This is a genomic window from Shinella sp. NM-101, assembly GCF_021401195.1.
Lineage (GTDB): Bacteria > Pseudomonadota > Alphaproteobacteria > Rhizobiales > Rhizobiaceae > Shinella.
The window spans coordinates 1-56014 of the sequence record NZ_JACBFT010000012.1; the positions used below are offsets into that span (position 1 = coordinate 1).

A 56014-nucleotide genomic window follows, 5' to 3' on the forward strand; every position below is an offset into this window, starting at 1 on the left:
TGGAACGGCGGATGATGACCCGAGCTCTCCCACGGGCTTGCAAGCCCAAAGGTCATGCGGTCTCTCATCCGCCACCGCGACACGCACTACAGCGCCAAACGCGGGCCAAGGGAAGTTACAAGGTTGAGGATGAGGACGGCCGCTCTCCCTCACTTTCGACGTGACACGCGCCTCCTCATTTGCGAAAACCATCCCGAGACAGGGGCGTCCGCCGGAAGGCGGGCTGAGAAGCACCCTTTGAACCTGAACCGGATCATGCCGGCGGAGGGAGTCGGACGGGCCTCAATTCCGCTGCCCGAAGACCGCCTTCGCCCCAAGGAGGCGAAATGGCCATCGCAAACATTCTCTCGATCGCGGGCTCCGACCCGTCGGGCGGGGCCGGCATCCAGGCCGATCTCAAGACCTTCGCCGCCCGCGGCACCTACGGCATGGCCGTGCTGACCGCGCTGACGGCGCAGAACACGCAGGGCGTCTCCGGCGTGCATCTCGTGCCGCCCGCCTTCGTCGCGGCGCAGATTGCAGATGTGTTCGGCGATGTCCGTGTCGATGCCGTGAAGATCGGCATGATCGGCTCGGCGGAGATCGCCGGGGCGGTGGCGGATGCGCTTCTCCCCCATCGCGGCACGCCCGTCGTGCTCGATCCGGTCATGGTCGCCAAGGGCGGGGCTTCCTTGCTGGCCGAGGCGGCCGTCGCGGCGCTGACCCGCCGCCTCCTGCCGCTCGCGACGGTGCTGACGCCGAACCTGCCGGAGGCGGCAGCGCTCCTCGGGGAGCCCGAGGCCGCCGACCGGGCCGCCATGGAAGGGCAGGCGACGCGCCTGCTTGCGCTCGGCCCGAAGGCGGTGCTGCTGAAGGGCGGGCACCTGCCGGGCGGCGAAAGCCCGGACGTGCTGGCGACGCCGGGCGGGCTGCGCTGGTACGAGGGCGTGCGGGTGCTGACGCGCAATACTCACGGCACAGGCTGCTCGCTGTCGAGCGCCATCGCCGCCGAAATCGGCAAGGGCAGGCCGCTTGCCGATGCAGTCGCGGCGGCGAAGAGCTTCATCGCCGGGGCGGTGCGATCCTCGGATGCGCTTTCGGTCGGCGCCGGCCACGGGCCGCTCCATCATTTCCATGCGCTCTGGACCTGATCCTCAGCGGTCCGCCAGCGCGAGTCTGAGACCCATCACGCCGAGGGCGGCGGCAAAGCCCCGCTGCGTCCAGGCCATGATCCCCGGCCGGCTCAGCACCTGCTCGCGCAGGCCTGCCGCAAGCGCGGCATAGACGGCGAAGACGAGGAAGGTCAGCCCCATGAAGACGCCGCCGAGAAGGAGCATCCGCGCGGTGGCGCCGGCCGCATTCGCGGGAACGAACTGCGGCAGGAAGGCGAGGAAGAACAGCGAGAGCTTCGGGTTGAGGATGTTCGTGAGAATGGCCTTGCGCACGATGCGCAGCGCCTTTTCCACCGGCTCCGTTCCGGGATCGAGCGTCCCGCTCTCCTTCAGCAGGCTCCAGGCGATGAAGAGCAGGTAGGCGACGCCGATAGTGCGCAGCACCTCGAAGGCGAGGGCGCTCGCATGCAGCACGGCGGCAAGGCCGGCGACGCTGGCGAGGATATGCGGCACGATGCCGAGCGTGCAGCCGAAGGCGGCGAGCAGGCCGGCGCGCAGGCCGCCGCTGATGCCGAGCGCCAGCGTATAGATCACCCCCGTGCCCGGAAGCAGGATGACGACGAGCGAGGTGATCAGGAATTCAACGGTCATGATGGGCTCCATGCGGCTTGGAAGCGGCAGGAGACACCGGAGGCTGGGGCCCGGTCTTGAACGAAATTGCGGGCGGTCAGGCGCGGGCGGCGCGCAGGGCGCCCGGCGTATAGCCGTAGCGCCGCGTGAAGTTGCGCGTCATGTGGCTCTGGTCGGCAAAGCCCGCTTCCATGGCGGCCTCGGCAAGCGGCGTGCCGGCGGCGACCAGCCGGCGGGCAAGCTCGGTGCGCCGCTGGAGCTGGTAGGCATGGGGCGTCAGGCCCGTGGCGCGGGCGAAATCGCGCACCAGCCGGAAGCGCCCGATGCCGCATCCGCCGGCAAGCATTTCGAGGCTGACGGCGGCGGCCGGGTCGCTGTCGAGCCTTTCGCGGGCGCGGGCCACGGCCGGCAGGGCCATGCCGTCGCGCCGTGGCGTCTCCTCCCGCAGGAGCGCGGCGAGCAGCAGGAAAAGCCGCTCTTCCGCCGCAAGCGGCGCGGCGGCGCGATCGATCAGCGCGGCGAGCGTTGCCGAGACGAGCCCGGCGATCCGCCCGTCTTCCAGCACCGGCGCATGGAATTCCTCGCGCGGGCGGCCTTCGAAAATGTCCCGCGCCGCGGCCGCGACGACGGCGGGCTGCATGTAGAGCATGCGCCAGGCGCGCGGCGCATCGCCGATCGGCGCGCCGTCATGCACCTCGCCGGGATTGACGGTGATCGTATGGCCGGCCCCGGCCTCGACCATGCCGCGCCCGCTCGCCGATCTCTGCGCGCCCCGCTCGATGACGCCGACGCCATAGGCGTCATGGCTGTGGCGGGCGAAGGAATGCCGGCTGTCGGCGAAGACGGCCTCGATGCCGGCAATGCTTGTGCTGAAAAGCTGGAAGCGCCCGGCCGCCACGGCTCAGTCCCCCGGCACGCCGGGAAGCGCCGCGGTCCCGCCGACCCAGTCGGCGGCGGACCTGCACCAGAACTGCCGTGTCGGCTTCAGCCCGGCGCGCTGGTTGATGCTGCCCCAGCGGATGCCCCAGGTCTTCGCATCCTCCCCGGTGCCGGTTGTGAAGAGCGGCGAGCCGCATTCCGGGCAGAAATATTGCAGCCGGCGGCGGCCGTTCTGGGCGGTCTTGGTGTAGAGCTTCGGCGGGTTGCCGGTGAGCCGCACGGCCGTTTCGGGCACGATGGCGGTAACGCGATAGGGCGAGCCGGTCAGCCGCTGGCAATCCGTGCAATGGCAGATCAGGATCTCGCCCGGGTCGATCTCCGCCTCATAGGTCACGAAGCCGCAATGGCATTGCCCGTCGATCCGCATGAAAACTCCCTCCGCCGCAGGATACGGCGGAAGGATAGGGGCCTTTGGCCTCGCGTCAATGCGCCGGCTTGATGAAGGTGCCGTTGCGAAGCTCGCGCATCGCCTGCTGCAGCTCTTCCTGCGTGTTCATCACGATGGGGCCGTGCCATGCGACCGGCTCCTGGATCGGCTTGCCCGAGACGAGGAGGAAGCGGATACCGTTCTCGCCGGCCTGCACCGTCACCTCGTCGCCCGTGTCGAAGACGACCAGCGTGCGGTTGCCCGAGAGGTCGCGGATGTTCAACTCCTCGCCCTGGTATTCCTTCTCCACCTTCACGCCGAAGGGCTTGGAGGCGTCGCGGAATGTGCCGGAGCCGGCGAAGATATAGGCGAAGGCCGAGCGATAGGTATCGACCGGCAGCCGCTTCGTCTTGCCGGGCGGCACGGAGATGTCGAGATAGACCGGCTCGGCGGCGATGCCGTCGACCGGGCCTGTCCTGCCCCAGAAGCTGCCGGCGATGACGCGCGCGGCCGTGCCGTCGTCGTCGACGACCACCGGAATGTCGGCGGACTTGATATCCTGGTAGCGTGGTGCGGTCATCTTCAGCGACGAGGGCAGGTTCGCCCAGAGCTGGAAGCCGTGCATCCTGCCGGCGAAATCGCCGCGCGGCATTTCCTGGTGCAGGATGCCGCTGCCGGCGGTCATCCACTGCACGTCGCCGGCGCCCATCACGCCATGATTGCCGAGGCTGTCGCCATGCTCGACGGAGCCGGCCAGCACATAGGTGATGGTCTCGATGCCGCGATGCGGATGCCAGGGGAAGCCGCGCACGTAATCCTCGGGATCGTCGTTGCGGAAATCGTCCATCATCAGGAAGGGGTCGGTCATCCATGGATCGCCGAAACCGAAGACCCGGTGCAGCCTGACGCCGGCGCCTTCCATGGCGGGGCGGGCGATGCTTTCGTGTTTCACGGGGCGTATGGACATTGCGCGGTCCTTTCGACTGTGTTGCTTGGTGCCCTTATACGCCTCCACCATTGTTCACGAAATCAGCTCGGATCGAAACGCAGTGTTCACAGAATCGGCTTTTCTGTAGGCCGCGGTCTCGCAATGGCACACATGGTCCGCGCCATTTACTTTCGTTAACGCATTATTACCCATTTCCATTGAGAATCCGGCCTATGCCATGGTTAATGCGTCGCGGCCGTCAGCGGGTCGCGCCGGTCCTCTTAGAGCGGGAATAGCATCATGTGCCGTTGGGCAGCCTATCGCGGAGAGCCGCTTTTTCTCGAGGAACTGGTGTCCTCGCCCGCCCATTCGCTGATCGAGCAATCCCACTGCGCCACCCGCGCCAAGACGGCCACCAACGGCGACGGCTTCGGCATCGCCTGGTACGGCGACCGCCCGGAGCCCGGCCGCTACCGCGATATCCTGCCCGCCTGGTCGGACTGCAACCTCAGGAGCATCGCCCGGCAGGTCCGCTCGCCGCTCTTCCTCGCCCATGTGCGCGCATCGACCGGCGGCGGCACGCGGCGCGACAATTGCCATCCCTTCGTCCACGGCATCTGGACCTTCATGCACAATGGCCAGATCGCCGATTTCGAGCACCTGCGCCGCCCGCTCGAGACCATGCTGGACAACGACCTCTACAATGCCCGCACCGGCTCGACGGATTCGGAGCTCCTGTTCCTGCTGGCGCTGCAATTCGGCCTGGAGCGCGATCCGCTCGGCGCCATGGCCGAGGCCATCGCCTTCGTCGAGCGCCTTGCCGCGCATCTGGAGCGCAAGGTGCTGGTCCGCTTCACCGCGGCCTTCTCCGACGGCAGGCAGCTCTATGCCGTGCGCTACGCGACGGACTATGCGGCCCCCACGCTCTATGCCGCGCCGATGGGCGAGACGGGCGGCTACTGTCTCGTTTCCGAGCCGCTGAACGACGACACGGAAGCCTGGGTGGAAATCCCCGATGGCAGCGCCGTCGTGCTCGGGGAAAACGGGGTGGACGTGCGCATCTTCTCGCCCGCCGGCCGTCCGGCGAGCACTATGGACGCGGGGCTCGCCCTCGTCAGCTGAGCCGCTCGGCGATCCAGCCGGCGAGGCGCCCGGCGACCTCGTCCTTGGAAAGGTCGGGCCATTCCTCGATGCCGGCCGCGGTGATCAGCTTCACGCTGTTGCGCGTGCCGCCCATGATGCCGGTCTCGGGCGAGACGTCGTTGGCGACGATGAGGTCCGCGCCCTTCTTCCGGAGCTTCACCCTTCCGTTGTCCTCGACATCCTGCGTCTCGGCGGCAAAACCGACGACGACCTTCGGGCGCTGCGCATGATGGCCGATGGTCTTCAGGATATCCGGGTTCTCCGCCAGCATCAGCGGCGGCGGGCCTTCGCCCGGCGTCTTCTTGATCTTCTCGGTATTCTCCGTCGCCACCCGCCAGTCCGCCACGGCCGCGACCATGACAGCGATATCGGCCGGCAGCGCGCCGAGAACGGCTGCAAGCATCTCCTCCGCCCGCTCGACCTTGATCACCTTCACCCCGCGCGGATCGGGCAGCGTCACCGGACCGGAGACGAGCGTCACGTCGGCGCCGAGCTTCGCAAGAGCGGCGGCGATGGCGTGGCCCTGCCGGCCGGAGGAGCGGTTAGCGATGTAGCGCACCGGGTCGATGGGCTCATGCGTCGGGCCTGACGTGACCACGGCCCTGCGGCCGGCGAGCGGCTTCCTGCCGCCGTCGAGCAGGTCTTCCGCCGCGGCGACGATTTCCAGCGGCTCGGCCATGCGGCCGAGGCCCGCTTCGCCGCCCTCCGCCATCTCGCCGGCATTGGGACCGACGAAGGAGAGGCCGTCGCGGCGCAGCGTCTCGACATTGCGGCGCGTGGCGGCATGCGACCACATCTTCGGGTTCATCGCGGGCGCGACGAGGACGGGCCGGTCGGTGGCGAGCAGCACGGTCGAGGCGAGGTCTTCGGCAAGGCCGTTCGCCATCTTCGCCATCAGGTCGGCGGTCGCGGGCGCGACGATAATGAGGTCGCAGTCGCGCGCAAGGCGGATATGGCCGACATCCTGCTCGTCCTCGCGGGAGAAGAGATCCGTATAGACATGGCCGGAGGAGAGCGCGCCGACGGCGAGCGGCGTCACGAATTCGCGCGCGCCCGCCGTCATGACCGGCCGCACCTGCGCGCCGCGCTCGCGCAGGCGCCGGATGAGGTCGAGGCTCTTGTAGGCGGCGATGCCGCCGGAGATGACGAGGAGGATGCGTTTTCCTGCAAGCGACATGGCGGATCCTCGTGAGGCGCATGGCAGGCCCGAAGGCCGTCAAATCCTCCTATCCCTTTGAAAGCGCTTTTCCAAGCCGTTTCGGCTCAGGCCCCCTCGTCGGGAATGTTGAGGACATGGCCGCAGGCCTTGCAGTGCACGGCGTCCGCATCGTGGCGGGAAAGGCCGCATTGCGGGCAGGGGAAGGTCACCTTGTAGGGCCTGACGATCGCCTGCGCGAGCCGCACGAAGAGCGAGATGCCGATGATCATGGTGACGATGGCGGTGAGCTTGCCGAGCGTGCCGGGCAGCACGATATCGCCGAAGCCGGTGGTGGTGACGGTCGCCACCGTGAAATAGAGCGCGTCGACGAAGCCGGCGAAGCCCTCCGCGCCGTAGAAGAAGTTGCTGTAGACGAAGCCGGCGACGAGGAAGAGGAAGACGAGGAAATTGGCGCAGGCCTGGATGATGTCCTCCTTGTCGCCGTTGCCTGTGCGGTACAGCATCAGCGTCACCAGCTTGCTCTGGCTGATCGCCCAGATGCGCAGGACGCGCAGGAACGCGAAATTGTGGAGGTGGCTCGGAACGAGCAGCGTGCCGAGGATGACGATATCCACCCAGGTCATCGGCCGCAGCAGCCAGTAGCGCAGGTTCGGCGCGATCAGCGCCCGTGCCGAGAGTTCGAAGGCGATGATCGCCGCGATGAAATAGTCGACGATGACATAGGCCGGGCCGGTGCGAAGGTAGGGGCCGGCCACGAAGAAGGCGAGGATGGCAATATCGATGAACAGCATCGCCACCTGAAAGCGGATCGCCTCGCGGTCGCGCCCGAAGTAGAGCCCGCGCAACTGCCGGCGCAGCCTTTCGATGAAGGGTCGCGGTTCGGTGGCGCTCAGCGGCTCGTCTGTCATGGAGGAGAGACTAGCGCCGGCCCGGCGCCGGTCAAGCGGCGCGCAACTCCAGCGCAGGTGCGAAGCGGTTTCGCGTCCGCAATTGCGCCGGCTTGGATTAGCTGAGCTTCCAGGCGATGTAGATCAGCGTGGCGGCGATCACCCAGAGCGCGAGACGGCCGGAGCGGCTGTGCCGCGCCTCGGAACGGCCGATGGCCTCCGCCGTCTCCGCGTCGAAGCGCAGGCCCTTCTCGGCCATGGCGGTGAGGTCCTGCGAGAACTTCTCCGCCTTGGCGGCGATCTCGGGCGCGGCTTCCGCCAGCCTGAGGGCCGCGTGTGCGCCTTCGCGCAGGTCCGCCAGCAGGCGCTTGGGGCCGAGATTGTCGCGGATCCAGTCGCCGACGACCCCCTCGGAGGCCTTCCACATGTTGAAGCGAGGGTTGAGCGTGCGCGACACGCCTTCCACCACCACCATGGTCTTCTGCAGCATGACCAGCTCGGTGCGGGTCTCCATGTCGAAGAGTTCCGTCACCTCGAAGAGCAGCGTCAGGAGCTTGGCCATGGAAATGGTTTCGGCCGGCTGGCCGTGGATCGGCTCGCCGATGGCGCGGATTGCCTGCGCGAAGCTCGCCGTGTCGTGATGCGCGGGCACGTAGCCCGCCTCGAAATGCACGTCGGCGACGCGCTGGTAGTCGCGCGTGATGAAGCCGTAGAGGATTTCCGCGAGGAAGCGGCGCTCCTTCCTGCCGAGCCGCCCGACGATGCCCATGTCGACAGCGACGATGACGCCCTCGGGATCGACGAAGAGGTTGCCCTGGTGCATGTCGGCATGGAAGAAGCCGTCGCGCAGCGTTTGGCGCAGGAAGGACTGGATCAGCGTGTCCGCCAGCCTGTCGAGGTCGTGGCCGGCGGCGCGCAGCCCCTCGACGTCGGACATCTTGATGCCGTCGATCCATTCCATGGTGACGACGTCGCGGCCGGTGCGCTCCCAGTCGACCGTCGGCACGCGGAAGCCCGGATCGTCCTTGGTGTTCTCGCCGAGTTCGGACAGTGCGGCGGCCTCCAGCCGGAGGTCCATCTCGACCTTGGTCGTCTGCTCCAGCGTCCGCGTCACCTCGACGGGCTTGAGCCGTCGCGTGTTGGGCAGGATCTTTTCCTGAAGGCGCGAGGCCGCATACATGGCTTCGAGGTCATGGGCGAAACGCTGGCGCACGCCGGGACGGATGACCTTCACCGCGACCTTCCGCTCGCCATTCGCGTCGCGCACCGTCGCGGGATGGACCTGGGCGATGGAGGCTGCGGCGATCGGATCGCCGAAATTCACATAGAGATCGTCAAGCGGCCGGCCGAGCGAACCTTCCACCGTGGCGACGGCCGCTTCCTTCGGGAAGGTTGCCATGCGGTCCTGCAGGGCCGAAAGCTCGACGGCGATCTCCGCGCCGACGACGTCGGGACGGGTCGCCAGGAACTGGCCCATCTTCACATAGGAGGGGCCGAGCCGCTCGATGGCGCGGGCAAGGTTGTCGCCGCGCCCGCCCTTTGCGGCCTTGCGCCGCTCGAAGAGGCCGGCAAAGGCATGGGCGGTGCGGGCAAGCGTCGGCATGCCCTCGGTCGGCAGCGCCGAGACCACGCCCTCGCGCACGAGGACCCAGCCCACGCGGGCAAGGCGAAGATAGGCGCCGATGACGCTCATGCGGAAAGGCCGTTCTTGGCCGGGAAGAGGATCATGCTCAGAGCTTCCAGCCCGAATGCAGCGCCGCGATGCCGCCGGTATAATTGGTGTAGGACACGCGCGAGAAGCCGGCCTTGCGGATCATCGCCGCGAAATCCTCCTGGTTGGGGAACTTGCGGATCGATTCCACGAGATACTGGTAGGGCTCGGCATCGCCCGTGATCATCTTGCCAAACTGCGGGATCGCCTTGAACGACCAGGTGTCATAAAACCTGTCGAGAAGCGGCATCTCCACCTCGGAGAATTCCAGCACGAGCAGCCGCCCGCCGCGCTTCAGCACCCGGTAGGCTTCGGACAGCGCCACGTCGATGCGCGGCACGTTGCGGATGCCGAAGGCGATCGTATAGGCGTCGAAGGTGCCGGCCTCGAAGGGCAGTTCCTCGGCATTGGCCTCGACGAAGTCGAGATTGGCCGAAAGCCCCTTCTTCGCCGCCCGGTCCGCGCCGACGCCGAGCATCGAGCCGTTGATGTCGAGCACGGTCGCATGGGCGAGGCGGTCGGAGGCTTCCACGATGCGGAAGGCGATGTCGCCCGTGCCGCCGGCGACGTCCAGCACCTTGTAGGATGCGTCCTTGCGCGGGTTGAGGCTCGCGATCATCGCGTCCTTCCAGGCCCGGTGGAGGCCGGCGGACATGACGTCGTTCATGATGTCGTAGCGCTTGGCGACCTTGTGGAACACGTCGTTGACGAGCGCCTGCTTTTCGCCCTGCGAAACCTCGCGGAAGCCGTAGGAGGTTTCCATGCCGCCGTCTGCGGATGTGCGCTGTTCGGTCATCGTCGTCTCCATGGGCCGGTCTGTCGCAGCCTGAATGCTGCCAAGACCATAGCGAATTGGCTTTGGCCGCGCTATCTGAACGCTTCGCCGGGTATATAGGACATTGATGGCCGGGAGGGAAATGCCGGACCGCGGCAAATGCGCTCAAGGTTAAATCGTCTTCAAGGAGAACGGGATGCCGGAATTGCCGGAAGTGGAAACGGTCAGGCGCGGCCTTGCGCCCGTCATGGAGGGAGCGCGCATCCGCCGCGCCGAGCTGCGCCGCCCGGACCTGCGCTTTCCCTTCCCGCCGGCCTTCTCCGAAGCGCTTCAAGGTCGCCGCGTCGTCTCGCTCGGCCGTCGCGCCAAATATCTGCTGATCGATCTTGAAGGCGGCGACGTCGTCATCGCCCATCTCGGCATGTCCGGTTCGTTCCGGGTGGAGGGCGCGCTTGAGGAGGAGACGCCCGGCGACTTCCATATGCCGCGCGGCAAGGATGCGCGCCACGACCATGTCGTCTTCCATCTGGAGACGGCGGACGGCGAGCGCCGCGTCGTCTACAACGACCCGCGCCGCTTCGGTTTCATGGACCTCGCCCGCCGCGAGGATCTGGCCACCCACCCCTTCTTCCGCGACCTCGGCGAGGAGCCGACCGGCAACACGCTCGATGCCGATTACATCGCGGCAAAGTTCCGCGGCCGCCAGACGCCGCTGAAGGCGGCGTTGCTCGACCAGAAGAATATTGCCGGCCTCGGCAATATCTATGTCTGCGAGGCGCTGTGGCGCGCCCATCTTTCGCCCGAGCGGCTGGCCGGAACACTGGTGACGGCGGCCGGCAAGCCGAAGAAGGAACTCGTCCTCCTGACCGAGGCGATCCGCCAGGTCATCGCCGATGCCATCGAGGCCGGCGGCTCGACCCTGCGCGACCATATCCGCGCCGACGGCTCGCTCGGCTATTTCCAGCACTCCTTTTCCGTCTACGACCGCGAGAAGGAGCCTTGCCGCACGCCGGGCTGCACGGGCACAATCGGCCGCATCGTGCAGGGCGGCCGGTCGACCTTCCACTGCGCCGTCTGCCAGAAATAATAGGAAGAGGAGAGAAACATGGCCCATGAAACCCTGCTGGTCGAGACGCGCGGACGCGTCGGCCTCGTCACGCTCAACCGGCCGCAGGCGCTGAACGCGCTGAACCGCCAGCTTCTCGACGAGTTGAGGGGCGTACTCGCCGGCTTCGAGGCCGATGCCGGCATCGGCGCGGTCGTCCTCACCGGCTCGGAGAAGGCCTTCGCCGCCGGGGCCGACATCAAGGAGATGCAGCCCTACGGCTTCGCCGACGCCATGATCGAGGACCTTGCCGCCGGCTGGGACGAGGTGGCCGCCTTCCGCAAGCCGATGATCGCGGCCGTCAGCGGCTTTGCGCTCGGCGGCGGCTGCGAGGTCGCCATGATGTGCGATTTCATCATCGCGTCCGAGACGGCGAAGTTCGGCCAGCCGGAGATCACGCTCGGCGTCATCCCCGGCATGGGCGGCACCCAGCGCCTGACGCGGGCGATCGGCAAGTCGAAGGCGATGGACCTCATCCTCACCGGCCGCATGATGGACGCGGCGGAGGCCGAGCGCTCCGGCCTCGTCGCCCGTGTGGTGGCGCCGGAAAAACTGCTGGAGGAGGCGCTGGCGGCGGCCGAGAAGATCGCCGGCTTCTCCCTGCCTTCGACCATCATGGCCAAGGAGGCGGTGAACCGCGCCTACGAGACGGTGCTGTCGGAAGGCATGCGCGCCGAGCGCCGGCTGTTCCACGCGCTCTTCGCCACGGAAGACCAGAAGGAGGGCATGGCGGCCTTCATCGAGAAGAGGAAGCCCGCCTTCCGCCATCGCTAGGCGGGGCGCTTTCGCCGGGCGGCATGCGGGAATCGGAGTGCGAAGGCGTGGCCGGCCGATCCAAAGGGTCGCGACACGTTTTCGCGCAGCGTTTCTTGCAGAATCCGCGTTGACGCCATCGCGGTTTCCGGCTATACGCCGCCCACAGTTTGGAAAGCCGCACTCCAAGGTTTTCCGATATTGCTCCCGAATTGCTTTGATGACAGGTCGCAGTGACCCGGCACGGCGAGGGTGGAGTTTGTGTCAGATTTCTGAAGAGAGGCATACATGGCCAATACAACCTCGGCTAAGAAGGCGACCCGCAAGATCGCCGCGCGCACCGCAGTCAACAAGTCGCGCCGTTCGCGCGTCCGCAACTTCATCCGCAAGGTCGAAGAGGCGATCGCCTCTGGCGATCAGGCTGTCGCAGCCGCGGCCCTGAAGGCCGCCCAGCCGGAACTGATGCGTGCCGCCACCAAGGGCGTCCTTCATTCCAACACGGCCTCCCGCAAGGTTTCGCGCCTTGCCGGCCGCGTCAAGGCGATGACGGCCTGATTAGCCCGAAAGAGCTATGCAATTTGAGTAAGGCCCGGTGCTTGCACCGGGCTTTTTCTTTGCTTTTCCGCCCCTGCTATTGCTAAACCGCAAGGCTCGATCATGGCAAAAGCGTGACGACAAAAATCGTTTAAATTCAGTTACTTGCGGGAGGTTGTCATCCCTGGGCCACCCTTTCGTGGACAGAGTTTGACAGCAATTTGAGTCAAGCGAATTTTTATTTTTCTCGTTTTCCGGCCATCTCGAAAGGCACCCGAAAACAAAGCCATTGATTCCTAATGGATTCTCCGGGAGGTGGCGATTCCGAGTCAAAAACGACCTTCCGAGTCAACGGTTGCCCCTTAATATTGCGTAAAATTCGTGATTGATCTTGCTGCCTGATCCTGCCTAAATGCTTTCCACAGGGGGCACGGACACAGCCTTGAAGCGATCGTCGGCAAACACTGTCTCACGAGGCAGCGGCGGTTGTTTGTCCTCTCTGACGGAGCGGCTCCGCTTCGTAAAATCATCCAATCGGCAACGCTTGCCCCAGGTGCCCAGCGGCACACTGGCAAGAGTTTTTGCGACCATCGGTTGCGCCGGTTGCGGGGCCGTGAGGGCGGCCGGATGATGAGGAGCATGCCCGCCGGACGCTCGACGAGGGAGCGGGCGGCGCGGCCACAAACGGGACTATCCGGCAGGGCATGACGCCCGATCGTTTGGACCCGACTTGTGTTTGGAGAACAGGAACAGTGCCGGAAGTGGGGGCCGGCGCCGTTTGGGGCACCAGATCCCGGACCGGGCTATGGCTCGGCGCGGCCGGGTGATGGCAAACATGGAAGGCGCCGGCAGCGATGCCGGCGTGGCGAATTGAGCATGAAAGGCGGCAAGATGCAGATGAATACGGCCAGGACGGCTGGTGCATTCGCAAATGGGGAAAATACAAGACAGGCGCTCCCACAAGAAGGGGCACGAGAGGCGGCGGGGGTTCCATCCGATATGAAGCATGACGCGCTTTTCGAACGGGTCAGTGCGCGCCTGAAGGCGCAGGTCGGTCCGGACGTCTTCGCGAGCTGGTTCGGTCGCCTGAAGGTCCACTCGGTCTCCAAGAGCGTCGTGCGCCTTTCGGTGCCCACGACCTTCCTGAAATCCTGGATCAACAACCGTTATCTCGATCTCATCACCAATCTCTTCCAGCAGGAGGATCCCGAGATCCTCAAGGTGGAGATCCTGGTGCGCACCGCTACCCGGGGCGTTCGCGCCGGCGCCGCCGACGAATCCGCCGTCGCCGAGCAGCCTGCCCCGCAGGCCCAGCCGCGCCGCGCCTCCGCCGGTCCGCAGCCCGTGGCCAATGCCGCCGCATCGGTGGCCGCCTCGGCCCAGCCGCGCGCCCAGCATTCCGGCCCGCTCTTCGGCTCGCCGCTCGACCAGCGCTACACGTTCGATGCCTTCGTCGAGGGCACGTCGAACCGCGTCGCCCTTGCCGCTGCCCGCACCATCGCCGAAGCGGGTGCCGGTGCCGTGCGCTTCAACCCGCTCTTCGTCCATTCCAGCGTCGGCCTCGGCAAGACGCATCTTCTCCAGGCGATCGCGCTCGGGGCCCTTTCGAGCGCCCGCAACCCGCGCGTCGTCTACCTGACGGCGGAATATTTCATGTGGCGTTTCGCCACCGCGATCCGCGACAACGATGCGCTCTCCCTCAAGGAAACGCTGCGCAACATCGATCTCCTGATCATCGACGACATGCAGTTCCTGCAGGGCAACTCGATCCAGAACGAGTTCTGCCACCTGCTGAACATGCTGCTCGATTCCGCACGGCAGGTCGTGGTCGCCGCCGACCGCGCACCCTGGGAGCTGGAATCGCTCGATCCGCGCGTCCGCTCGCGCCTGCAGGGCGGTGTCGCCATCGAGATGGAGGCGCCGGACTACGAGATGCGCCTCGAGATCCTCAAGCGCCGCCTTGCCGTCGCGCAGCAGGAAGACGCCTCGCTCGACATCCCGGTCGAGATCCTCAGCCATGTCGCCCGCAACATCACGGCAAGCGGCCGCGAACTGGAAGGGGCCTTCAACCAGTTGCTCTTCCGCCGCTCCTTCGAGCCGAACCTGACGATCGAGCGCGTCGACGAACTGCTCGGCCATCTGGTCGCCGCCGGCGAGCCGCGCCGCGTGCGCATCGAGGACATCCAGCGCGTCGTCGCCAAGCACTACAACGTTTCGCGCCAGGAGCTGGTCTCGAACCGCCGCACGCGCGTCATCGTCAAGCCGCGCCAGATCGCCATGTACCTGTCGAAGACCCTGACGCCGCGCTCCTTCCCGGAAATCGGCCGCCGCTTCGGCGGACGCGACCACACGACCGTGCTGCATGCCGTGCGCAAGATCGAGGAGTTGATCTCAGGCGACACCAAGCTCAGCCACGAGATCGAGCTCTTGAAGCGGCTGATCAACGAATAAAGAAGGGGCCATAAGGCCCCTTCAGCTTGTTGAAGAATCTCGCTCTCGCCACTGTCGTCATCCTCGGGCCTGTCCCGAGGATCTGCTGGTGCATTGAAAAATCGAAGCGCCGCAGATGCTCGGGGCAGGCCCGAGCATGACGAAAGAAAGGTTCTTACGCTTTGCCAGCAGTCTGAAGGGGCCTAAAGTCCCCTTTCGTCTTCAGCAGGCGAGGTCGGCGACGACGGCGTCGAGGATCAGCATGCCGGCGGGCGTGCAGCGCAGGCGCGAATTGCCGAGCCGCTCGATGAAGCCGTGCTCGATGAGGAACTGCTCGCGGTCCGGATCCGGGTCGCGCCCGGAAAGGGTCTGCCAGCGGGCAAGGTCGATGCCTTCCTTCAGGCGCAACCCCATCAGCAGCAATTCGTCCGCCTGCGCCTCGCGCTCCAGCAGTTCCTGTTCGACCATGCCATGGCCCTCGGCCTCGACAAGCGCCAACCAGCCCTCGGGCTTGCGCTCCGTCGCGGTGGCGATCTTCGCGCCCCCCGTCGTCAGGCGGCCATGGGCGCCGGGGCCGATGCCGACATAGTCGCCATAGCGCCAGTAGGTCAGGTTGTGGCGGCTTTCCGAGCCGGGCCTTGCGTGGTTGGAGACCTCGTAGGCCGGCATGCCCTCACGCTCGGTGATCTCCTGCGTTGCCTCGTAGAGCACGGCGGACTGCTCGCCGTCCGGCACCACCAGCTTGCCGGCCTTGTGAAGGCCGTAGAAGGGCGTGCCCTCCTCGATGGTGAGCTGGTAGAGCGAGAGGTGGTCGACCGCATAGGACACGGCTTCCTTCAACTCCCGGTCCCACTCCTCCACCGTCTGGTTCGGGCGGGCATAGATGAGGTCGAAGGACATGCGCGGGAAGATGTCGCGCGCAAGGCGGATGGCCTTCAGCGCGTCGGCGACGTCATGCAGCCGGCCGAGGAATTTCAGGTCCCGGTCGTTCAGCGCCTGCACGCCGAGCGAGACGCGGTTGACGCCGGCGGCGCGGTAGCCGCGGAAGCGCTCGGCTTCCACGCTGGAGGGGTTCGCCTCCATGGTGATCTCGATGCCGTCAGGCACATGCCAGTGGCGGGCGATGCCGTTGAGGATGGCGTCCACCGTCTCCGGCGCCATCAGCGAGGGCGTGCCGCCGCCCATGAAGATGCTGGTGACGGAGCGCGAGCCGGTCAGCCGGCGCATCGTCGCCATTTCCTTCAAAAAGGCCTGCACGAAGCGCGGCTGGTCGACCGGCTGGTGGCGCACATGGCTGTTGAAGTCGCAATAGGGGCATTTGGCGGCACAGAACGGCCAGTGCACATAGATGCCGAAGCCGGGATCGGAAAGGTCCGCTCCCATGCTCGGCCGGATATCGAAGGGCACCGCCGTCATCGAGCTTCAGGCCTTCAGGCAGGTTTCGACGAAGACCTTGAAGGCGCGGGCGCGGTGCGACAGCGCGCTCGCGTCGCCCGGCTTCCAGCCATGTTTTTCCTCCGCGCTCATCTCGCCGAAGGTCGTCTCAAAGCCCTCCGGCTGGAAGACGGGATCGTAGCCGAAACCCTTGTCGCCGCGCGGCGGCCAGATCACATGGCCCTCTACCTCGCCGCGGAAGAGTTCCGTATGGCCGTCCGGCCAGGCAAGGCAGAGCACGGAGACGAAGCGCGCGGTGCGGTCCTTTACGGCCGTCGCGCCCTTTTCGGCCAGCGCCTTTTCGACGTTCTCCATGGCCATGGCGAAATCGCGCGTGCCGTCTTCCTTTTCCGCCCAGTTGGCGGTGTAGACGCCCGGCGCGCCGTCCAGCGCGTCGATGACGAGGCCGGAATCGTCCGAAAGCGCCGGAAGGCCCGAGGCTTTCGCGGAGGCGAGCGCCTTGATCGTGGCATTCTCCTCGAAGGTCGTGCCCGTCTCGTCCGGCTCCTCGAATTTCAGCTCGGCGGCGGACCTGGCGGAAAAGCCGAAGGGGGCGATCAGGTCCTCGATCTCGCGGATCTTCCCGGCATTGTGGCTGGCGACGACGATCGTCTTGGTATCGAGCTTGCGCATGAAGGTTCCTAAGCGATGTTCCAGAGGCCCGGCTCGGCACATTCGAGGCTGTTGCCGGCGGGGTCGCGGAAATAGATGGAGCGGGCGCCGTTCGGCCAGCGGAAATCCGCTTCGATGGCGATTCCGGCTTCTTCCAGCTTTTTCACCCAGAAATCAAGCTCCGGCCCCGGCACGCGGAAACAGGCATGGCCCGGCCCGCTCGCTCCGTGCGCCGGCACGGGAAAGGCCTGCGGCGGCGGGGGAACGGCGGTCTCCTTCGCATTGAAGATCAGGAGAACGCCGGGGCCGCAGCGAAAGAAGACGTGGCGGTTGCCCTGCCGCGTGATCTTTTCGAGGTCGAGGATGCCGCCGTAGAAGGCTTCCGCCGCGTCGAGGTCGTCCGCGTAGAGCGCGGTTTCGAGAATGCCTTCGATCGCGGCGGTCATGATCGGGCCCCTCTCAGGCGATCGCCTGCTTCTGCAGGGCGACGAGGTCGGCGATGCCGCCCCGGGCGAGCGCCATCAGGCTGGAGAATTCCTCCTCCGTGAACGGCTTGCCTTCCGCGGTGCCCTGGATCTCGACGATGCCGCCCGAGCCGGTCATGACGAAGTTGGCGTCGGTCTCGGCGGCGGAGTCTTCGAGATAGTCGAGGTCGATCACCGACTGGGCGGCGAAGATGCCGCAGGAGATCGCGGCGACGTGATCCTTCAGGACCTTCTCCACCTTGATCATGCTGCGTGCTTCCATCCACTTCAGGCAGTCGTGAAGGGCGATCCACGCGCCGGTGATGGAGGCCGTGCGCGTGCCGCCGTCGGCCTGGATGACGTCGCAGTCGACGGTGATCTGGCGCTCGCCGAGCGCTTCCAGATCGACGACGGCGCGCAGCGACCGGCCGATGAGGCGCTGGATCTCCTGCGTGCGGCCGCCCTGCTTGCCGGCCGCGGCTTCGCGCCGCATGCGTTCGCCGGTGGCGCGCGGCAGCATGCCGTATTCGGCCGTCACCCAGCCCTTGCCGCTGTTGCGCAGCCATGGCGGGGTCTTGTCTTCCAGGCTTGCCGTCACCAGCACATGCGTGTCGCCGAACTTGACGAGACAGGATCCCTCGGCATGCTTGGAGATGTTGCGCTCGAAGGAAACCTTGCGCATCTGATCGGTTTTTCTGCCGGACGGCCGCATTGCGAACTCCTGTCTGAGATATGTGTGAGGCTGCTTTAGACCGTTTCGCCGGGCGAGGGAATGGCGGAGGGACAAGGTGGGGGAAAATCCGTTTTGCGCCGGCCGGCGAAATCACTATATTCCGGGCGGACAACAGGGTTGCAGTTCGAAGATGGTTTTGAAGAATCCTCCGGGACCTGACATTCAGGCGGCGCTCGACGAGCGTTCGGGCGAGATCTTCCGCCGCATCGTCGAGACCTATCTGGAAAGCGGCGAGCCGCTCGGCTCGCGCAACCTGTCGCGCATCCTGCCCATGTCGCTCTCGCCCGCCTCCGTGCGCAATGTGATGAGCGACCTGGAGGAACTCGGCCTCATCTATTCGCCGCATGTCAGCGCCGGCCGCCTGCCGACGCAGCTGGGCCTGCGCTTCTTCGTCGATGCCTTCATGCAGGTCGGCAATATCTCGGCCGAGGACCGTGCCTCCATCGAGCGCCATGTGCGCCCGCACGGCCAGAAGCACACGGCCGTCGAGACCATGATGAACGAGGCGAGCCAGGCGCTGTCGGGCATGTCGCGCGGCGCGGGCCTCGTCATCACCACCAAGAACGACGCCGTGCTGAAGCATGTCGAGTTCATCCGGCTGGAGCCGACCAAGGCGCTGGTCGTGCTGGTGGGCGACCACGACCAGGTGGAAAACCGCATCATTGAGTTGCCGGCCGGCGTCACCGGTTCGCAGCTCACCGAGGCGGCCAACTTCCTCAATGCCCATCTTGCCGGCAACACGCTCATCGAGGCGCGCTCGCAGCTCGAGCGCCTGCGCGGCGAGATCAGCCGCGAGCTCGACAAACTGTCGCAGGGCCTCGTCGAGCGCGGCCTCGCCGTCTGGTCCGGCGGCTTCGACGAAGCCAAGCCGACGCGGCTCATCGTGCGCGGCCGGGCGAACCTGCTGGAAGGCCTCGCCGGCGCCGACGACATCGACCGGCTGCGCATGCTGTTCGACGACCTGGAGCGCAAGGACAGCCTGATCGAGCTTCTCAATCTCGCCGAGACCGGCCCCGGCGTGCGCATCTTCATCGGCTCGGAGAACAAGCTCTTCTCGCTCTCCGGTTCCTCTCTGATCGTCGCGCCCTACAGGGACAGCGACGAGAAGATCGTCGGCGCCGTCGGCGTCATCGGGCCGACGCGGCTCAACTATTCCCGTATCGTGCCCATGGTGGACTATACGGCCCAGCTCATGTCGCGGCTTTCGCGCTGAAGTGTGCCTGATGGCGGCATGCGGCGCATCGAACAGCCATTCCGACCATCGGCCCTTGATTTTTCAGGCCCAAAGCTCGATATCGGGCACAACCCCTAAAATGCAATTCGGAGTACGTCATGACCGACGAGACCAAGAAACACGGACCTGACGAAGCGGTCGAAAACAACGTCGCCGCGGAAGCATTCGCCCCGCAGGAGGCTGCCGCCGGCGCGGACGCTCCGGCAGAGCCCGACCCGGTCGAGCTTCTGAAGGCCGAGAACGCCGAGCTCAGGGACAGGTACCTGCGCCTGGCCGCCGAGATGGACAACCTGCGTCGTCGCACCGAGCGCGACGTGAAGGACGCCAAGTCCTATTCCGTCGCGGGCTTTGCGCGCGACATGCTGGCCGTCTCCGACAATCTGCGCCGCGCGCTCGACGCCATTCCGCCCGATGCCCTTGCCGGGAACGATACGGGCCTGAAGGCGCTGGCGGAAGGCGTCGAGATGACCGAGCGCTCCATGCTGGCCGCGCTCGAGCGCCACGGCGTGCGCAAGCTCGACCCGATCGGCGAGAAATTCGACCCCAACTTCCACCAGGCGATGTTCGAGGTGCCGAACCCCGATGTCGCCAGCAACACGGTCGTCCAGGTCGTGCAGGCCGGTTACGTCATCGGCGAGCGCGTCCTGCGCCCGGCCATGGTCGGCGTCTCCAAGGGCGGCCCGAAGGCTCCCGCCGGCGAGGCGAACGCCGCACAGGCCTGAGGCTGCCTTTCGACAGGGCCTCCATGGCGGCAGGACTTTTTCGATGGACCGGCGCCCGCATCGACAACGATGCGGGCGTTTTCTTGTGCCGTAAACGCGAGAACCGCCGCAGGCCATGGGGTCTGCGGCGGTTCTTGCAAGCGATCGATCGGGTTGTTTTTCAGCCTCAGGCCGCGTTGGACGCCTGTTCCTCGCTGAGGCAGGCATAGATCGCGCTCTCGGTGTCGGAGGCCCGCAGCTTGGCGACCATGCCGGGGTCGCGCAGCACGCGGGCGATCCGCGAGAGGGCCTTGAGGTGGTCGGCGCCGGCGCCTTCCGGCGCAAGCAGCAGGAAGACGAGGTCGACCGGCTGGTCGTCCAGTGCCTCGAAGTCCACGGGGGTCTCGAGCCTCGCGAAGAGGCCGGTGATCTGCGAAAGCTCCTTCAGCTTGCCGTGCGGGATGGCGATGCCGTTGCCCACGCCGGTCGAACCGAGCCGCTCACGCTGAAGGATGACGTCGAAGATCTCACGCTCCGGAATTCCGGTGATCTTTGCCGCTTTTAACGCCAGTTCCTGAAGCAGTTGCTTCTTGGAGTTGGCCTTCATCGCCGGAATAATCGCACTCTGCTGCAGCAAACCTGCCAATGCCATGCTCTTGTCCTCGTGCGCTGGGTGAAGGGTTTGAAGAAGCGTGGTGCCCGTCCCGGCACCACGCTCCCGTCACTCAGCCTTTGATATTGGCTGCATCGATCCAGCCAATATTTCCGTCGTTGCGTCGGTAGACGATATTGAGCTGCTCCGATCCGGCGCTGCGGAAGAGAAGAACCGGCTCGTCCGTCATGTCGAGCGCCATGACGGCGCTGGCGACGGACATCGTCCTGAGTTTCTTCGTGCTTTCCGCGACGATGGTCGGCGCGTAGTCCTCGGGAAGCTCTTCGTCTTCGTCGGGGACCGAATCCATCACCGTGTAGGCCACTTCTGCAAAGGCGTCGTGACCGTTGCCGTTGTGGTGTGCCTTGAGCTTGCGTTTGTACCGGCGCAGGCGCTTCTCGATCCGCTCGGAGGCTGCCTGGAAGGCGGCCAGCGGATCGTTTGCTTCGCCATTGGCCTGCAATGCCGTCCCCGTATCCAGGTGGAGCTTGCAGTCCGCGCTGTACCGCGATCCCGCTTTTTCCACGGTGACCTGGCTCGAATATCCTCCGTCGAAATATTTGGTTACGGCTTCTCCCACCTGCTCTTCAATACGCTGGCGGAAGCTGTCGCCGATTTCCATATGTTTACCGGACACACGCACACTCATGGAGGTTTCCTCTCTTTCGTGATTTGCGTGCAACAGTCTATTCCAACCTCATCCACGTTCCAAGCTTTTCACGCATGCGTCGTTTTGTGCATCGCACGTTGCAAAAAAGCGGGGAAATGTCTGGAATGCCGGGCTGCCTTCTCTTCAGAGTGGGGCGCGCATTAGCCCGTCCCGCTGGCAAAGTCAATTGGCGGATTCCGGCATCGTCCACTTCCTGCGGGCCGAAACGCCTCTGTCCCCGGCTTTGTTTCACGCGGTGGAGGCTTTGGCGAGCGCGCGCTTTTCCCGCCGGCGCTGCACGGAGGAGGGGATGTTCATCGCCTCGCGGTATTTCGCCACGGTCCGGCGGGCGAGGTCCACGCCGCCCCTGCGCAGGGCATCGACGATGTCGTCGTCGGAAAGCACCGCTTCGGGGGCCTCCTGCGCGATCATGGCGCGGATGCGATGGCGCACGCTCTCGGCCGAATGGGAATCGCCGCCCTCGGCCGAGCCGATGGAGACCGTGAAGAAATATTTGAGCTCGAAGAGCCCGCGCGGCGTCAGCATGTACTTGTTGGAGGTGACGCGGCTCACGGTCGATTCGTGCATGCCGATCGCCTCGGCGACCGTCTTGAGGTTCAGCGGGCGCAGGTGGTCGACGCCGTTGAGCAGGAATGCGTCCTGCTGGCGCACGATTTCGCTCGCCACCTTCAGGATCGTGCGGGCGCGCTGGTCGAGGCTGCGCGTCAGCCAGTTGGCCGTCTGCAGGCATTCGTTGAGGAAGCCGTGGTCGGCGCTGTCGCGCGGCGTGCGGCTCGACACGGCTGTGTAGTAGTCGCGGTTGACCAGCACGCGCGGCAGCGTGTCGGGATTGAGCTCGACCTGCCAGCTCCCGTCGGGGGCGCCGCGCACCACGATGTCGGGCACCACGGCCTCCGAGGCGCCCGTCTCGTAGCGCGTGCCGGGCTTCGGATCGAGCTTGCGGATCTCCGCCAGCATGTCGAGAAGGTCTTCCTCGTTCACGCCGCACAGCTTCTTCAGCGTCGCGAAGTCGCGTCGGGCCAGCAGGTCGAGATTGTCGACGAGCGCGGCCATGGCCGGGTCGAGCCGGTCCTTCGCCCTGAGCTGGATCGCAAGGCATTCGCGCAGCGAGCGGGCGAAGACGCCGGGCGGATCGAGCTCCTGCAGGCGCGACAGCACCCGCTCGATCTCGGCGACGGGCTTGCCGAGCTTGAGCGCCGTCTCTGCCGTGCCGCCCTGGAGGTAGCCGGCCTCGTCGAGCTGGTCGACGAGATGCTGGGCGATCAGCCGGTCGAGCGGGTCGGAAAGGACGAAGGGGACCTGCTCGTTCAGCACGTCGCGCAATGTCTTGCGGCTCGCCACGAAGTCGTCGAGGTCGTAGCCCTCGCCGTCCCCGCCCGGCATGGATTTCCACTGGCCGATCAGTTCCGGCGCGTCCGCCGTGCGGGGGCTGGCATCGTCGGGGAAGACATTGTCGAGGCCGCCGTCGAAGGTCTCGGATGCGCTGCCCGCCGTACCCGCGGTGGCGGAATCGTAGAGGTCCGGCTGGAAGCCCTCGTCCGTGCCGGTATTTTCGCCATGCCCGCGCTCCTCGCCGACGAGGAAATGATCATCGGACGCGCCGTTCTCCACCCGCGTGGCATCGTCCCCGGCCGCGATCTCGAGCAGCGGGTTCTTCTCGACCTCCTGCTCGATGAACTGGGTCAGCTCGACATGCGTCATCTGCAGGAGCTGGATCGACTGCATGAGCTGCGGTGTCATGACCAGCGACTGGTTCTGGCGCAGGAAAAGGCTGGCGGCGAGTGCCATGCGGACGCTCTACTCTCCCGGAAGGCGGCCCACGGCCGTCAGGGCCGGGGTGGCGAAATCCAACTGGCCCAAAAATTGCTTTTTATATCCGTTCGGTCAAGCGGCAGCCGCGAACTTGGTGAAGGCGCGGCGTTGGCGCGCGCAGTTCAGAGGCTGAAATTGTCGCCGAGATAGAGGCGGCGCACGTCCGGATTGGTCACGATGTCGTTGGCCCGGCCATGGGTCAGCACCTCGCCGGCATGGATGATATAGGCGCGGTCGATGAGCCCGAGCGTTTCGCGCACATTGTGGTCGGTGATGAGCACGCCGATGCCGCGCGAGGTGAGATGGCGCACCAGTGCCTGGATGTCGGCGACGGAGATCGGGTCGACGCCGGCAAACGGCTCGTCGAGCAGCATGAAGGTCGGGTCGGTGGCGAGCGCCCGGGCGATTTCGAGGCGCCGGCGTTCGCCGCCCGAAAGCGCCACGGCCGGCGATTTGCGCAGGTGCGAGATGGAGAACTCGGCCAGCAGGCTGTCGAGCTTGTCCTCGCGCCGCGTCCTGTTCTTGTCGTGCACTTCGAGCACGGCGCGGATGTTCTCCTCCACCGTCAGGCCGCGGAAGATCGAGGCCTCCTGCGGCAGGTAGCCGACGCCGAGGCGCGCGCGCCGGTACATCGGCATGGTGGTGACGTCGTGGCCGTTGATCTCGATCGAGCCTTCGTCGACGGGCACGAGGCCGGTGATCATGTAGAAACAGGTCGTCTTGCCGGCGCCGTTCGGGCCGAGCAGCCCGACGGCCTCGCCGCGGCGCACGACCAGCGACACGCCGTCGACCACGCGCCGGTCGCGATAGGTCTTCGTCAGCCCGCGGGCGATGAGGGTCCCCTCGTAGCGCGACAGGTCGGCGCTGCGCTGGGGCTCCGGCGCGGCCTTCTTCGGGCGGCGCGTCAGGCGGGTGAGCAGGGAAGATGACACGGGAGAAGCGCTATATCAGTTCGTTTTCTGGCGGGATTTGGGGTCGAGCTGGATCATGACGCGGCCGCCGCAGGCATCCAGCTTCGCTTCGCCGGTGCGCATGGTGACGGAGAGCTGACAACCGACGAAGACGTTCTCGCCTTCCGAAAGCACCACCTTCTTGCCCTTGAGGACCAGCGTCTCGTTGTCGAGGTTGAACGTGCCGGTATCGGCGGTCGCCTCCTGCGTCTGAGACTTCAGGTAGACCTTGTCGAAGACGTCGATCTTCTCGATGTCGGCATTGCCGCTGGCGACGGAGCCCTTGCCGCCCGACTTGTAGTGGACGACCATGCGGCCTGCCTGCAATGTCGTCGTGCCCTGCACGACCTTCACATTGCCGGTGAATTCGGCCTTGTTCTCCTGGTCGCGGATCTCCAGCGCGTCGCTCTCGATCTGGATCGGCTGGTCGTTCGAGAGCTGCACGCCCTTCATCTTGCTCGCCGTCTGCTGGGCGCCGGCATGGCCCGCGGCCAGTGCGAAGCCCGCGGCAAGAACGAAAAGGCTGGCGGCCCGGGCGGGGGCGGAGAGGGTGGCGAACATGGCGCTGTTACTTTTCCCGGTTGCGGATGGCGGCAGGATCGACGTCGACGACGACCTTGCCCTCGAAGACGACGACACGGCCTTTATCCGTCATTCGCAGCGACTGCGCAACAATGGATGCGCCGGGCGAGCGGATGGAAACGGGGTCCTTCGTCTCCATGGTCCCGCCGGTGATGTCGAGATGGGCCGAACGGAAGTCGGCGGCAAGGCCGGTATTGAGGTTGATGGTGAAGGGCCGGGTCATGTCGAGCTGGTTCTTGCCGCGGTCGTAGATGCCGGTCTCGGCCTTCACTTCCGCGGTGGTCGTGTCGTTGACCGGCATCTTCGCCGTGATGTTCTCGAGCGTGATGACGTCGGGCGTCTTCATGTCCTGCAGCGCCCGTTCGGCCTTCATCGAATAGCTGATCCCGTCCTTGTTGCGGCCGGCGATCGCCGGATAGCGCATCACGATCTTGCCGTCCTCGATGGTCGCGCTCTCCACCTGCAGGTCCGAGGGAATATAGGTGCGCACGATGGAGACGACGGCGAAGATCGCGGCGATGACCAGCGCGGCGACCGGCAGCGCGACCTTCAGGATGCGCACGCGCGTGGAATGCCGTGCCGCGAGGCGGTAAGCCTCGGCGGATACGCCCATGCCCTGTGCACCGGTCGGTGCGTCTGTCACGCTGTCCAGCATCTTGCCTGCTTGAAGTTCCGGCCCCGGCCTTTCGCCGCTCGAAGTGACGGCCCGCATATACAACGGGGCCCATATGGCGATTATTCCTGAACAAACAATGGATGTCCAAGAAAGTTCAGCGACGAATTGCCATTTGCGCGGGAAATGCCATATCGATAGGGCCTTCGGCAAGCCACCCCGACGAGGGCAGGCGCCAGCATCGAGGACAGGACATGGATCAATCCGCCATTGCAGACCGCCGGCAACTGCGCCGCAAGCTCACCTTCTGGCGCGTCGCGGCCGTGCTGATCGCGCTCGCGGCGATCTGGGCCGCCGTCGCCTGGCGCGGGCCCGATATCGGCGCGGGCGACCATATCGCCCGCATCAGCATTTCCGGCATCATCCAGGACGACAAGGACCTCCTGGAGCGTCTCGACCGCATCGCCGCGAACGACCGGGCCAAGGCGCTCGTCGTGACGATCTCCTCGCCCGGCGGCACGACCTATGGCGGCGAGGTCATCTTCAAGGCGCTGCGCAAAGTGGCGGAGAAGAAGCCGGTCGTCTCGGACGTACGCACGCTCGCCGCCTCCGCCGGCTACATGGTCGCCACCGCCGGCGATACGATCGTGGCGGGCGAAAGCTCGATCACCGGCTCCATCGGCGTCCTGTTCCAGTATCCGCAGATGAAGGAGCTGATGGACAAGATCGGCGTCTCGCTGGAGGAGATCAAGTCCGCGCCGCTGAAGGCCGAGCCTTCGCCTTTCCACCCGGCCAGCGAGGACGCCAAGACGATGATCCGCGCCATGGTGATGGACAGCTACGACTGGTTCGTCGACCTCGTCGCCGAGCGCCGCAAGCTGCCGCGCCCCGAGGTGCTGCGCCTTGCCGACGGCAGCATCTTCACCGGCCGGCAGGCGCTCGCCGCCAAGCTGGTCGACACGCTCGGCGGGCCGGAGGCGATCCGCGCCTATCTCGACGGGCGCAAGGTGGCCAAGGACCTGCCCTTCGTCGACTACGAGCCGACGCGGCGTTCGGGCATCCCCTTCATCGGCGGCAGCATCCGCGAATTGGCCCGTTCGGTGCTCGGCCTCTCGCTCGACCTTCAACCGACGATCGAAAAGCTGGCCGGCGAGAAGTTGTTTCTTGACGGTCTGGTCTCGGTTTGGCAGGTTGATCGCGATTGAAAAACAAGAATTTTTATGGGGGAAACCGTGATCAAGTCGGAACTGGTTCAGATCGTCGCAGCCCGTAATCCCCATCTCTATCACCGCGATGTCGAGAACATCGTCAATGCGGTGCTGGATGAGATCACGGATGCTCTTGCCGCGGGAAACCGCGTGGAGCTGCGTGGCTTCGGCGCCTTCTCCGTCAAGAACCGCCCCTCGCGCTCGGGCCGCAACCCGCGCACGGGCGATGCGGTCTTCGTCGAGGAGAAGTGGGTGCCGTTCTTCAAGACGGGCAAGGAGCTGCGCGAGCGCCTCAATCCGGGCCAGGCCGACCAGGACGATTGAAGCAATTCCGGCGGAAAGCATGAAGCAGCCTTGCGCCCGGAACTGCGAAGGCACGCGCGGAGCCTTTCGCCGGCGCCGCGCGCAAGAAAGGTGACGCAATGGTCAAGAGAATAGTCAACGTCCTCGTCCTCATCCCGGTCGCCATCGTGCTGATCGTGCTGTCGGTGGCCAATCGCCAGCCGGTGACGCTGGCGCTCAACCCCTTCCGCCCGGAAGACAGCGTGCTCTCCACGACCGCGCCCTTCTTCGTCTACCTCTTCCTCGCAACGATCTTCGGCCTCGTCCTGGGCGCGCTGATCACCTGGTTCACCCAGGGAAAATACCGCAAGCGCGCCCGCATCGAGGCGGGTGAGGCGGTGAAATGGCATACGGAAGCCGAAAAGCACCGCACCCGTGCAGAGGCGATCGCCTCGCAGGCCGTGGTGCCGGTTTCGGGGAAGTGATTCAGGCAGCCCCGCCGTTCAGCCGCGCGCCGAGATCGGAAAAGAACTGCGCCGCGAGCTTCTTCGACGTCGAATCGACGAGGCGCGAGCCGAGCTGGGCGAGCTTGCCGCCGATCTGCGCCTTCACGTCATAGGCAAGGATCGTCTCGCCGCCGTCCTCGGCAAGGCGCACATCCGCGCCGCCCTTGGCAAAGCCGGCGATGCCGCCCTTGCCCTCGCCGGAGATCGTGTAGCTTTCCGGCGGGTTGAGGTTGGAGAGCGTCACCTCGCCGTTGAAGGTCGCCGAGACCGGGCCGATCTTGATCTTCACGACGGCTTCCAGCTCGGTCGGCGATTTCAGGGTGAGCGACTGACAGCCCGGAATGCAGGCCCTGAGGATTTCAGGATCGTTGAGCGCAGCCCAGACGGCCTCGCGCGGGGCGGCAATGCGTTCTTCGCCGGACATGTCCATGTCGATCCTCCTCCTGGAACGGTTCCAAATTTATCGCAATCGGAAAGCGCTTTGCCAAGTGGGGGAGGGATGGTATGGGAGCCGCTTGTTTTCCGGCGCCGCCGGCCCAATTTCAACCGACGACGGACGATCGATCGTGAAGGACAGACACCGCCGGCCGAAGAGCGGCCCCGCCGCGCCGATCAAGGCCAAGGCACATGTCAGGCCGCAGGCCGCTCCGGCGCCGAAGAGGGAGCCGCGCCCCGCGCCCGAGGCGCCCGCCCGCCCGCTGATCCGCCGCGAGGGCGAAAAGCCCGCCGAGCGCGTGCCCGTCATCCTTGAAACCGCCGGCTCCGACCAGTACCGCCTCATCGACAGCGGCGCCGGCGAGAAGCTGGAGCAATACGGCCCTTATCGCATCGTCCGCCCCGAGGCGCAGGCGCTCTGGCAGCGCAGTCTGCCGGCCTCGCTCTGGGACAAGGCCGACGCCCTCTTCACCGGCGACACGGACGAGGACGGCATGGGCCGATGGAAATTCCCGAAGGCCGCGCTCGGCGAGACCTGGCCGATGCAGCTCCTCGGCGTCGATTTCCACGGCCGCTTCACCGCCTTCCGCCATGTTGGCGTCTTCCCCGAACAGCTCGCCCACTGGCGCTGGATGAAGGAGAAGGTCGAGACCGCCGGCCGTCCCGTCAAGGTGCTGAACCTCTTCGGCTATACCGGCGTCGCCTCGCTGGTCGCAGCGGCCGCGGGCGCGGAGGTCACCCATGTCGACGCCTCGAAGAAGGCCATCGGCTGGGCGCGCGAGAACCAGGCGCTCGGCCGCATGGAGAAGCTGCCCATCCGCTGGATCTGCGAGGATGCGATGAAGTTCATCCAGCGCGAGGAGCGCCGCGGCAGCAAATACGACATCATCCTCACCGACCCGCCGAAATTCGGCCGCGGGCCGAACGGCGAGGTCTGGCACCTCTTCGACCACCTTCCGCTGATGCTCGACATCTGCCGCGAGATCCTGTCGCCCAAGGCCATCGGCCTCGTGCTGACGGCCTATTCGATCCGCGCGAGCTTCTATTCCATCCACGAGCTGATGCGCGAGACCATGCGCGGCGCCGGCGGCACGGTGGAATCGGGCGAGCTCGTCATCCGCGAGAGCGGCCCGGACGGCGGCGAGGCCGGCCGCGTCCTCTCCACCTCCCTCTTCAGCCGATGGATCAGCGCATGAGCCACGACCACCATGGAGCCCGCCGCGTCGGTCAGGTGAAGGAGGTCACGAGCCTTTCGAATCCGATCGTCAAGGACATCAAGGCGCTGTCCGACAAGAAGCACCGCGACGAGACGAAGAGCTTCATGGCCGAGGGCCTGAAGCTCGTCATCGACGCGCTGGAACTCGGCTTCGAGATCAGGACGCTGGTCTATGCCAAGAACGTCAAGGACAAGCCGCAGGTCGTGCAGGCCGCGACGAAGACCGTGGCGCGCGGCGGGCTGGTGCTGGAGGTCAGCGAGAAGGTGCTCTCCTCGATCACGCGGCGCGATAACCCGCAGATGGTCGTCGGCATCTTCACCCAGCGCTGGACGAGCCTCCGGGACCTGAAGCCGAAGGCCGACGAGACCTATGTGGCGCTCGACCGCGTCCGCGATCCCGGCAATCTCGGCACGATCATCCGCACGGCGGACGCGGCCGGCGCGAGCGGCGTCATCCTGATCGGCGAGACGACCGATCCCTATTCGATGGAGACCGTGCGCGCCACGATGGGCTCGGTCTTCGCCCTGCCTTTGGTGAAGGCGAGCCCGGCCGACTTCCTCGGCTGGAAGAAGGGCGCCGGCGTTTCCGTCGTCGCCACGCACCTTGCCGGCGCCGTCGATTATCGCGCCATCGATTACCGGAAGAAGCCCGTCGTCCTCCTCATGGGCAACGAGCAGGCGGGCCTGCCGGACGCGCTTGCCCGTGAGGCCGATGCGCTCGCCCGCATCCCGCAGGCCGGCCTTGCCGATTCGCTGAACCTTGCCATCGCCACCGGCATCATGCTCTTCGAGGCGCGCCGCCACCTCCTGACGCTGGAAGACCGCGCATGAACGACCGCATCCCGCTTTTCTCCCGGCCGGTGCCGGTCGTCGTCTTCATCCTTTTTGCACTGCTGCTCGACCAGGCGGTGAAGTTCGCCGTGGAAAGCTGGCTTCCCTTCCAGGAAGCCGTGCATGTCGTGCCCATGCTGGCACTCTACCGCACCTACAATTACGGCGTCGCCTTCTCCATGCTGTCGGGCATGGAGGGCTGGGTCATCGTGACGCTCCGGCTCTTCGTCGTCGCCTTCGTCGCCTGGCTCTGGCGGCAGACGCCGAAGGAGCGGGGCCTTGCCCATGCCGGCTATGCCTTCATCATAGCCGGCGCCTTCGGCAATCTCATCGACCGCGGGCTCTTCGGCTACGTGATCGACTATGTGCTCTTCTACACCGAGACCTGGTCCTTCGCCGTCTTCAACCTTGCCGACAGCTTCATCACCATCGGCGCGGGCCTCGTCATCCTTGACGAGCTCGTCGTGCTGCTTCGCGCGAAACGCTAAAATTCGAACGACTTGCTGAAGCGGTTTTGAACGGTCGCTATGCTATGCGGGCTCTCATGAGCGAACCCGTCAAGCTACAGAACCGGCTCAAGGCCGAATTTGCCGAAGCACCGCGCCATCAGGCCCGCACACGGCCCGGAAAGGACGCGGCACGAAACACCCGCGCCGCCGAAACCGCCGGCACCACCGGCGCGCCCGCAGTGGAAAGCCCTGCGGCGATCCGCAGCGCCATTGCCGGCCTCGGCCTGTTGTTCGCCGCGCTGGTGCTCGCCACCGGCATGGCGGCCGGCTTCTATGTCGCCGCCGCCGGCCTCGGCCTTGCCGGTATCGCCGGAGCCGCCTTCCTCCTGCGGCGCCCGCCCGCCACCGCGCAGGAGAAGGATCACGACCGCTCCTGGGAGCACAGCGAGACCTCGCAGATCCTCTCGGCCATCCACGACGTCCTCGGCGACATCGTCGTCATGCGCACGCTCGACGGCCGTATCCTCAATGCCAATCCCATTCTCGGCGAGCTCACGGGTGTGGCCGATGTGGAGGGCAGGACCTGCGAGGCGCTCGGCCTTGCCTTCCGCTCGCAGGCCATGGCCCACCGCTATGACGTCGACGTGAACACGCCGGCCGGCAAGCGCATCTATTCCTGGCACGACGTCACCGTTCGCGATCCGGCCTCCGGCGAGCTCGTCGTCCATTCCATCGCCCGCGACGTGACGGAGGAGCGCCGGGCCGAGGGCGAGCGCGAGCGCGCCCGCCAGCGCGCGGAGGAGGCGAGCGCCGCCAAGTCGCGCCTGCTGGCGACCGTCAGCCACGAGATCCGCACGCCCCTGTCCGGCATCCTCGGCATGTCGCACCTCATCGGCCAGACGCGGCTGTCGGCCGAACAGAAGAACTACCTCGCCGGCATCCGCCAGTCCGGCCACGCGCTGGTGCAGCTCGTCGACGACCTCCTCGATTTCTCCACCATCGAGGCCGGCCGCTTCCAGCTCCGCCCCTCGGAGGAGCCGGTGCGCCCGATGCTGGAGAGCGTCGTGGAAATGCTCTCGCCGCGCGCCCATGAAAAAGGCATCGAGATCGGCTCCTTCGTCTCCCCCGACGTGCCGGGCCTCCTCATCTACGATGCGCCGCGCCTTCGCCAGGTGCTCTACAACGTGGTCGGCAATGCCGTGAAGTTCACCCACGCCGGCGGCGTCTCGCTCGAAACCACGCTGGATCGTGGCGCGGTCGTCGTCCGCGTCACCGATACCGGCCCCGGCATGAGCGTCGAGGAACAGGCCCGCATTTTCGAGGAGTTCGAGCAGACCGGCAGCGCCGCTCAGCGCAGCGGCGGCACGGGGCTCGGCCTTGCCATCTCCGCCCGCATCCTCCGCGAGGCCGGCGGCGCGCTGACGCTGGAAAGCACGCCCGGCAAGGGCAGCACCTTCACCATCCGCATGCCGGTCGACATGCGCACGGCGAAAGCCGCGCGCGGCTCGCGCAAGGGCATCCTCGCCGGCAGCCTCGTCTTCGTGCTCGCCCCCGCGGGACCGGCCTCGACGGCGCTCGTCCGCACCATCGATGCGCTCGGCGGCGCGTGCCATCTCGCCACCTCGACGGACGAGGCGTTCGACCTTGCCCAGCGCCTTGCCGGCCGCAGGGCGATGCTCACCGACATCATCGTCGACAACCGCCTCGCCGGCGCCTTCCGCCGCGACTTGGCCGATCTCGGCTTCTTCCGCGACGCCGGCGCCCGCCGCATCTATCTCGTCAACCCGGAAGAGCGCGGCGGACGGGCCATCGGCAACGGCGAGGGCTTCGATTCCTGGCTCATCCGGCCGCTGCGCGAGCGCTCGCTCGTCGAGGTCCTGCGCGGCCGCATGAAGGGCATCGAAGTCCGCGACGCCATCAACGACAACCGCCCGATCCTCAAGGACCTGCCGCAGCAGGCCGCCGCGCCCGCGGCGGAACCCGTCACGGGGGCCCGCATCCTGCTTGCCGAGGATGACCCGGTGAATGCCATGCTGGTGCGCTCCGTGCTGGAGCGGGCGGGTCATGTCGTGCGCCATGTGCCCGACTATCCGGGGCTTGTCGCCGCGCTGGCCGGCGCCACCGAGGCCGGACCCTTCGCGGCGGACCTCATCGTCACCGATTTCGGCATGCCCGGCGGCGACGGCAGGGAGATGATCGCGCGTATCGTCCAGCGGGACTACGGCAATGCCCCCATGCCGGTCGTGGTGCTGACGGCCGACAGCCGCGCCGGCCTTCGCGAGGAATTGCTGGCCGTCGGCGCCGACGCGGTGCTGGCGAAACCGGCCGATCCGGCGCGGCTCATCGGGGAAATCGCCCGGCTGGTGCGGCGCGCCAGCGCATAGGCTCTCGCCACTTTGGGGTGTTCAACGCAGCGTCGCGTCATTATCTTGTTGCAGAAACGTGGTTAAAACCACGAAGCTTCGCTGAACAGGTATACCGCCATGACGCTCGATCTCGCCCAGACCATCGCTCCGGTGGAAGCCGCCCAGAAGCCCGCCGCGGCGCTCGCCGCAGGAACGGACGTGCTCGGCCGCATCGGCAATCTCGAGACGCGCACCGCCCGCTCCGTCTCGGAGATCGATGCCGCGCAGGCCGTGCGCTACCGCGTCTTTGCCGAGGAGATGAATGCGCGGCTCTCGCCCGACGCCGTGCGCCGCAAGCGGGACTTCGACGCCTGGGACATGGTCTGCGACCATCTTCTCGTGCTCGACACCTCCATCGAGGGCGATGCCGAGGAGCAGATCGTCGGCACCTATCGCCTGCTGCGGCAGGAAGTGGCGGCCGTTTCCGGGGGCTTTTATTCCCAGTCGGAATTCGACGTCGACACGCTGGTCGCCCGTCACCCGGACAAGCGCTTCATGGAGCTCGGCCGCTCCTGCGTGCTGCCGGCCTATCGCACCAAGCGCACGGTCGAGCTGCTCTGGCAGGGCGCCTGGGCCTATTCGCTGAGGCACGGCATCGACGTGATGTTCGGCTGCGCCTCCTTCCACGGCACCGTACCGGAGGAACACGCACTGGCGCTATCCTTCCTGCATCACAATGTGCTGGCGAAGGACGAATGGCACGTTACGGCCCGCCCGGAGCTCTTCCGCACCATGGACCTGATGCCGTCCGAGGGCATCGACGCGCGCAAGGCGCTCACCGCCATGCCGCCGCTCGTCAAGGGGTATCTGCGCCTCGGCGCGGCGATCGGCGAAGGCGCCGTCGTCGACCATGGCTTCAACACGACGGACGTGCTGATCGTCCTGCCCATCGGCAAGATTTCCGGCCGCTACCTCAATTATTACGGTGCGGATGCGGGGCGTTTCGCGAGCTGAATAGGAATTAGCCAATAGGCAGTAGGGATGATTCTACTGCCTGCTGCCTGCTGCCTAAACCCCCGAATTGTACGCCGCCAGCGTCGCCATGTTGACGATGTCGCTGTCCTTGGCGCCCATCGTGACGATCTGCACCGACTTGTCGAGGCCGACGAGCAGCGGGCCGATCACCGTCGAGCCGCCGAGCTCCTGCAGCATCTTGGTCGAGATCGACGCCGAGTGGAACGCCGGCATGACCAGCACGTTGCCGGGGGCTGAGAGGCGGCAGAACGGATATTGCTCCATCATGCGCGGGTTGAGCGCCACGTCCGCGGCCATCTCGCCGTCATATTCGAAATCGACGCGGCGGCGGTCGAGGATCTTCACCGCCTCGCGCACCCGCTCGGAACGTTCGCCCGACGGATGGCCGAAGGTCGAATAGGCGAGCATCGCGACGCGCGGCTCGTAGCCGAGGCGGCGGGCAAGGCCGGCTGCTTCCTCCGCGATGTCCGCCAGCTCCTCCGAGGAGGGCATGTCGTGCACGGCGGTGTCGGCGACGAGCACGGCGCGGCCGCGGCAGAGCGCCAGCGAGGCGCCGATGACCCGGTGGCCCGGCTTGGCGTCGATGCAGCGGCGTACGTCCTCCAGCGCGGTCGAATAGTTGCGGGTGAGGCCCGTCACCATCGCATCGGCATCGCCGAGCGCCACCATGCAGGCCGCGAAGTGGTTGCGGTCGTTGTGGATCAGGCGCTGGGCATCGCGGAAGAGATAGCCCTTCCGCTGCAGGCGGGCATAGAGATAGTCGATATAGACGTTGTTGCGGGTCGAGATGCGGGCGTTCACCAGCTCGATGCCGGGGCGCTCGAGGTCGATGCCGGCCCGTTCCGCCGTTTCGCGGATATGCTCCTCGCGGCCGAGCAGGATGGCGGTGCCGAGCTGCTGGTTGGCATAGGAGACGGCTGCGCGCATCATCTGCTCCTCCTCGCCCTCGGCGAAGACGACGCGCTTCGGCTGGCGCCGGACGCGGGCATAAATCTGCTGCAGCGTCGAGGCGATCGGGTCGCGGCGGGCGCGCAGGTCGCGGGCATAGGCGTCGAGGTCGGGAATGTCCTTGCGCGCGACGCCCGTCTCCATCGCCGCCTTGGCGACGGCGACGGGGATCGCCGAGATGAGGCGCGGGTCGAAGGGCACGGGGATGATGTATTGCGGCCCGAAGCGCGGGCGCACGCCCTGATAGGCGGCGGCGACGTCATCGGGCACGTCTTCCTTGGCAAGATGCGCCAGCGCCTCGGCGGCGGCGATCTTCATCGCGTCGTTGATGGTGGAGGCGCGCACGTCGAGCGCGCCGCGGAAGATATAGGGAAAGCCGAGGACGTTGTTGACCTGGTTCGGATAGTCCGAACGGCCGGTCGCGACGATCGCGTCGTCACGGATGCGGGCGACCTCCTCCGGCGTGATCTCCGGGTCGGGATTGGCCATGGCGAAGATGATCGGCCGCGGCGCCATGGAGCGGATCATGTCCTCCGAAAGTGCGCCCTTGGCCGAAAGGCCGAAGACGACGTCGGCGCCGTCCATGGCCTCGGCGAGCGTGCGGCGGTCGGTCTTGACCGCGTGCGCCGACTTCCACTGGTTCATGCCGTCCTCGCGGCCCTGGTAGATGACGCCCTTGGTGTCGCAGAGAATGACATTGTCGGGTGCGAACCCCATCGACTTGATCAGCTCGATGCAGGCGATGGCGGCCGCGCCCGCGCCGTTGCAGACGAGCTTCGTCGTCTTGAAGTCGCGGCCGGTCAGCGCCAGCGCGTTGATGAGGCCGGCGGCGGCGATGATGGCGGTGCCGTGCTGGTCGTCGTGGAAGACCGGGATGTCCATCAGCTCGCGCAGGCGCTGCTCGATGATGAAGCAGTCGGGCGCCTTGATGTCTTCGAGATTGATGCCGCCGAAGGAGGGGCCGAGATAGCGCACGCAGTTGATGAACTCGTCGACATTCTCGGTGTCGACTTCGAGGTCGATGGAATCGACGTCGGCGAAGCGCTTGAAGAGGACGGACTTGCCTTCCATGACAGGCTTGGAGGCGAGCGCCCCGAGATTGCCGAGGCCGAGGATGGCGGTGCCGTTGGAGATGACGGCGACCATGTTGCCGCGCGTGGTGTAGTCGTAGGCGGTCGCCGGGTCCGCGGCGATGGCCTTCACCGGCACGGCGACGCCAGGCGAATAGGCGAGCGAGAGGTCGCGCTGCGTCGCCATCGGCTTGGTCGGCGTGATCTCCAGCTTGCCGGGCCGCCCGGACGAATGAAAATCCAGCGCTTCCTTTTCCGTGACGGTTGCCCTCTGGCGATCAGTCTTGTCGGTTCCCGGCATGCTCCCCCCTCACACTCCTGTGGGCGATAGGCCCGTATCGGCCTATGGCGGTTGTTTTCTATATCGCCGCATGGCTAGGGTGACACCTCTTTTTTAGGAAGAACAGACTCTCCGTGAACGATCAGATCGCGCGCCACAACGATATCTTGTCGACGGCCGAACTCGCCAGCGGCGAAAGCCGCGCGTCGGCGACGCCGATGATGGAGCAATATATCGAGATCAAGGCGGCCAACCCCGACAGCATGCTGTTCTACCGCATGGGCGATTTCTACGAGCTGTTCTTCCAGGACGCCGTGGATGCCTCCCGCGCGCTCGGCATCACGCTGACCAAGCGCGGCCAGCATATGGGCCTCGACATTCCGATGTGCGGCGTGCCGGTCCATGCGGCGGACGATTATCTCCAGAAGCTGATCGCCGTCGGCTTCCGCGTCGCGGTCTGCGAGCAGGTGGAAGACCCGGCGGAGGCTAGGAAACGCGGCTCGAAGTCGGTGGTGCGCCGCGATGTCGTGCGCCTCGTCACGCCCGGCACGCTGACCGAGGAAAAGCTGCTCTCGCCGTCCGACGCCAACTACCTGATGGCCGTCGCGCGCATCCGCGGCGGGGGCGAGCCCGCCATGGCGCTCGCCTGGATCGACATTTCCACCGGCATCTTCCGCCTGTCCGAGACGGCGCAGGGCCAGCTCCTCGCCGATATCCTGCGCATCGACCCGCGCGAGCTGATCGTGCCGGACACGCTGTTCCACGATCCCGAATTCCGCCCGGTGCTGGACGTCGTCGGCCGCGTCGCCGTCCCGCAGCCGGCCGTGCTCTTCGACAGCGCGACGGCCGAGGGCCGCATCGCCCGCTATTTCGGCGTCTCGACGCTCGACGGCTTCGGCACGTTCTCGCGCGCCGAACTGGCCGCCGCCTCCGCCGCGATCTCCTATGTCGAGAAGACGCAGATCGCCGAGCGCCCGCCGCTCGGAAGGCCCGAGCGCGAAAGCTCGGCCTCGACGCTCTTCATCGACCCGGCGACGCGCGGCAATCTCGAACTGGTGCGCACCCAGTCCGGCGACCGCGCCGGCACGCTGCTGAAGGCCATCGACCGCACCGTCACCAGCGGCGGCGCGCGCCTGCTGGCCGAACGGCTGATGTCGCCGCTGACCGAGCCGGAGGCCATCAACGCCCGGCTCGACTCGATCGCGACGCTCGCCGGCCGCCCCTCCTTCTGCGAGGATTTGCGCCGGACGCTGAAGCAATTGCCCGACATGCCGCGCGCCCTCTCGCGCATCGCGCTCGGCCGCGGCGGCCCGCGCGACCTCGGCGCGATCCTGCAAGGTCTTTCGACGTCCGCCGATATCGCCCAGTTGATGGTGGTGGAAGACCTCGAAGGCGAGCTTGCGAGCGCCCGGGCCGCCATCGCCGCGCTGCCGATCGACCTGTCGCACCGCCTTGCCGTGATGCTGGCCGACGAACTGCCGCTCTTGAAGCGCGACGGCGGCTTCATCCGCGAAGGGGCGGATGGCGAGCTGGACGAGATGCGCGCGCTGCGCGACCAGTCGCGCCGTGTCATCGCCGGCCTGCAACTGCAATATGCCGAGGAGACCGGCGTCAAGTCGCTGAAGATCAAGCACAACAACGTGCTCGGCTATTTCATCGAGGTCTCCGCCGGCAATGCCGCGGCGCTGACAGAGGGCGACGAGGCCAAGGCCCGCTTCATCCACCGCCAGACCATGGCGGGCGCGATGCGCTTCACGACCACGGTGCTCTCCGAGCTCGAAACCAAGATCGCCAATGCCGCCGACCGGGCGCTCGCCATCGAGCTTGCGGCCTTCGACGGGCTCGTGGAAGCGGTGGTGGCGGAAGCCGAGGCCATCAAGGCGGCGGCGCTGGCGCTTGCCGTCGTCGACGTGTCCGTCGGCCTTGCGGCGCTTGCCGAGGAACAGGCCTATTGCCGGCCGGTGGTCGACAATTCCACCATGTTCGCCATCGTCGGCGGCCGTCATCCTGTCGTGGAGCAGGCGCTGCGCCGCCAGCAGGCCGCCGCCTTCGTCGCCAATTCCTGCGACCTCTCGCCGACGGACGGCAAGGGCCACGGCGCGATCTGGCTGCTGACCGGCCCCAACATGGGCGGTAAGTCGACCTTCCTGCGCCAGAACGCCCTCATCGCCATCCTCGCGCAGATGGGCGCCTACGTTCCGGCCGAAAGCGCCCATATCGGCATCGTCGACCGCCTCTTCTCGCGTGTCGGCGCCTCGGACGACCTTGCCCGCGGCCGCTCCACCTTCATGGTCGAGATGGTCGAGACGGCGGCGATCCTCAACCAGGCGACGGAGCGCTCGCTGGTCATCCTCGACGAGATTGGCCGCGGCACCGCCACCTTCGACGGCCTCTCCATCGCCTGGGCCGCCGTCGAGCACCTGCACGAGGCGAACCGCTGCCGCGGCCTCTTCGCCACCCATTTCCACGAGCTGACCGTGCTGTCGGAAAAGCTCGCCCGCCTTTCCAATGCCACGATGCGCGTCAAGGAATGGGACGGCGACGTCATCTTCCTGCACGAGGTCGGCCCCGGCGCGGCGGACCGCTCCTACGGCATCCAGGTGGCGCGCCTTGCGGGCCTGCCGCCCTCGGTCGTGGCGCGGGCGAGGGACGTGCTTGCCAAGCTTGAGGATGCCGACCGCAAGAACCCGGCGAGCCAGCTCATCGACGACCTGCCGCTGTTCCAGGTCGCGGTGCGCCGCGAGGAGGCGCAGCGCAGCGGCCCGTCGAAGGTCGAGGAACTGGTCAAGGGCCTCAACCCGGATGACATGACGCCGCGCGAGGCGCTCGATGCGCTCTACGTGCTGAAGAAAGAACTTGGCAAAGCCTAGCACCTCGGATCATTGTCCTCGCGTGCTGAAAGGGTCTATAGGCATGCGAACCGAACGGGCGATGGAAGACAGACGGGACGCAGGCCGGCATCCGATGGAAAAGAAGCTTCTGGCACCGGCCGAGTCCGGTCTTCTCGACGTTCCGGCGCTGCGCGCCCGCTGCGAGTTCATCGCCAGCACCAATGCCGACTACCGCGACCGCATGCGCCGCGAGCTTCTGGCCGAGTTCAAGAAGGTCAATGCCGCGGGCCGCGAGCGCGCCCGCGAACTGCTCTTTGCCGACGGCAGCGGGCTGCAATGCGCCGCACGCATCTCCTGGCTGCAGGACCAGCTCATCGCGGTCCTCCACGATTTCACGCTCAACCATGTCTTCAGCGCCGGCCAGGCCCCGCCCGCCGCCCGCATCACGGTGACCGCCGTCGGCGGCTACGGCCGCGGCACGCTGGCGCCGGGCTCGGATATCGACCTGCTCTTCCTGCTGCCGGCAAAGCCGGCCGCCTGGAGCGCGCCGGCCATCGAGTTCATGCTCTATATCCTGTGGGATCTCGGCTTCAAGGTCGGCCACGCCACACGCAATCTGGAGGAATGCATCCAGCTCTCCAAGGGCGACATGACCATCCGCACGGCGATCCTGGAGGCGCGCTACATCTGCGGCTCGGTGGCGCTGTTCGAGGAGATGGCGGTGCGCTTCGACCGCGAGATCGTGCGCGGCACCGGTCCGGAATTCATCGCGGCGAAGCTTGCCGAACGCGACGAGCGCCACCGCAAGGCCGGCGATACGCGCTACCTCGTCGAGCCCAACGTCAAGGAAGGCAAGGGCGGGCTGCGCGACCTGCACACGCTGTTCTGGATCGCCAAGTATTTCTACCACATCCGCGATCCCGCCGAGCTGGTGAAGCTCGGCGTCCTTTCCCGGCAGGAATACAAGCTCTTCCAGAAGGCGGACGATTTCCTCTGGGCGGTGCGCTGCCATATGCATTTCCTGACCGGCAAGGCGGAGGAGCGGCTGTCCTTCGACATCCAGCGCGAGATCGCCGAATGCCTCGGCTACCAGCCGCATCCGGGCCTTTCCGCCGTCGAGCGCTTCATGAAGCACTATTTCCTCGTGGCCAAGGACGTCGGCGACCTGACGCGCATCTTCTGCGCCACGCTGGAGGACCAGCAGGCCAAGGAAGCGCCCGGCATCACCGCCGCGATCAGCCGTTTCACGCGGCGTGCGCGCAAGATCGCCGGCACGCTGGATTTCCTGGAGGACCGCGGCCGCATCACCATCGCCGGCCCCGATGTCTTCAAGCGCGACCCGGTCAACCTCATCCGCCTCTTCCACATCGCCGACATCAACGGGCTGGAATTCCACCCCGACGCGCTGAAGGAGGTCACCCGCTCGCTGAAGCTCGTCAACGCTGCGCTGCGCGAGGACGAGGAGGCGAACCGCCTGTTCCTCTCCATCCTCACCTCGCCGCGCGATCCGGCGCTGATTCTCCGCCGCATGAACGAGGCGGGCGTGCTCGGCCGCTTCATTCCGGATTTCGGCAAGATCGTCGCGATGATGCAGTTCAACATGTATCACCACTACACGGTCGACGAGCACCTGATCCGCTCCGTCGGCGTGCTGGCGGACATCGACCAGGGGCGCGAGAAGGAAGCCCACCCCCTCAGCTTCCAGGTGATGCCGAGCATCGAGGACCGCATCCCGCTCTATGTCGCGGTGCTGCTGCACGACATCGCCAAGGGCCGGCCGGAGGACCATTCGGAGGCGGGCGCCAAGGTCGCGCGAAAACTCTGCCCGCGCTTCGGCCTTTCGCCCAAGCAGACGGAGCTGGTCGTCTGGCTGATCGAGGAGCACCTGACCATGTCGATGGTCGCCCAGACCCGCGACCTCAACGACCGCAAGACCATCGCCGATTTCGCCGACAGGGTGCAGTCGATGGAACGGCTGAAGATGCTGCTGGTGCTGACGGTCTGCGACATCCGTGCGGTCGGCCCGGGCGTCTGGAACGGCTGGAAGGGCCAGCTCCTGCGCACGCTCTATTACGAGACCGAACTGCTCATCTCCGGCGGCTTTTCCGAATTGTCGCGCAAGGAGCGGGCGCAGGCCGCCCGCGAGATGCTCTCCGAGGCGCTGCCGGCCGACTGGAGCCAGAAGGACCGCAAGACCTACACGCGCCTCAACTACGAGCCCTATCTCCTGACGGTCTCGCTGGAGGACCAGGTGCGCCACGCCGCGTTCATCCGCGAGGCGGACAGGGCCAAGCAGACGCTGGCGACGGCGGTGCGCACGCACTCCTTCCACGCCATCACCGAGATCACGGTCCTGTCCCCCGACCATCCGCGCCTGCTGACGGTCATCGCCGGGGCCTGCGCGGCGGCGGGCGCGAACATCGTCGACGCACAGATCTTCACCACCTCCGACGGACGCGCGCTGGACACGATCCTCGTCAACCGCGAATTCCCCAATGACGCGGACGAGACGCGCCGCGCCGGCACGATCGGCCGCATGATCGAGGACGTCCTGTCGGGTCGCAAGCGCCTGCCCGAGGTGATCGCGACGCGCACGAAGAGCCGCAAGCGCAGCCGCACCTTCACGGTCTCGCCGGCCGTCACCATCTCCAACACGCTGTCGAACAAGTTCACCGTCATCGAGATCGAGTGCCTCGACCGCCCCGGCCTTCTCTCCGAGGTCACGGCCGTGCTCTCCGACCTCTCGCTCGACATCGCCTCGGCGCATATCACCACCTTCGGCGAGAAGGTCATCGACACCTTCTACGTCACCGACCTCGTCGGCCAGAAGGTTACCAACGAAAACCGGCAGGCCAACATCGTCGCGCGGCTGAAGGCCGTCATGGCCGACGAGGCGGACGAGCTGCGCGACCGCATGCCGCCGGGCATGATCGCGCCGGTTCCCGCCGTCGCGAGAAGGATCAGGGCAGAACAATGAGTCTCGTCAGGAAATTCGCGACCGTCGGCGGCGCGACGCTCGGCAGCCGCGTGCTCGGCTTCGCGCGCGAAACGCTGATGGCCGCCGCCCTCGGCACCGGGCCGATGGCCGACGCCTTCTACGCCGCCTTCCGCTTCCCCAACCTTTTCCGCCGCCTCTTCGCCGAGGGCGCGTTCAACGCCGCCTTCGTGCCGCTCTTCGCCAAGGAGATCGAGGCCGGCGGCCTCGACGGCGCCAAGCGCTTTTCCGAGGAAGTCTTCGGCGTCCTCTTCACCGTGCTCCTGATGCTGACCATCGCGATGGAACTGATGATGCCGCTTATCGTCGCCTGGGTCATCGCGCCGGGCTTCGTCGGCGATACGGAGAAGTTCGACGTGACGGTGAAGCTCGCCGTCGTCATGTTCCCCTATCTCATGTGCATGTCGCTGACGGCCATGCTCTCGGGCATGCTGAATTCGCTGCACCACTATTTCGCCGCCGCCGTCGCCCCGGTCTTCCTCAATGTCGTGCTGATCGGCGCGCTCGGCTACGGGCTCTGGCAGGGCGCCTCGCCGCTGGAAACGGCCTGGTATCTCTCCTGGGGCGTGCTCGCCGCCGGCCTTCTTCAGATGGCCGTGCTGTATGCCGGGGTGCGTCACGCCGGAATGCGCATCGGCTTCCGCCGCCCGCGCATGACGGAGAATGTCAGGCGCCTGCTGTGGCTGGCGCTCCCGGCCGCGGTGACCGGCGGCATCACCCAGATCAACCAGCTCATCGGCCAGATGATCGCTTCCACCAAGGACGGCGCCATCGCCGCCCTGCAATATGCCGACCGCGTCTACCAGCTTCCCCTCGGCGTCGTCGGCATCGCCGTCGGCGTGGTCATGCTGCCGGAATTGGCGCGGGCGCTGAAGGGGGGGCACGAGCGCGAGGCCGGCTACCTGCAGAACCGCTCGATGGAGTTCGTCCTGTTCCTGACGCTGCCGGCCGCCGGTGCGCTCTGGGTCATTTCCGACGAGATCGTGCGCGTCCTCTACGAGCGCGGCGCCTTCAGCCCCGGCACGACGTCCATCGTGGCGGGCACGCTCGCCATCTACGGCCTCGGCCTTCCCGGCTTCGTGATGATCAAGGCGCTCAACCCCGGCTTCTTCGCCCGCGAGGATACGAAGACGCCGATGCGCATCACGCTGTTTTCGGTCGTCGTCAACTGCGTGCTGGCGGTCTCGCTCTTCCCGTTCTTCTACGAGCGCGGCATCGCCACGGCCGAGGCGGTTTCCGGCTGGCTGACGGCGCTGATGCTCTTCGTCACGCTGGTGCGCCGCGGCCACTGGCCGCTGGAAAAGGCGCTCGCCTGGCGCGTCGCTCGGCTGCTCGTTGCGACCGTCGTCATGGCGGTCACGCTCGAATATGCCTCCGGCTATCTCGCCGATCGCCTTGGCCCGGCCGCCCGCCTCTACGAGCAGGTGATGGCGCTCGGCATGCTGGTCGTGCTCGCCATGGTCGTCTATTTCTCGGTCGCCTTCCTCATCGGCGGGGCGAATCTCGGCATGATCCGCCGCAACCTCGGGCGCAAGGCGCAGGCCAAGGCCGCGCCGACGGACGGCTCCGCGGAATAGGCGTCTCCCGTCAGCGCGCGGCGAGCCTTGCGCGCCGGCTCAGGCGTGCAAGCCCGCTGCAATAGTGCCATGCGCGCCGCGGCCCGACGTCGACATGCACGATGCCGTTGCAATAGGTGCCGATGCCGCCGACGGCGGGCGCCGAGCGCGCCGCGGCGACGATCCGCTTCACCGAAACGCCGGGCACGCGGATGTCGGCCGCAAGGCACTTGCGATGATAGGAACCACGCCTGCCGTTCGAGCGATGGCCGGATGTGACGAGCGGCCGGCGGCCGACATGCCGGGCGATGTGGGCCAGGATCGCCCGCAACCTGCCCGGAAAACATCGGTGCCGCACGCGCGCGGTCTGGATGGAATAGGTCCTCGCCACGGCTGACTTGTCGGTCCGGGACGCATGCTTGTGGCTGCGGCCTGCGGTGGTTTCGGTCGCGAAGAGCGATGTCAGCGCGACGACGCAGGCAAGCAGGATGGAACCGTTCTTTCGCACGGGTCAGCTCCCTTCGTGCCCTTTCGTCACAAAACCCCCAGGATCCCCGCGGGGGAGGGAACAACCGGAAAGTGTCTTTTATAAGGATTTGCTTATGAAGGCGGGCGCCGCACGGACGCCCTCTTGATCGAGACACCGGCGCCGTGCATAAGCGCGGCGTATTTTCGATACGCAGTTCCACCCCGGAATTGCTCGTGCAACAGGGACCAGGCCCTCCACCCGCCTGAAGGAAACACCGTCATGAGCGCATTCAAGCCTCTCGTCTTCTCCGGCGTCCAGCCGACCGGCAACCTCCACCTCGGCAACTATCTCGGCGCGATCCGCAAGTTCGTCGCCCTGCAGGAGGACAACGACTGCATCTACTGCGTCGTCGACCTGCATGCGCTGACCGCCCAGCTCGTCCACGACGACATGCGGGGCCAGATCCGCTCGATCGCCGCCGCCTTCATCGCCTCCGGCATCGACCCGAAGAAGCACATCGTCTTCAACCAGTCCGCCGTGCCGCAGCATTCCGAGCTCGCCTGGATCTTCAACTGCGTGGCGCGCATCGGCTGGATGGAGCGCATGACGCAGTTCAAGGACAAGGCCGGCGGCAAGAATGCCGAGCAGGTCTCGCTCGGCCTTCTCGCCTATCCGAGCCTGATGGCCGCCGACATCCTCGTCTACCGCGCGACGCACGTTCCGGTCGGCGACGACCAGAAGCAGCATCTGGAGCTGACGCGCGACATCGCCCAGAAGTTCAACATCGACTTCGGCGCCCACATCCGCAAGGCCGGCACGGGCGTCGACATTGTCGTCGGCGAGGAGCCGGTGCATGCCTATTTCCCGATGGTCGAGCCGCTGATCGGTGGCCCGGCGCCGCGCGTCATGAGCCTGCGCGACGGCACGAAGAAGATGTCGAAGTCGGATGCCTCCGATCTCTCGCGCATCAATCTTCTCGACGATGCCGACACCATCTCCAAGAAGATCCGCAAGGCCAAGACCGACCCGGATGCCCTGCCGAGCGAGGCCGAGGGCCTCAAGGGCCGTCCCGAGGCGGAAAACCTCGTCGGCATCTATGCCGCGCTCTCCGACAAGTCCAAGGCCGACATCCTCGCCGAGTTCGGCGGCCAGCAGTTCTCGGTCTTCAAGCCGGCGCTGATCGATCTCGCGGTCAACGTGCTTTCGCCGATCACCGGCGAGATGCGCCGCCTGATGGACGACACCAGCCATATCGACGCGATCCTCCGGGACGGCGCCGAAAGGGCGCGGGCGCGGGCCGAGAAAACCATGAAGGAAGTTCGCGACATCATCGGCTTTGTGCAGTAAAGTAGCCTTGAAAAGGCCGTGTATCAGGAGCGCGTATGGTTTCTCGACGACTTTCCCGCCTTGAAGGGCACCGCCGCAAGTTCCTGGCGGTCATAGACGACACGCCGGAATGCCAGCGCGCCGTCCATTATGCGGGAATGCGGGCGAAGAATTCCAACGGCGGCGTCGTCCTGCTCTACGTGATCGCCAATGCCGATTTCCAGCAATGGCTCGGCGTCGAGGAGATCATGCGGGCGGAAGCCCGCGAGGAGGCGGAGGCCGTGCTCGCCAAGGCGGCGCAGGCGCTGCGCGAGGCGATCGGCATCGAGTCGGAAACGGTGATCCGCGAGGGCGTCGCGAGCGAACAGATCAATGGCCTCATCGAGGAGGACCGCGACATCGCGATCCTGGTCCTGGCCGCCGGCTCCGCCAAGGAAGGGCCGGGTCCGCTGGTCTCCTCGCTGGCAAGCCGGGCCCAGGCCTTCCCGATCCCGGTGACGGTCATTCCCGACCAGCTCACCGACGAGGAACTGGATGCAATGAGCTGATCCGCCTGTCTTGAAGAGCGGCGCGCAAACGCCTATCTTCTTTTGAATTATTCTAAAGGAATGGGCCGACCGAAGCGCCTGGCCACGGAGAGAAAGATGTTCATCCAGACCGAAGCGACGCCGAATCCGGCGACCCTGAAGTTCCTGCCGGGCAAAGTGGTGCTGGAGACCGGCACGGCCGAGTTCCGCGACGAGACGGAAGCGCGCGCGGCTTCGCCGCTGGCTGCCCGCCTCTTCGGCATTCCCGGCGTCAAGGGCGTGTTCCTCGGCTATGATTTCATCACCGTCACCAAGGACGATGCCGACTGGCAGCACATGAAGCCGGCCATCCTCGGCAACATCATGGAACACTTCATGTCCGGCCAGCCGATTCTTGCCGGCGGCGCGCTCGGCGGCAGCGAGGATGAAGGCGGCGAGTTCTTCGATGAGGGAGACGAGACCATCGTGGCCACCATCAAGGAACTGCTCGACACCCGCGTGCGCCCGGCCGTGGCGCAGGACGGCGGCGACATCACCTTCAAGGGTTTCCGCGACGGCGTCGTCTACCTCAACATGAAGGGCGCCTGCTCGGGTTGCCCCTCCTCGACGGCGACGCTCAAGCACGGCGTCCAGAACCTTCTTCGCCATTTCGTACCGGAAGTGCAGGAAGTTGAAGCCGTCATGTAAGGCCCGCGCACCAGGCACCCGGTGCCCGGCATGATCGTCCTGGCGATCGATACGGCGGGCACGGGCTGCTATTCGGCGCTCTATGATTCCAGTCAGGATGCGGTCCTCGGCGCCGCCGGCGCCGATATCGGCCGCGGCCATGCCGAGCGGCTGATGGAGTTCGTCGACGCGGCGCTCGACGCCGCGGGCGTCAGCCTCGCGGCCGTCGGCCGCATCGCCGTTACCGTCGGTCCCGGCTCCTTCACCGGCATCCGTGTCGGCGTCGCCGTCGCGCGTGGCCTTGCGCTCGCCCTCGGCATTCCCGCCGTCGGCGTTTCCAGCCTTGCCGCGCTCGCCGCCGATCACGGCACCGGCGCGCCCTTGCTTGTGGCGATGGACGCCAGGCGTGACGAAGTCTACTGGCAGCTTTTCGCCGACGACGGCGAGGAGGCAACGCCCCCGGCGATCGCCACCATGGCCGAGGCGCGCGCCATCGCCGCCGGGCACGGCGGCGCGTTTGCGGGCTCCGCCGCCCATCTCCTGCGCGACGATGCACCGCCACAGGCCGACGGTGCGTCCATCGTCACGGTCGCCCGTCTCGGCGCCCGCCTCGATCCGCAGGACCACCTGCCGAGGCCGCTCTATCTGCGCGGTCCCGATGCCAAGCCGCAGGCGGGTTTTGCGATCCGGAGAGCCTGAATGTCCCTCACCGACTATTTCACCCGCAAGCCCGTCTTCGAGATATTCCCGCTCGAAACGGAAGATGCCGGCATTGCCGCGGCCCTGCACCGCGCGCGCTTCGCCCGGCCGTGGAACGACGGCGAGTTCCATTCGCTGCTCTCGCAGGAGCCCGTCTTCGGCTTTCTCGCCCTGAAGGAGGGCGCGCTCGGCCGCACGGCCGGCGGCTTCGTGCTGGCGCGCGCCACGGCCGGCGAGGCGGAGATCCTGACCATCGGCGTCGACGAGCGATTCGCCCGCGCCGGCCTCGGCTGGCGGCTGATGCTGGCGGCGCTGCGCGAGGCGAAGATGCGTGGCGCGGAGGATATTTTCCTCGAAGTCGACGAGGGCAATGCCGCCGCCCGCGGCCTCTACGCCAAGCTCGGCTTTTCCAAGGTCGGCGAGCGCAAGGCCTATTATGCCGCCGCTGACGGCAGCCGGTCCACGGCGCTTGTCATGCGGCGCGATCTTCGCTAGTCCCCTTCCGGGGGGCATAACGAGAAGGGCTGGTCGCATGGTTGATGCGGAAAAATCGCTGGAAGAGATTTGCGTCGAGCGCGGCATGCGCATGACCGAGCAGCGCCGCGTCATCGCGCGCGTGCTGGAAGCTTCCGCCGACCATCCGGACGTGGAAGAGCTCTACCGCCGCTCCTCCGCCGTCGACGCGCGCATTTCCATTTCCACCGTCTACCGCACGGTCAAGCTCTTCGAGGATGCCGGCATCATCGAGCGTCACGATTTCCGCGACGGCCGCTCGCGCTACGAGACCGTGCCGGACGAGCACCACGACCACCTGATCGACCTGAAGACCGGCCAGGTCATCGAGTTCCATTCACCGGAGATCGAGGCACTGCAGGAGCGCATCGCCCGCGAGCACGGCTTCAGGCTCGTCGATCACCGTCTGGAACTCTACGGCGTTCCGCTCAAGGAGGGCGAGTGAGGCGAAGGCCTTCAAGACCCCCTCCGCCTGCCGGAATCTCCCTCACAAGCGGGGAGAAAGCAGGAGGCTTGCTCTTCCTTTCCATTTTCCCTCCCACGGAGCGGCAGGGTAAGCCCCTCCCCCCTGGGGGAAGAGGTCGGGGAGTGGTCTCCTCCCACCTCCGGGTGACCGCGTGATCACCTGGCTGCGCATCGCCCTCGGCCTCGTCATCCTCGCCACGGTCACGCTCGTCCTGCTGCCGGCCCAACTCGTCGGCCTGCGCTTCAATCTCAAGATCCGCCGCTACCTGCCGCGCCTCTGGCACCGCGTCGCCTGCCGGGTGCTCGGCCTCAAGGTGCGCCTGCACGGCACGCTGGAAAGGAGCCGCCCTCTCCTGATCGCCGCCAACCACGCCTCCTGGAAGGACATCATGGTGCTCGGCTCCGTCGCCGACGTCGTCTATATCGCCAAGTCCGAGGTGCGGACCTGGCCGGTCTTCGGCACCCTCGCCCGCCTCCAGGCGACCATCTTCATCGAGCGCGAGCAGCGCCAGAAGACCGGCGACCAGGTGGACGAGATCGCGCGGCGGCTGGCGGACGGCGAGATCGTCGTGCTCTTTCCGGAGGGCACCACCTCGGACGGCAACCAGCTCCTGGAGATCAAGACCTCGCTCTTCGGCGCGGCAGCCTCCGCCGTGCCGCATGCACCGGACGGCGTCGTGCACATCCAGCCCGTCTCCATCGCCTATACCGGCCTGCACGGCATGGCGATGGGCCGCTACCACCGCCCCATCGCCGCCTGGCCCGGCGATATCGAGCTCCTGCCGCATCTCCTCGGCATCGCGCGGGAAGGGGCGGTCGATGTCGACGTCGATTTCGGCGAGCGCGTCGACTACACGCGGGCGAGCAACCGCAAGGACGTGAGCCGCACGGTCGGCGCGCGCATCCGCGCTATGCTCGGCGCCCGCTTGCGCGGCCGCTAGAAGGCCCCAGGCGACGGGGCTTCATTTTCCGGCCTTTTTCCACTATGGAAACGGCCATGAGCGAACAGTCCGTCATCCCTTCCCCGGCCGATGCCGAGCCGATCACCCGCAAGGTCTTCGTCAAGACCTACGGCTGCCAGATGAACGTCTACGACAGCGAGCGCATGACGGATGCGCTGTCGAAGGACGGCTATCAGGCGACGGACGTCCTGGAAGAGGCGGACCTCGTCCTCCTCAATACCTGCCACATCCGCGAGAAGGCGGCCGAGAAGGTCTATTCCGAGCTCGGGCGCTTGCGCGAAATGAAGAAGGCGCGCGCGAAGGACGGCCGCGGGATGGTGATCGGCGTCACCGGCTGCGTCGCCCAGGCCGAGGGCAGGGAGATCCTGCGCCGCGCCCCTTCCGTCGATCTGGTGATCGGCCCACAGACCTACCACCGCCTGCCCGAGGCGCTGCGCCGCGCCAAGGACGGCGAGCGCGTCGTCGAGACGGACTATGCGCTGGAAGACAAGTTCGAGCACCTGCCCGCGCCGGAAAAGGCCAGGACCCGCGCCCGCGGCGTCACCGCCTTCCTCACCGTGCAGGAGGGCTGCGACAAGTTCTGCACCTTCTGCGTGGTGCCCTATACGCGCGGCTCGGAAGTCTCCCGCCCCGTCGCCCAGATCGTTGCCGAGGCCGAGCGCCTCGCCGAGGCGGGCGTGCGCGAGATCACCCTGCTCGGCCAGAACGTCAACGCCTGGCACGGCCTCGGCCCCGATGGCTGCGAATGGGGCCTCGGCGACCTCCTTTATCGCCTTGCCGAAATCGAGGGCCTCGCGCGCCTGCGTTATACGACCAGCCACCCGCGCGACATGGACGACCGCCTCATCGAGGCGCACCGGGGCCTGCCGAAGCTGATGCCCTACCTGCACCTGCCGGTGCAGGCCGGCTCCGACCGTATCCTGAAGGCCATGAACCGGCGCCACACGGCGGCCGAATATGTCGCCCTCATCGAGCGCATCCGCGCCGTCCAGCCGGAGCTTGCCATATCCGGCGATTTCATCGTCGGCTTCCCCGGCGAGACCGACCAGGACTTCGAGGATACGATGCGCCTCATCGAGACGGTGGGTTATGCACAGGCATTTTCGTTCAAGTATTCCATCCGCCCCGGCACGCCCGGCGCGGAAATGGATGGCCATGTCGCGGAACATTTGAAGGCCGAACGTCTTGAAAGATTGCAGGCTTTGCTCTTCCGCCAGCAGCGCGACTTCGCAAGCGGCTGCATCGGCAAGGAGATCGACCTGTTGCTGGAGAAGCCCGGGCGCCTGCCCGGCCAGCTCGTCGGCCGCTCGCCCTGGCTGCAGCCTGTGAATATTGATGCAAAAGGTTCTGAAATCGGTGACATTATCCGGGTACGAATCACCGATGCCGGGCCCAACAGCCTCTTCGCGCAAGCGATCGGTTGACGGGCGGAACGCAAGGAGCCTGACCGCTTGAACGGACACGAACTGATGACGTCATCGCCGCGCCAGTCGAAACAAGGGACCGACGCCAATCAATTCGTGCTCACTTTCGAGAACAATCGATACGCAAGCGAGCTCTTCGGCCAGTTCGACCAGAACCTGAAGCTCATCGAGCAGCGCCTCAACATCGATGCGCGCGCCCGGGGCAATTCCGTCTCCATCTCCGGCGAGGTGCTGGCCACCAACCAGGCCCGCCGCGCGCTCGATTATCTCTACGACCGGCTCCAGAAGGGCGGCTCCATCGAGCTTTCCGACGTCGAGGGCGCGCTCCGCATGGCGATCGCCGCGGACGACCAGCTCTCGCTGCCGACGATGGAGCGCAAGGCCAAGCTCACCATGTCGCAGATCTCCACCCGCAAGAAGACCATCGCCGCCCGCACGCCGATGCAGGATACCTATATCCGCGCGCTGGAACGCTCAGAGCTCGTCTTCGGCGTCGGCCCGGCCGGCACCGGGAAAACCTATCTCGCCGTCGCCTATGCCGCCCAGCTTCTGGAGCGCGGCGCGGTGGACCGCATCATCCTCTCGCGCCCGGCCGTCGAGGCCGGCGAGCGCCTCGGCTTCCTGCCCGGCGACATGAAGGAGAAGGTCGATCCGTATCTGCGCCCGCTCTATGACGCGCTCTACGACATGATGCCGGGCGACAAGGTCGAGCGCGCCATCACCGCCGGCGTCATCGAGATCGCGCCGCTCGCCTTCATGCGCGGCCGCACGCTGGCGAACGCCGCCGTCATCCTCGACGAGGCGCAGAACACGACCTCGATGCAGATGAAGATGTTCCTGACCCGTCTCGGCGAGAACGGCCGCATGATCGTCACGGGCGATCCGAGCCAGGTCGACCTGCCGCGCGGCGTCAAGTCCGGCCTCGTGGAAGCCCTGCAGATCCTCCATGGCGTCGAAGGCGTGTCCGTGGTGCGCTTCAAGGATGCCGATGTCGTGCGCCACCCGATGGTCGCCCGCATCGTGCGCGCCTACGAGGCGCAGACGGCCGTGCAGGACGAAAGCGAGCAGATGGACCGCTGAGGCGGACCTCGAAACCATGAGTACACTGGACATCCAGATTTCCATCGAGGAGGGCGCATGGCCCTCCGAGGCGCACCTTGCCGAAATGAGCGAGCGGGTACTCGGCGCGGCGGCGGAATGCCTGCGCAAAGAGGAAAAGCAGCCCTTCCCGACGACTGGCGCGCCGGAAGTCTCGCTCGTCTTCACGAATGACGAGAGCATCCGCGCGATCAACGCGGAATGGCGCAGCCAGGACAAGCCGACCAACGTCCTTTCCTTTCCCGCCTTCCCGGTGACGCCCGGCAAGATGCCCGGCCCGATGCTCGGCGACATCATCTTCGCCGAGGAAACATTGACCCGCGAGGCGGCCGATCTCGGCAAGTCATTCGACGATCATCTCACGCATCTCATGGTGCATGGATTTCTGCATCTCTTCGGTTATGATCACATGGCAGACGAAGAGGCTGAAAAAATGGAGGGGCTGGAGACTCGCATTCTTGCCGAGCTTGGCCTATCTGACCCTTACGGGGATGGCCCCGAAGAATAGTTTGGACCAATGAGCGATTTCAGAAACCAGCCGGCAGCGGCGGAAACGAACGAGGCGGACGCCTCAAGTCAGGACGAGGCGGGCAGTAGTAGCAGCGCGCCGAGGCAGGAAAGCGGGGGCCGGTCATCCTTCTGGTCCCGTGCGACACGGCTTTGGCGCATGACGGGCGCCTCCACGCTGCGCAAGGACCTCGCCGAGGCCCTGATGACGGAAGACACCGGCGGCGAGCCGGCCTTCCTGCCCGAAGAACGGGCGATGCTGCACAACATTCTCCGCTTCCGCGAGGTGCGCGTCGAGGACGTCATGGTCCCGCGCGCCGATATCGAGGCCGTCGACCAGGACATCACCATTGCCGAGCTGATGGTGATCTTCGAGGATTCCGGCCGCTCGCGCATGCCGGTCTACAACGAGAGCCTCGACGACCCGCGCGGCATGGTCCATATCCGCGACCTCCTCGCCTATGTCACCAGGCAGGCCCGCAACAAGCGCCGTAACGGCGCCAAGCCCGCAGCCGCCACCGGTGAAAAGCCGGCGCGTGCGCCGAAGGCCGAGTTCGACCTCGGCCGCGTCGATCTGTCCAAGACCGTCGCCGAGGCCGGCATCATCCGCCAGGTCCTCTTCGTGCCGCCGTCGATGCTGGCCGCCGACCTCATGGCGCGCATGCAGGCCGACCGCACCCAGATGGCCCTCGTCATCGACGAATATGGCGGCACGGACGGCCTCGCCTCGCTGGAGGACATCGTCGAGATGGTCGTCGGCGACATCGAGGACGAGCACGACGACGAGGAGGCGATGATCCAGCGCGTCAGCGACGACGTCTTCATCGCCGACGCCCGCGTCGAGCTGGAGGAACTCGCCGAGGCCATCGGCCCGGACTTCGACATCCGCGAGCAACTGGAAGACGCCGATACGCTCGGCGGCCTGATCTTCGCCTCGCTCGGCCGCATCCCGGTTCGCGGCGAAGTGGTGCAGGCGGTCCCCGGCTTCGAATTCCACGTCCTCGACGCCGACCCGCGCCGCGTCAAGCGCGTGCGTGTCACGCGCAAGCGCGCCAGTGCCGTCCGCCGCCGCGAGCGCCGCCCGGAAGGCGAAGGCGCCGGCCCCGCGGCCGACCGTGCCAGGCTGAACGAGCAGCAGAACGACGGCGCGAGCGCCGAATAGGGTCTCAAGCGACAGCCGCCTGCCGGCGTGTCCCTGAAAAAACAGGCCGCCGCAAGGCTCCGCACCCCGACCCTCTTCCCGCAGGGGGAGAGGGGACGTGCTTCGCGCGGGCATTGTTTGAGCTCGCTGCCTTCTCCTCGCAGCCAAGGAGACGGTGGTCGACAGGCCGGATGAGGGGGAAGCGTCCCATTCTGGCTGCCCGCAGCACGCAAATGCGCCGAAACCTGCTGTCCACCCCACCGTCGCCCATGCATGACGCGGGACAAGGCGCTGCTTTTTTGGAAGACTGGCGCGGCTGATTCGGGGACGAGCGAAAAAGGGGACGGCATGGAGCGGCTGGCGGGCAAGGTCATGCTCCTGTCTGGGACGAGACGGGCGCTGGCGGCATTTCTTGCGGGTCTGGTCGGCGTGCTGGCGCTGCCGCCCTTCGGCTTCTTCGCGGCGCTCTTCGTTTCCTTCACGCTGCTCGTCTGGCTCCTCGACGGCGCCAGCGCCGCCCCGCAGGCCGGCTTCCTCAGGCGCCTGGCGCCCGCCTTCTCCATCGGCTGGTTCTTCGGCTTCGGCTATTTCGTCGGCGGGCTCTGGTGGCTCGGCAATGCGCTGCTGGTCGAGGCGGACGCCTTCGCCTGGGCGCTGCCGCTCGCCGTCTTCGGCCTGCCGGCCTTCCTTGCCGTCTACTACGGCATTGCGGCCGCGCTCGCCCGCCTCCTCTGGTCCGACGGCATGGGCCGCATCGCCGCGCTCGCCCTTGCATTCGGCGTCGGGGAATGGCTGCGCGGCACGCTCTTCACCGGCTTTCCCTGGAACGCCGTCGGCTACGGCATCATGCCCGTGCCGCTGCTCATGCAGTCGTCGGGTATCGTCGGCATCGCCGCCATGAATGCGCTCGCCGTCTTCGTCTTCGCGGCGCCCGCCCTCCTCGGCACGCGGCGGGGCAGGGGGCTCGGCCTTTCGCTCGCGGCGCTGCTCTTCGCCGCCCATGTCGGCTACGGCTACTACGCGCTCGACATCGCACCGATGCCGGAAAGCGACACCACCGTCGTCCGCCTCGTCCAGCCGGTGATCGACCAGGCGATGAAGCTGGACGATTCCGCAAGGGCCGAGATCTTCGAGCGGCATCTGGCACTGAGCGCGGCAAAGCCTGCGGACGGCGGCCAGCGGCCGGACATCATCGTCTGGCCGGAAACCTCCATCCCCTTCATCCTGACCGACAATCCCGATGCCCTCGTGCGCATCGCCGCCGTGCTCGATGACGACCAGGTGTTGGTCGCCGGCGCGGTGCGCAGCGAAAGCGCCGGCTCCGGCAAGGCCCCGCGCTATTACAACTCCATCTACGCCATCGACGGCAAGGGGCAGATCGTCGGCGCCGCCGACAAGGTGCATCTCGTTCCCTTCGGCGAATACATGCCGTTCGCCGAGGTCTTCGAGAGCTTCGGCGTCAGTGCCGTCGCCATGCCGGGCGGCTTTTCCGGCGCCCGCGAGCACCAGCTCGTGACGGCCCGCGGCAAGGGGCTGTATCCGCTGATCTGCTACGAGGCGATCTTCCCGTCCGAGATCAACGGTGCGTCCGCTGCGGCCGCCGCCCTCCTCAATGTCACCAACGATGCCTGGTTCGGCAACACGCCCGGCCCCTACCAGCATTTCAATCAGGCGCGCCTGCGCGCGGTCGAGCGCGGCCTGCCGCTGATTCGGGCCGCCAACAACGGGATTTCGGCCGTCGTGGACGCGAAGGGCCGGGTCGTTTCGGGCCTGGCCTACGACGTCCCTGGCTTTGTCGATGCAACCCTTCCGGGTAGGTTCTCGCCGGCAGAACGGGCAACGCGGCAGAACACGGCGTTTCTGATCGTCCTCGGCATACTCCTCGTGACCGCGCTTCTTTCTCGCCTGGGTTTTAGAAATCGGATGAATTGACCCAAAACCCCTAAAATAGCATAGTGCACGCCGCCGGCCGTTCTCTTGTAATGTAGCGACCATAAGAGTCTGCGCATACAACGTGACGTTAAGTTTTCGTTAAGGCTGCCGGTGGGTAGGGGCCATTTCCGCGTTAGGACAAAAGTGATGATGGAAAACAAGAAGAAGCCGAATCCGATCGATATACATGTCGGCAGCCGGATCCGGCTTCGCAGGACCATGCTCGGCATGAGCCAGGAGAAGCTGGGCGAGAGCCTCGGCATTACCTTCCAGCAGATTCAGAAATACGAAAAGGGCACCAACCGCGTCGGGGCCAGCCGCCTGCAGAACATTTCCAGCATCCTCAACGTGCCGGTCTCGTTCTTCTTCGAGGATGCGCCGGGCGAGCAGGGCGACGCCCAGGCCGGCCTTGCCGAAGCCTCCAGCTCCAATTACGTGGTCGATTTCCTCTCCTCCTCCGAAGGCCTGCAGCTCAACCGCGCCTTCGTGAAGATCGGCGATCCCAAGGTCCGCCGCAAGCTTGTCGATCTGGTCAAGGCGCTCGCCGCCGAAGCCGAGATCGAGTGATCCTTCCCTCTCGGAACGGATGGACGAGCGGCCCTTCGGGGCCGTTTTCGTTGTTGCGCGGGCCCTGTATCCTGCGCGCGACAGGCGCGGCAAATCGCCCGAACAATTGAGACATAAAGATATTCTTATGTCCTTCTGTTCTTGTCATCGGCCGGCGAACTGAATAACAACGTCGAAGTCCATTTTCTTTGAGGGGAATTCCCGCATGCGCAGCAGTTATCTCTTCACCAGCGAGTCCGTTTCCGAGGGCCACCCGGACAAGGTTTGCGACCGCATCTCCGACGAAATCGTCGATCTGGTCTACCGCGAAGCCGTGAAGTCGAAGGTCGACCCCTGGTCGGTCCGCATTGCCTGCGAGACGCTTGCCACGACCAACCGCGTCGTCATCGCCGGTGAGGTCCGCCTGCCGCCGAGCCTGATGAAGAAGGACAAGGACGGCAGGGACGTCATCAATCCCTCGAAGTTCAAGTCGGCCGCCCGCAAGGCCATCCGCGACATCGGCTACGAGCAGGACGGCTTCCACTGGAAGACGGTGAAGATCGACGTGCTGCTGCATTCCCAGTCCGCCGACATCGCCCAGGGCGTCGACAACGCCGCCGACAAGCAGGGCGACGAGGGCGCGGGCGACCAGGGCATCATGTTCGGCTATGCCTGCCGCGAGACCGCCGAGCTGATGCCGGCCCCGATCTACTATTCGCACCGCATCCTCCAGCTCCTCGCCGCCGCCCGCAAGAAGGGCGAGGGCGATGCCGGCAAGCTCGGCCCGGACGCCAAGAGCCAGGTGACCGTGCGTTATGTCGACGGCAAGCCGGCCGACGTCGC

At 66.4% G+C, this 56014-nt stretch carries 54 protein-coding genes and 1 riboswitch (1 of these 55 cut by a window edge); of the genes, 33 read left to right on the forward strand and 21 right to left on the reverse strand.

The annotated features are described in order from the left end of the window. Positions 1 to 190: 190 nt before the first annotated feature. Positions 191 to 287, forward strand: a riboswitch (TPP riboswitch). Positions 288 to 326: 39 nt separating this feature from the next. After that, on the forward strand, positions 327 to 1130 hold the full coding sequence (thiD, locus tag L0976_RS20180) for a bifunctional hydroxymethylpyrimidine kinase/phosphomethylpyrimidine kinase (protein WP_234189030.1): 804 nt from the start codon (positions 327 to 329) through the stop codon (positions 1128 to 1130). A gap of 3 nt (positions 1131 to 1133) precedes the next feature. On the opposite strand, the gene L0976_RS20185 is transcribed toward thiD, so the two are convergent. The 4 genes from L0976_RS20185 to L0976_RS20200 all read right to left on the reverse strand — a co-directional run bounded on the left by L0976_RS20185 (position 1134) and on the right by L0976_RS20200 (position 3994). Continuing rightward, positions 1134 to 1742: a LysE family translocator gene (locus L0976_RS20185; RefSeq protein WP_234189032.1), complete on the reverse strand. Its 609-nt coding sequence runs from the start codon at positions 1740 to 1742 to the stop codon at positions 1134 to 1136. A 76-nt stretch (positions 1743 to 1818) separates the two neighbouring features. Continuing rightward, a complete protein-coding gene (locus L0976_RS20190) occupies positions 1819 to 2619 on the reverse strand; it encodes an AraC family transcriptional regulator (protein ID WP_234189033.1) in 801 nt (266 codons plus the stop codon). A 3-nt stretch (positions 2620 to 2622) separates the two neighbouring features. After that, positions 2623 to 3027: a GFA family protein gene (locus L0976_RS20195; protein ID WP_234189035.1), complete on the reverse strand. Its 405-nt coding sequence runs from the start codon at positions 3025 to 3027 to the stop codon at positions 2623 to 2625. 55 nt (positions 3028 to 3082) lie between these two features. Then, complete coding sequence (locus tag L0976_RS20200; protein ID WP_234189037.1) at positions 3083 to 3994, reverse strand: pirin family protein; 912 nt, start codon at positions 3992 to 3994, stop codon at positions 3083 to 3085. A 261-nt stretch (positions 3995 to 4255) separates the two neighbouring features. On the opposite strand from L0976_RS20200, the gene L0976_RS20205 reads away from it, so the two are divergent. Then, positions 4256 to 5077: a class II glutamine amidotransferase gene (locus L0976_RS20205; protein WP_234189039.1), complete on the forward strand. Its 822-nt coding sequence runs from the start codon at positions 4256 to 4258 to the stop codon at positions 5075 to 5077. Here L0976_RS20205 and coaBC read toward each other — a convergent pair. The 4 genes from coaBC to ubiE form a co-directional block, all read right to left on the reverse strand. Next, positions 5070 to 6275, reverse strand: coding sequence for a bifunctional phosphopantothenoylcysteine decarboxylase/phosphopantothenate--cysteine ligase CoaBC (coaBC, locus tag L0976_RS20210; RefSeq protein ID WP_234189041.1), 1206 nt, complete (start codon positions 6273 to 6275; stop codon positions 5070 to 5072). The two genes, L0976_RS20205 and coaBC, sit on opposite strands and share 8 nt — an antisense overlap. 86 nt (positions 6276 to 6361) lie before the next feature. Next, positions 6362 to 7165 (reverse strand): ion channel, encoded by an 804-nt coding sequence (locus tag L0976_RS20215; RefSeq protein ID WP_234189043.1) that lies wholly within the window; start codon positions 7163 to 7165, stop codon positions 6362 to 6364. A 97-nt stretch (positions 7166 to 7262) separates the two neighbouring features. Further along, complete coding sequence (gene ubiB / locus L0976_RS20220; RefSeq protein WP_234189045.1) at positions 7263 to 8837, reverse strand: 2-polyprenylphenol 6-hydroxylase; 1575 nt, start codon at positions 8835 to 8837, stop codon at positions 7263 to 7265. Between the two features lie 37 nt (positions 8838 to 8874). Continuing rightward, on the reverse strand, positions 8875 to 9651 hold the full coding sequence (gene ubiE, locus L0976_RS20225) for a bifunctional demethylmenaquinone methyltransferase/2-methoxy-6-polyprenyl-1,4-benzoquinol methylase UbiE (RefSeq protein WP_203317296.1): 777 nt from the start codon (positions 9649 to 9651) through the stop codon (positions 8875 to 8877). A gap of 175 nt (positions 9652 to 9826) precedes the next feature. On the opposite strand from ubiE, the gene mutM reads away from it, so the two are divergent. From mutM to dnaA, 4 genes are all read left to right on the forward strand, one after another. After that, positions 9827 to 10717 carry a bifunctional DNA-formamidopyrimidine glycosylase/DNA-(apurinic or apyrimidinic site) lyase gene (mutM, locus tag L0976_RS20230; RefSeq protein ID WP_234189047.1) on the forward strand — a complete coding sequence of 297 codons (891 nt, stop codon included), beginning with the start codon at positions 9827 to 9829 and terminating at the stop codon, positions 10715 to 10717. Positions 10718 to 10735: 18 nt separating this feature from the next. Next, a complete protein-coding gene (locus tag L0976_RS20235; protein ID WP_234189049.1) occupies positions 10736 to 11509 on the forward strand; it encodes an enoyl-CoA hydratase in 774 nt (257 codons plus the stop codon). A gap of 267 nt (positions 11510 to 11776) precedes the next feature. Next, the gene (gene rpsT / locus L0976_RS20240) at positions 11777 to 12043 is read left to right on the forward strand and encodes a 30S ribosomal protein S20 (RefSeq protein WP_203317299.1); all 267 of its coding nucleotides are present in this window, start codon (positions 11777 to 11779) and stop codon (positions 12041 to 12043) included. Positions 12044 to 12913: 870 nt separating this feature from the next. Beyond that, a complete protein-coding gene (gene dnaA, locus L0976_RS20245; protein ID WP_370643752.1) occupies positions 12914 to 14473 on the forward strand; it encodes a chromosomal replication initiator protein DnaA in 1560 nt (519 codons plus the stop codon). Between the two features lie 201 nt (positions 14474 to 14674). On the opposite strand, the gene hemW is transcribed toward dnaA, so the two are convergent. From hemW to rph, 4 genes are read right to left on the reverse strand one after another with little or no spacing between them, the layout of a single operon-like run. Further along, positions 14675 to 15868 (reverse strand): radical SAM family heme chaperone HemW, encoded by a 1194-nt coding sequence (hemW, locus tag L0976_RS20250; RefSeq protein WP_234189053.1) that lies wholly within the window; start codon positions 15866 to 15868, stop codon positions 14675 to 14677. 6 nt (positions 15869 to 15874) lie between these two features. After that, positions 15875 to 16519 carry an RdgB/HAM1 family non-canonical purine NTP pyrophosphatase gene (rdgB, locus tag L0976_RS20255; protein ID WP_234189054.1) on the reverse strand — a complete coding sequence of 215 codons (645 nt, stop codon included), beginning with the start codon at positions 16517 to 16519 and terminating at the stop codon, positions 15875 to 15877. 8 nt (positions 16520 to 16527) lie between these two features. Further along, entirely contained in the window at positions 16528 to 16944 is a 417-nt protein-coding gene (locus tag L0976_RS20260) for a VOC family protein (protein ID WP_203317302.1), read from the reverse strand. Positions 16945 to 16957: 13 nt separating this feature from the next. Continuing rightward, positions 16958 to 17674, reverse strand: a complete 717-nt coding sequence (rph, locus tag L0976_RS20265) for a ribonuclease PH (RefSeq protein ID WP_203317303.1) — start codon at positions 17672 to 17674, stop codon at positions 16958 to 16960. A gap of 151 nt (positions 17675 to 17825) precedes the next feature. On the opposite strand from rph, the gene hrcA reads away from it, so the two are divergent. Together hrcA and grpE are read left to right on the forward strand one after the other, a co-directional pair. Then, positions 17826 to 18908, forward strand: coding sequence for a heat-inducible transcriptional repressor HrcA (gene hrcA, locus L0976_RS20270; RefSeq protein WP_203317304.1), 1083 nt, complete (start codon positions 17826 to 17828; stop codon positions 18906 to 18908). Positions 18909 to 19027: 119 nt separating this feature from the next. Continuing rightward, a complete protein-coding gene (grpE, locus tag L0976_RS20275) occupies positions 19028 to 19651 on the forward strand; it encodes a nucleotide exchange factor GrpE (protein WP_234189055.1) in 624 nt (207 codons plus the stop codon). 166 nt (positions 19652 to 19817) lie between these two features. Here the strand turns inward: grpE and ptsN are convergent, their stop codons facing one another. The 6 genes from ptsN to lptC form a co-directional block, all read right to left on the reverse strand. Beyond that, positions 19818 to 20282: a PTS IIA-like nitrogen regulatory protein PtsN gene (gene ptsN / locus L0976_RS20280; protein WP_203317306.1), complete on the reverse strand. Its 465-nt coding sequence runs from the start codon at positions 20280 to 20282 to the stop codon at positions 19818 to 19820. A 73-nt stretch (positions 20283 to 20355) separates the two neighbouring features. After that, entirely contained in the window at positions 20356 to 20931 is a 576-nt protein-coding gene (gene hpf, locus L0976_RS20285; protein ID WP_203317307.1) for a ribosome hibernation-promoting factor, HPF/YfiA family, read from the reverse strand. Between the two features lie 249 nt (positions 20932 to 21180). After that, positions 21181 to 22740, reverse strand: a complete 1560-nt coding sequence (gene rpoN / locus L0976_RS20290; protein ID WP_234189056.1) for an RNA polymerase factor sigma-54 — start codon at positions 22738 to 22740, stop codon at positions 21181 to 21183. Positions 22741 to 22886: 146 nt separating this feature from the next. Then, positions 22887 to 23684, reverse strand: a complete 798-nt coding sequence (lptB, locus tag L0976_RS20295) for an LPS export ABC transporter ATP-binding protein (RefSeq protein WP_370577076.1) — start codon at positions 23682 to 23684, stop codon at positions 22887 to 22889. Positions 23685 to 23711: 27 nt separating this feature from the next. Next, complete coding sequence (locus L0976_RS20300; RefSeq protein ID WP_234189057.1) at positions 23712 to 24275, reverse strand: LptA/OstA family protein; 564 nt, start codon at positions 24273 to 24275, stop codon at positions 23712 to 23714. Between the two features lie 7 nt (positions 24276 to 24282). Next, positions 24283 to 24951 (reverse strand): LPS export ABC transporter periplasmic protein LptC, encoded by a 669-nt coding sequence (gene lptC, locus L0976_RS20305; protein ID WP_234189058.1) that lies wholly within the window; start codon positions 24949 to 24951, stop codon positions 24283 to 24285. A gap of 212 nt (positions 24952 to 25163) precedes the next feature. Here lptC and sppA point away from each other — a divergent pair, with 212 nt between their 5' ends. The 3 genes from sppA to L0976_RS20320 all read left to right on the forward strand — a co-directional run bounded on the left by sppA (position 25164) and on the right by L0976_RS20320 (position 26884). Then, positions 25164 to 26114, forward strand: coding sequence for a signal peptide peptidase SppA (gene sppA, locus L0976_RS20310; RefSeq protein ID WP_234189059.1), 951 nt, complete (start codon positions 25164 to 25166; stop codon positions 26112 to 26114). A gap of 15 nt (positions 26115 to 26129) precedes the next feature. Continuing rightward, positions 26130 to 26441, forward strand: a complete 312-nt coding sequence (locus L0976_RS20315) for an integration host factor subunit beta (protein ID WP_203317312.1) — start codon at positions 26130 to 26132, stop codon at positions 26439 to 26441. A gap of 98 nt (positions 26442 to 26539) precedes the next feature. Beyond that, positions 26540 to 26884, forward strand: a complete 345-nt coding sequence (locus L0976_RS20320) for a DUF1049 domain-containing protein (RefSeq protein WP_234189061.1) — start codon at positions 26540 to 26542, stop codon at positions 26882 to 26884. 1 nt (position 26885) lies between these two features. Here the strand turns inward: L0976_RS20320 and L0976_RS20325 are convergent, their stop codons facing one another. Beyond that, the gene (locus tag L0976_RS20325) at positions 26886 to 27335 is read right to left on the reverse strand and encodes a carbon monoxide dehydrogenase subunit G (protein ID WP_203317314.1); all 450 of its coding nucleotides are present in this window, start codon (positions 27333 to 27335) and stop codon (positions 26886 to 26888) included. Between the two features lie 58 nt (positions 27336 to 27393). Here L0976_RS20325 and L0976_RS20330 point away from each other — a divergent pair, with 58 nt between their 5' ends. The 5 genes from L0976_RS20330 to L0976_RS20350 all read left to right on the forward strand — a co-directional run bounded on the left by L0976_RS20330 (position 27394) and on the right by L0976_RS20350 (position 33195). Then, the gene (locus L0976_RS20330) at positions 27394 to 28536 is read left to right on the forward strand and encodes a class I SAM-dependent methyltransferase (RefSeq protein ID WP_234189138.1); all 1143 of its coding nucleotides are present in this window, start codon (positions 27394 to 27396) and stop codon (positions 28534 to 28536) included. Beyond that, positions 28533 to 29387 (forward strand): RNA methyltransferase, encoded by an 855-nt coding sequence (locus L0976_RS20335; protein ID WP_234189063.1) that lies wholly within the window; start codon positions 28533 to 28535, stop codon positions 29385 to 29387. The genes L0976_RS20330 and L0976_RS20335 overlap by 4 nt, the downstream gene beginning before the upstream one ends. After that, positions 29384 to 29875 carry a signal peptidase II gene (gene lspA / locus L0976_RS20340; RefSeq protein WP_203317316.1) on the forward strand — a complete coding sequence of 164 codons (492 nt, stop codon included), beginning with the start codon at positions 29384 to 29386 and terminating at the stop codon, positions 29873 to 29875. Before L0976_RS20335 ends, lspA begins: the two co-directional genes overlap by 4 nt. 56 nt (positions 29876 to 29931) lie before the next feature. Continuing rightward, on the forward strand, positions 29932 to 32220 hold the full coding sequence (locus L0976_RS20345) for a hybrid sensor histidine kinase/response regulator (RefSeq protein ID WP_234189065.1): 2289 nt from the start codon (positions 29932 to 29934) through the stop codon (positions 32218 to 32220). A gap of 99 nt (positions 32221 to 32319) precedes the next feature. Next, a complete protein-coding gene (locus L0976_RS20350) occupies positions 32320 to 33195 on the forward strand; it encodes a GNAT family N-acetyltransferase (protein ID WP_234189067.1) in 876 nt (291 codons plus the stop codon). 54 nt (positions 33196 to 33249) lie between these two features. Here the strand turns inward: L0976_RS20350 and L0976_RS20355 are convergent, their stop codons facing one another. After that, positions 33250 to 35535 carry an NADP-dependent malic enzyme gene (locus tag L0976_RS20355; protein WP_203317319.1) on the reverse strand — a complete coding sequence of 762 codons (2286 nt, stop codon included), beginning with the start codon at positions 35533 to 35535 and terminating at the stop codon, positions 33250 to 33252. 113 nt (positions 35536 to 35648) lie between these two features. Here L0976_RS20355 and mutS point away from each other — a divergent pair, with 113 nt between their 5' ends. From mutS to murJ, 3 genes are all read left to right on the forward strand, one after another. Next, entirely contained in the window at positions 35649 to 38384 is a 2736-nt protein-coding gene (gene mutS, locus L0976_RS20360; protein ID WP_234189070.1) for a DNA mismatch repair protein MutS, read from the forward strand. A 94-nt stretch (positions 38385 to 38478) separates the two neighbouring features. Continuing rightward, a complete protein-coding gene (locus tag L0976_RS20365) occupies positions 38479 to 41322 on the forward strand; it encodes a [protein-PII] uridylyltransferase (protein WP_234189072.1) in 2844 nt (947 codons plus the stop codon). Next, entirely contained in the window at positions 41319 to 42917 is a 1599-nt protein-coding gene (murJ, locus tag L0976_RS20370; RefSeq protein ID WP_234189074.1) for a murein biosynthesis integral membrane protein MurJ, read from the forward strand. Before L0976_RS20365 ends, murJ begins: the two co-directional genes overlap by 4 nt. Before the next feature lie 10 nt (positions 42918 to 42927). Here murJ and L0976_RS20375 read toward each other — a convergent pair whose 3' ends face one another. Then, complete coding sequence (locus L0976_RS20375; RefSeq protein ID WP_370643756.1) at positions 42928 to 43386, reverse strand: YcbK family protein; 459 nt, start codon at positions 43384 to 43386, stop codon at positions 42928 to 42930. 258 nt (positions 43387 to 43644) lie between these two features. Between L0976_RS20375 and trpS the strand changes: the two genes are divergently transcribed. From trpS to metK, 14 genes are all read left to right on the forward strand, one after another. Next, positions 43645 to 44712: a tryptophan--tRNA ligase gene (gene trpS, locus L0976_RS20380; protein ID WP_234189078.1), complete on the forward strand. Its 1068-nt coding sequence runs from the start codon at positions 43645 to 43647 to the stop codon at positions 44710 to 44712. Between the two features lie 35 nt (positions 44713 to 44747). Beyond that, positions 44748 to 45239 carry a universal stress protein gene (locus L0976_RS20385; RefSeq protein ID WP_203317323.1) on the forward strand — a complete coding sequence of 164 codons (492 nt, stop codon included), beginning with the start codon at positions 44748 to 44750 and terminating at the stop codon, positions 45237 to 45239. 96 nt (positions 45240 to 45335) lie between these two features. Next, entirely contained in the window at positions 45336 to 45905 is a 570-nt protein-coding gene (locus tag L0976_RS20390; protein WP_203317324.1) for a NifU family protein, read from the forward strand. Positions 45906 to 45935: 30 nt separating this feature from the next. Next, positions 45936 to 46583, forward strand: a complete 648-nt coding sequence (gene tsaB / locus L0976_RS20395; protein WP_234189079.1) for a tRNA (adenosine(37)-N6)-threonylcarbamoyltransferase complex dimerization subunit type 1 TsaB — start codon at positions 45936 to 45938, stop codon at positions 46581 to 46583. After that, positions 46584 to 47078 (forward strand): GNAT family N-acetyltransferase, encoded by a 495-nt coding sequence (locus L0976_RS20400; protein ID WP_234189080.1) that lies wholly within the window; start codon positions 46584 to 46586, stop codon positions 47076 to 47078. 37 nt (positions 47079 to 47115) lie between these two features. Next, the gene (locus L0976_RS20405; RefSeq protein WP_203317327.1) at positions 47116 to 47541 is read left to right on the forward strand and encodes a Fur family transcriptional regulator; all 426 of its coding nucleotides are present in this window, start codon (positions 47116 to 47118) and stop codon (positions 47539 to 47541) included. A 172-nt stretch (positions 47542 to 47713) separates the two neighbouring features. Continuing rightward, the gene (locus L0976_RS20410) at positions 47714 to 48502 is read left to right on the forward strand and encodes a lysophospholipid acyltransferase family protein (RefSeq protein ID WP_234189081.1); all 789 of its coding nucleotides are present in this window, start codon (positions 47714 to 47716) and stop codon (positions 48500 to 48502) included. A 56-nt stretch (positions 48503 to 48558) separates the two neighbouring features. Further along, positions 48559 to 49947 (forward strand): tRNA (N6-isopentenyl adenosine(37)-C2)-methylthiotransferase MiaB, encoded by a 1389-nt coding sequence (miaB, locus tag L0976_RS20415; RefSeq protein WP_234189082.1) that lies wholly within the window; start codon positions 48559 to 48561, stop codon positions 49945 to 49947. 27 nt (positions 49948 to 49974) lie between these two features. Then, entirely contained in the window at positions 49975 to 51027 is a 1053-nt protein-coding gene (locus L0976_RS20420) for a PhoH family protein (protein WP_234189083.1), read from the forward strand. 16 nt (positions 51028 to 51043) lie between these two features. Next, the gene (ybeY, locus tag L0976_RS20425; protein WP_234189084.1) at positions 51044 to 51553 is read left to right on the forward strand and encodes an rRNA maturation RNase YbeY; all 510 of its coding nucleotides are present in this window, start codon (positions 51044 to 51046) and stop codon (positions 51551 to 51553) included. A gap of 9 nt (positions 51554 to 51562) precedes the next feature. After that, positions 51563 to 52714: a hemolysin family protein gene (locus L0976_RS20430; RefSeq protein WP_234189085.1), complete on the forward strand. Its 1152-nt coding sequence runs from the start codon at positions 51563 to 51565 to the stop codon at positions 52712 to 52714. Between the two features lie 327 nt (positions 52715 to 53041). Next, the gene (gene lnt / locus L0976_RS20435) at positions 53042 to 54625 is read left to right on the forward strand and encodes an apolipoprotein N-acyltransferase (protein WP_234189086.1); all 1584 of its coding nucleotides are present in this window, start codon (positions 53042 to 53044) and stop codon (positions 54623 to 54625) included. A 147-nt stretch (positions 54626 to 54772) separates the two neighbouring features. After that, a complete protein-coding gene (locus L0976_RS20440) occupies positions 54773 to 55192 on the forward strand; it encodes a helix-turn-helix domain-containing protein (RefSeq protein WP_203317334.1) in 420 nt (139 codons plus the stop codon). 205 nt (positions 55193 to 55397) lie between these two features. Then, positions 55398 to 56014: the 5' end (the start) of a methionine adenosyltransferase gene (metK, locus tag L0976_RS20445; protein WP_234189087.1), read on the forward strand. It continues 622 nt past the right edge of the window; only the first 617 of its 1239 coding nucleotides appear in the window; the start codon lies at positions 55398 to 55400; its stop codon lies beyond the right edge, outside the window.

Coding starts and splice junctions, on each gene's coding strand:
- thiD (WP_234189030.1), top strand. CDS start 327: ATGGCCATCGCAAACATTCTCTCGATCGCGGGCTCCGACCCGTCGGGC.
- L0976_RS20185 (WP_234189032.1), bottom strand. CDS start 1,742: ATGACCGTTGAATTCCTGATCACCTCGCTCGTCGTCATCCTGCTTCCG.
- L0976_RS20195 (WP_234189035.1), bottom strand. CDS start 3,027: ATGCGGATCGACGGGCAATGCCATTGCGGCTTCGTGACCTATGAGGCG.
- L0976_RS20200 (WP_234189037.1), bottom strand. CDS start 3,994: ATGTCCATACGCCCCGTGAAACACGAAAGCATCGCCCGCCCCGCCATG.
- L0976_RS20205 (WP_234189039.1), top strand. CDS start 4,256: ATGTGCCGTTGGGCAGCCTATCGCGGAGAGCCGCTTTTTCTCGAGGAA.
- coaBC (WP_234189041.1), bottom strand. CDS start 6,275: ATGTCGCTTGCAGGAAAACGCATCCTCCTCGTCATCTCCGGCGGCATC.
- L0976_RS20215 (WP_234189043.1), bottom strand. CDS start 7,165: ATGACAGACGAGCCGCTGAGCGCCACCGAACCGCGACCCTTCATCGAA.
- ubiB (WP_234189045.1), bottom strand. CDS start 8,837: ATGAGCGTCATCGGCGCCTATCTTCGCCTTGCCCGCGTGGGCTGGGTC.
- ubiE (WP_203317296.1), bottom strand. CDS start 9,651: ATGACCGAACAGCGCACATCCGCAGACGGCGGCATGGAAACCTCCTAC.
- mutM (WP_234189047.1), top strand. CDS start 9,827: ATGCCGGAATTGCCGGAAGTGGAAACGGTCAGGCGCGGCCTTGCGCCC.
- L0976_RS20235 (WP_234189049.1), top strand. CDS start 10,736: ATGGCCCATGAAACCCTGCTGGTCGAGACGCGCGGACGCGTCGGCCTC.
- rpsT (WP_203317299.1), top strand. CDS start 11,777: ATGGCCAATACAACCTCGGCTAAGAAGGCGACCCGCAAGATCGCCGCG.
- dnaA (WP_370643752.1), top strand. CDS start 12,914: ATGCAGATGAATACGGCCAGGACGGCTGGTGCATTCGCAAATGGGGAA.
- hemW (WP_234189053.1), bottom strand. CDS start 15,868: ATGACGGCGGTGCCCTTCGATATCCGGCCGAGCATGGGAGCGGACCTT.
- rdgB (WP_234189054.1), bottom strand. CDS start 16,519: ATGCGCAAGCTCGATACCAAGACGATCGTCGTCGCCAGCCACAATGCC.
- L0976_RS20260 (WP_203317302.1), bottom strand. CDS start 16,944: ATGACCGCCGCGATCGAAGGCATTCTCGAAACCGCGCTCTACGCGGAC.
- rph (WP_203317303.1), bottom strand. CDS start 17,674: ATGCGGCCGTCCGGCAGAAAAACCGATCAGATGCGCAAGGTTTCCTTC.
- hrcA (WP_203317304.1), top strand. CDS start 17,826: ATGGTTTTGAAGAATCCTCCGGGACCTGACATTCAGGCGGCGCTCGAC.
- grpE (WP_234189055.1), top strand. CDS start 19,028: ATGACCGACGAGACCAAGAAACACGGACCTGACGAAGCGGTCGAAAAC.
- ptsN (WP_203317306.1), bottom strand. CDS start 20,282: ATGGCATTGGCAGGTTTGCTGCAGCAGAGTGCGATTATTCCGGCGATG.
- hpf (WP_203317307.1), bottom strand. CDS start 20,931: ATGAGTGTGCGTGTGTCCGGTAAACATATGGAAATCGGCGACAGCTTC.
- rpoN (WP_234189056.1), bottom strand. CDS start 22,740: ATGGCACTCGCCGCCAGCCTTTTCCTGCGCCAGAACCAGTCGCTGGTC.
- L0976_RS20300 (WP_234189057.1), bottom strand. CDS start 24,275: ATGTTCGCCACCCTCTCCGCCCCCGCCCGGGCCGCCAGCCTTTTCGTT.
- lptC (WP_234189058.1), bottom strand. CDS start 24,951: ATGCTGGACAGCGTGACAGACGCACCGACCGGTGCACAGGGCATGGGC.
- sppA (WP_234189059.1), top strand. CDS start 25,164: ATGGATCAATCCGCCATTGCAGACCGCCGGCAACTGCGCCGCAAGCTC.
- L0976_RS20315 (WP_203317312.1), top strand. CDS start 26,130: ATGGGGGAAACCGTGATCAAGTCGGAACTGGTTCAGATCGTCGCAGCC.
- L0976_RS20320 (WP_234189061.1), top strand. CDS start 26,540: ATGGTCAAGAGAATAGTCAACGTCCTCGTCCTCATCCCGGTCGCCATC.
- L0976_RS20325 (WP_203317314.1), bottom strand. CDS start 27,335: ATGGACATGTCCGGCGAAGAACGCATTGCCGCCCCGCGCGAGGCCGTC.
- L0976_RS20335 (WP_234189063.1), top strand. CDS start 28,533: ATGAGCCACGACCACCATGGAGCCCGCCGCGTCGGTCAGGTGAAGGAG.
- lspA (WP_203317316.1), top strand. CDS start 29,384: ATGAACGACCGCATCCCGCTTTTCTCCCGGCCGGTGCCGGTCGTCGTC.
- L0976_RS20345 (WP_234189065.1), top strand. CDS start 29,932: ATGAGCGAACCCGTCAAGCTACAGAACCGGCTCAAGGCCGAATTTGCC.
- L0976_RS20350 (WP_234189067.1), top strand. CDS start 32,320: ATGACGCTCGATCTCGCCCAGACCATCGCTCCGGTGGAAGCCGCCCAG.
- L0976_RS20355 (WP_203317319.1), bottom strand. CDS start 35,535: ATGCCGGGAACCGACAAGACTGATCGCCAGAGGGCAACCGTCACGGAA.
- L0976_RS20365 (WP_234189072.1), top strand. CDS start 38,479: ATGGAAAAGAAGCTTCTGGCACCGGCCGAGTCCGGTCTTCTCGACGTT.
- murJ (WP_234189074.1), top strand. CDS start 41,319: ATGAGTCTCGTCAGGAAATTCGCGACCGTCGGCGGCGCGACGCTCGGC.
- trpS (WP_234189078.1), top strand. CDS start 43,645: ATGAGCGCATTCAAGCCTCTCGTCTTCTCCGGCGTCCAGCCGACCGGC.
- L0976_RS20385 (WP_203317323.1), top strand. CDS start 44,748: ATGGTTTCTCGACGACTTTCCCGCCTTGAAGGGCACCGCCGCAAGTTC.
- L0976_RS20390 (WP_203317324.1), top strand. CDS start 45,336: ATGTTCATCCAGACCGAAGCGACGCCGAATCCGGCGACCCTGAAGTTC.
- tsaB (WP_234189079.1), top strand. CDS start 45,936: ATGATCGTCCTGGCGATCGATACGGCGGGCACGGGCTGCTATTCGGCG.
- L0976_RS20400 (WP_234189080.1), top strand. CDS start 46,584: ATGTCCCTCACCGACTATTTCACCCGCAAGCCCGTCTTCGAGATATTC.
- L0976_RS20405 (WP_203317327.1), top strand. CDS start 47,116: ATGGTTGATGCGGAAAAATCGCTGGAAGAGATTTGCGTCGAGCGCGGC.
- miaB (WP_234189082.1), top strand. CDS start 48,559: ATGAGCGAACAGTCCGTCATCCCTTCCCCGGCCGATGCCGAGCCGATC.
- ybeY (WP_234189084.1), top strand. CDS start 51,044: ATGAGTACACTGGACATCCAGATTTCCATCGAGGAGGGCGCATGGCCC.
- L0976_RS20430 (WP_234189085.1), top strand. CDS start 51,563: ATGAGCGATTTCAGAAACCAGCCGGCAGCGGCGGAAACGAACGAGGCG.
- lnt (WP_234189086.1), top strand. CDS start 53,042: ATGGAGCGGCTGGCGGGCAAGGTCATGCTCCTGTCTGGGACGAGACGG.
- L0976_RS20440 (WP_203317334.1), top strand. CDS start 54,773: ATGATGGAAAACAAGAAGAAGCCGAATCCGATCGATATACATGTCGGC.